The sequence below is a fragment of the Pseudomonas sp. 21LCFQ02 genome (assembly GCF_024129895.2).
GTDB lineage: Bacteria > Pseudomonadota > Gammaproteobacteria > Pseudomonadales > Pseudomonadaceae > Aquipseudomonas.
Map to the genome: position 1 here is coordinate 5,715,686 of NZ_CM178749.1, position 57,671 is coordinate 5,773,356.

Annotated in this window: 46 protein-coding genes and 5 pseudogenes (2 of these 51 running past the window's edge); 20 read left to right on the plus strand and 31 right to left on the minus strand. The window is 59.8% G+C overall.

Annotated elements, in window-relative coordinates:
• From NJC40_RS25795 to NJC40_RS25810, 4 genes are all read right to left on the minus strand, one after another.
• Nucleotides 1–5,806 carry the 5' portion of a DUF4347 domain-containing protein gene (locus NJC40_RS25795; RefSeq protein ID WP_253141920.1) on the minus strand. Its footprint begins 989 nt before the window's first position, so 5,806 of the gene's 6,795 nt are visible here — the first part of the coding sequence; its start codon is at nt 5,804–5,806; its stop codon lies beyond the left edge, outside the window.
• A 76-nt stretch (nt 5,807–5,882) separates the two neighbouring features.
• Nucleotides 5,883–6,728 (minus strand): sulfotransferase family protein, encoded by an 846-nt coding sequence (locus tag NJC40_RS25800; RefSeq protein ID WP_253141918.1) that lies wholly within the window; start codon nt 6,726–6,728, stop codon nt 5,883–5,885.
• Between the two features lie 18 nt (nt 6,729–6,746).
• Entirely contained in the window at nt 6,747–7,535 is a 789-nt protein-coding gene (locus NJC40_RS25805; protein ID WP_253115557.1) for an efflux RND transporter periplasmic adaptor subunit, read from the minus strand.
• Complete coding sequence (locus NJC40_RS25810; protein ID WP_253115555.1) at nt 7,532–9,106, minus strand: TolC family protein; 1,575 nt, start codon at nt 9,104–9,106, stop codon at nt 7,532–7,534. Before NJC40_RS25810 ends, NJC40_RS25805 begins: the two co-directional genes overlap by 4 nt.
• A gap of 716 nt (nt 9,107–9,822) precedes the next feature.
• Here NJC40_RS25810 and NJC40_RS25815 point away from each other — a divergent pair.
• The 10 genes from NJC40_RS25815 to NJC40_RS25860 all read left to right on the plus strand — a co-directional run bounded on the left by NJC40_RS25815 (nt 9,823) and on the right by NJC40_RS25860 (nt 19,497).
• A complete protein-coding gene (locus NJC40_RS25815) occupies nt 9,823–10,467 on the plus strand; it encodes a phage tail protein (protein WP_253115553.1) in 645 nt (214 codons plus the stop codon).
• Between the two features lie 85 nt (nt 10,468–10,552).
• Nucleotides 10,553–11,209 carry a phage tail protein gene (locus tag NJC40_RS25820; RefSeq protein ID WP_253141915.1) on the plus strand — a complete coding sequence of 219 codons (657 nt, stop codon included), beginning with the start codon at nt 10,553–10,555 and terminating at the stop codon, nt 11,207–11,209.
• Nucleotides 11,210–11,296: 87 nt separating this feature from the next.
• Nucleotides 11,297–11,956: a phage tail protein gene (locus tag NJC40_RS25825; RefSeq protein WP_253141913.1), complete on the plus strand. Its 660-nt coding sequence runs from the start codon at nt 11,297–11,299 to the stop codon at nt 11,954–11,956.
• A 70-nt stretch (nt 11,957–12,026) separates the two neighbouring features.
• Complete coding sequence (locus NJC40_RS25830) at nt 12,027–12,509, plus strand: GNAT family N-acetyltransferase (RefSeq protein ID WP_253141901.1); 483 nt, start codon at nt 12,027–12,029, stop codon at nt 12,507–12,509.
• A complete protein-coding gene (locus NJC40_RS25835) occupies nt 12,506–13,222 on the plus strand; it encodes an aspartyl/asparaginyl beta-hydroxylase domain-containing protein (RefSeq protein ID WP_253141898.1) in 717 nt (238 codons plus the stop codon). The genes NJC40_RS25830 and NJC40_RS25835 overlap by 4 nt, the downstream gene beginning before the upstream one ends.
• A 253-nt stretch (nt 13,223–13,475) precedes the next feature.
• Nucleotides 13,476–14,222 (plus strand): sulfotransferase, encoded by a 747-nt coding sequence (locus tag NJC40_RS25840; protein ID WP_253141895.1) that lies wholly within the window; start codon nt 13,476–13,478, stop codon nt 14,220–14,222.
• Between the two features lie 133 nt (nt 14,223–14,355).
• Nucleotides 14,356–16,128, plus strand: coding sequence for an N-acetylglutaminylglutamine amidotransferase (locus NJC40_RS25845; RefSeq protein ID WP_253115541.1), 1,773 nt, complete (start codon nt 14,356–14,358; stop codon nt 16,126–16,128).
• A 3-nt stretch (nt 16,129–16,131) separates the two neighbouring features.
• Nucleotides 16,132–17,880 (plus strand): N-acetylglutaminylglutamine synthetase, encoded by a 1,749-nt coding sequence (gene ngg, locus NJC40_RS25850; RefSeq protein ID WP_045481219.1) that lies wholly within the window; start codon nt 16,132–16,134, stop codon nt 17,878–17,880.
• Between the two features lie 101 nt (nt 17,881–17,981).
• Nucleotides 17,982–19,178 carry an osmoprotectant NAGGN system M42 family peptidase gene (locus NJC40_RS25855; RefSeq protein ID WP_045481221.1) on the plus strand — a complete coding sequence of 399 codons (1,197 nt, stop codon included), beginning with the start codon at nt 17,982–17,984 and terminating at the stop codon, nt 19,176–19,178.
• 91 nt (nt 19,179–19,269) lie between these two features.
• The gene (locus tag NJC40_RS25860; RefSeq protein WP_045481224.1) at nt 19,270–19,497 is read left to right on the plus strand and encodes a YheU family protein; all 228 of its coding nucleotides are present in this window, start codon (nt 19,270–19,272) and stop codon (nt 19,495–19,497) included.
• 25 nt (nt 19,498–19,522) lie between these two features.
• On the opposite strand, the gene csrA is transcribed toward NJC40_RS25860, so the two are convergent.
• Both csrA and NJC40_RS25870 read right to left on the minus strand, forming a co-directional pair.
• Nucleotides 19,523–19,744, minus strand: coding sequence for a carbon storage regulator CsrA (csrA, locus tag NJC40_RS25865; RefSeq protein ID WP_253141893.1), 222 nt, complete (start codon nt 19,742–19,744; stop codon nt 19,523–19,525).
• Nucleotides 19,745–19,904: 160 nt separating this feature from the next.
• Nucleotides 19,905–20,269 (minus strand): annotated as a pseudogene (locus tag NJC40_RS25870) (DUF2784 domain-containing protein).
• 285 nt (nt 20,270–20,554) lie between these two features.
• Between NJC40_RS25870 and NJC40_RS25875 the strand changes: the two are divergent.
• A complete protein-coding gene (locus NJC40_RS25875) occupies nt 20,555–20,713 on the plus strand; it encodes a DUF3309 family protein (protein WP_084709796.1) in 159 nt (52 codons plus the stop codon).
• A gap of 106 nt (nt 20,714–20,819) precedes the next feature.
• Here NJC40_RS25875 and NJC40_RS25880 read toward each other — a convergent pair whose 3' ends face one another.
• The 3 genes from NJC40_RS25880 to NJC40_RS25890 all read right to left on the minus strand — a co-directional run bounded on the left by NJC40_RS25880 (nt 20,820) and on the right by NJC40_RS25890 (nt 23,928).
• Nucleotides 20,820–22,478 (minus strand): cation acetate symporter, encoded by a 1,659-nt coding sequence (locus tag NJC40_RS25880; RefSeq protein WP_253141891.1) that lies wholly within the window; start codon nt 22,476–22,478, stop codon nt 20,820–20,822.
• Complete coding sequence (locus tag NJC40_RS25885; RefSeq protein WP_045481235.1) at nt 22,475–22,786, minus strand: DUF485 domain-containing protein; 312 nt, start codon at nt 22,784–22,786, stop codon at nt 22,475–22,477. Before NJC40_RS25885 ends, NJC40_RS25880 begins: the two co-directional genes overlap by 4 nt.
• Before the next feature lie 287 nt (nt 22,787–23,073).
• Nucleotides 23,074–23,928: a glycine betaine ABC transporter substrate-binding protein gene (locus NJC40_RS25890; RefSeq protein WP_045481237.1), complete on the minus strand. Its 855-nt coding sequence runs from the start codon at nt 23,926–23,928 to the stop codon at nt 23,074–23,076.
• A 1,185-nt stretch (nt 23,929–25,113) separates the two neighbouring features.
• On the opposite strand from NJC40_RS25890, the gene NJC40_RS25895 reads away from it, so the two are divergent.
• Together NJC40_RS25895 and NJC40_RS25900 are read left to right on the plus strand one after the other, a co-directional pair.
• The gene (locus NJC40_RS25895) at nt 25,114–26,412 is read left to right on the plus strand and encodes an alpha/beta fold hydrolase family protein (RefSeq protein WP_045481239.1); all 1,299 of its coding nucleotides are present in this window, start codon (nt 25,114–25,116) and stop codon (nt 26,410–26,412) included.
• Nucleotides 26,405–27,220 carry an MlaA family lipoprotein gene (locus NJC40_RS25900; protein ID WP_045481240.1) on the plus strand — a complete coding sequence of 272 codons (816 nt, stop codon included), beginning with the start codon at nt 26,405–26,407 and terminating at the stop codon, nt 27,218–27,220. The genes NJC40_RS25895 and NJC40_RS25900 overlap by 8 nt, the downstream gene beginning before the upstream one ends.
• A gap of 79 nt (nt 27,221–27,299) precedes the next feature.
• Here the strand turns inward: NJC40_RS25900 and NJC40_RS25905 are convergent, their stop codons facing one another.
• The 3 genes from NJC40_RS25905 to NJC40_RS25915 all read right to left on the minus strand — a co-directional run bounded on the left by NJC40_RS25905 (nt 27,300) and on the right by NJC40_RS25915 (nt 28,656).
• Entirely contained in the window at nt 27,300–27,671 is a 372-nt protein-coding gene (locus NJC40_RS25905; RefSeq protein WP_253141889.1) for a DUF805 domain-containing protein, read from the minus strand.
• A 119-nt stretch (nt 27,672–27,790) separates the two neighbouring features.
• A complete protein-coding gene (locus NJC40_RS25910) occupies nt 27,791–28,216 on the minus strand; it encodes a DUF805 domain-containing protein (protein WP_231906541.1) in 426 nt (141 codons plus the stop codon).
• An 89-nt stretch (nt 28,217–28,305) separates the two neighbouring features.
• Nucleotides 28,306–28,656: a DUF805 domain-containing protein gene (locus NJC40_RS25915; protein WP_492180422.1), complete on the minus strand. Its 351-nt coding sequence runs from the start codon at nt 28,654–28,656 to the stop codon at nt 28,306–28,308.
• 243 nt (nt 28,657–28,899) lie between these two features.
• Here NJC40_RS25915 and NJC40_RS25920 point away from each other — a divergent pair, with 243 nt between their 5' ends.
• On the plus strand, nt 28,900–29,754 hold the full coding sequence (locus NJC40_RS25920; protein ID WP_253141886.1) for a pirin family protein: 855 nt from the start codon (nt 28,900–28,902) through the stop codon (nt 29,752–29,754).
• 91 nt (nt 29,755–29,845) lie between these two features.
• Here the strand turns inward: NJC40_RS25920 and NJC40_RS25925 are convergent, their stop codons facing one another.
• Complete coding sequence (locus tag NJC40_RS25925; RefSeq protein WP_253141871.1) at nt 29,846–30,337, minus strand: GNAT family N-acetyltransferase; 492 nt, start codon at nt 30,335–30,337, stop codon at nt 29,846–29,848.
• 425 nt (nt 30,338–30,762) lie between these two features.
• On the opposite strand from NJC40_RS25925, the gene NJC40_RS25930 reads away from it, so the two are divergent.
• Both NJC40_RS25930 and NJC40_RS25935 read left to right on the plus strand, forming a co-directional pair.
• Entirely contained in the window at nt 30,763–31,308 is a 546-nt protein-coding gene (locus NJC40_RS25930; protein WP_253141869.1) for a BRO-N domain-containing protein, read from the plus strand.
• Between the two features lie 365 nt (nt 31,309–31,673).
• Complete coding sequence (locus NJC40_RS25935; RefSeq protein WP_492180423.1) at nt 31,674–32,735, plus strand: RNA-guided endonuclease InsQ/TnpB family protein; 1,062 nt, start codon at nt 31,674–31,676, stop codon at nt 32,733–32,735.
• Between the two features lie 189 nt (nt 32,736–32,924).
• Here the strand turns inward: NJC40_RS25935 and NJC40_RS25940 are convergent, their stop codons facing one another.
• Nucleotides 32,925–33,386, minus strand: a complete 462-nt coding sequence (locus NJC40_RS25940) for an Sbal_3080 family lipoprotein (RefSeq protein ID WP_045481258.1) — start codon at nt 33,384–33,386, stop codon at nt 32,925–32,927.
• Nucleotides 33,387–33,517: 131 nt separating this feature from the next.
• Between NJC40_RS25940 and NJC40_RS25945 the strand changes: the two genes are divergently transcribed.
• The 3 genes from NJC40_RS25945 (at nt 33,518) to NJC40_RS25955 (ending at nt 37,452) form a co-directional block, all read left to right on the plus strand.
• Nucleotides 33,518–34,048: a sigma-70 family RNA polymerase sigma factor gene (locus NJC40_RS25945; RefSeq protein WP_253142767.1), complete on the plus strand. Its 531-nt coding sequence runs from the start codon at nt 33,518–33,520 to the stop codon at nt 34,046–34,048.
• The gene (locus NJC40_RS25950; RefSeq protein WP_253142768.1) at nt 34,032–35,003 is read left to right on the plus strand and encodes a FecR domain-containing protein; all 972 of its coding nucleotides are present in this window, start codon (nt 34,032–34,034) and stop codon (nt 35,001–35,003) included. The genes NJC40_RS25945 and NJC40_RS25950 overlap by 17 nt, the downstream gene beginning before the upstream one ends.
• 100 nt (nt 35,004–35,103) lie before the next feature.
• A complete protein-coding gene (locus NJC40_RS25955) occupies nt 35,104–37,452 on the plus strand; it encodes a TonB-dependent siderophore receptor (protein WP_253142769.1) in 2,349 nt (782 codons plus the stop codon).
• Nucleotides 37,453–37,535: 83 nt separating this feature from the next.
• On the opposite strand, the gene NJC40_RS25960 is transcribed toward NJC40_RS25955, so the two are convergent.
• The 17 genes and pseudogenes from NJC40_RS25960 to NJC40_RS26040 form a co-directional block, all read right to left on the minus strand.
• The gene (locus tag NJC40_RS25960) at nt 37,536–37,793 is read right to left on the minus strand and encodes a hypothetical protein (protein WP_253142770.1); all 258 of its coding nucleotides are present in this window, start codon (nt 37,791–37,793) and stop codon (nt 37,536–37,538) included.
• Between the two features lie 125 nt (nt 37,794–37,918).
• A complete protein-coding gene (locus NJC40_RS25965) occupies nt 37,919–40,438 on the minus strand; it encodes an excinuclease ABC subunit UvrA (protein WP_253142771.1) in 2,520 nt (839 codons plus the stop codon).
• A gap of 160 nt (nt 40,439–40,598) precedes the next feature.
• Nucleotides 40,599–40,907 carry a PA3694 family proteiin gene (locus NJC40_RS25970; RefSeq protein ID WP_045481275.1) on the minus strand — a complete coding sequence of 103 codons (309 nt, stop codon included), beginning with the start codon at nt 40,905–40,907 and terminating at the stop codon, nt 40,599–40,601.
• A 208-nt stretch (nt 40,908–41,115) separates the two neighbouring features.
• Complete coding sequence (locus tag NJC40_RS25975) at nt 41,116–42,006, minus strand: alpha/beta hydrolase (RefSeq protein ID WP_253142772.1); 891 nt, start codon at nt 42,004–42,006, stop codon at nt 41,116–41,118.
• A gap of 62 nt (nt 42,007–42,068) precedes the next feature.
• Nucleotides 42,069–43,346, minus strand: coding sequence for a flavohemoglobin expression-modulating QEGLA motif protein (locus tag NJC40_RS25980; protein ID WP_253115514.1), 1,278 nt, complete (start codon nt 43,344–43,346; stop codon nt 42,069–42,071).
• Nucleotides 43,347–43,448: 102 nt separating this feature from the next.
• Nucleotides 43,449–44,201: a TetR/AcrR family transcriptional regulator gene (locus NJC40_RS25985; protein ID WP_492180424.1), complete on the minus strand. Its 753-nt coding sequence runs from the start codon at nt 44,199–44,201 to the stop codon at nt 43,449–43,451.
• A gap of 61 nt (nt 44,202–44,262) precedes the next feature.
• Entirely contained in the window at nt 44,263–45,765 is a 1,503-nt protein-coding gene (gene lysS, locus NJC40_RS25990; RefSeq protein WP_253115510.1) for a lysine--tRNA ligase, read from the minus strand.
• Between the two features lie 90 nt (nt 45,766–45,855).
• Nucleotides 45,856–46,951 (minus strand): peptide chain release factor 2 gene (gene prfB, locus NJC40_RS25995; protein WP_144403170.1). Its coding sequence is split into 2 segments (ribosomal slippage): nt 45,856–46,878 and nt 46,880–46,951, totalling 1,095 coding nucleotides; the frame shifts between segments, so codons are not numbered across the junction.
• 215 nt (nt 46,952–47,166) lie between these two features.
• The gene (locus NJC40_RS26000; protein ID WP_253142774.1) at nt 47,167–48,177 is read right to left on the minus strand and encodes a response regulator; all 1,011 of its coding nucleotides are present in this window, start codon (nt 48,175–48,177) and stop codon (nt 47,167–47,169) included.
• Nucleotides 48,178–48,225: 48 nt separating this feature from the next.
• A complete protein-coding gene (locus tag NJC40_RS26005; protein WP_253142775.1) occupies nt 48,226–49,233 on the minus strand; it encodes a chemotaxis response regulator protein-glutamate methylesterase in 1,008 nt (335 codons plus the stop codon).
• Nucleotides 49,230–51,164: pseudogene (locus NJC40_RS26010) on the minus strand (hybrid sensor histidine kinase/response regulator); the annotation flags it as partial. The pseudogene NJC40_RS26010 and the gene NJC40_RS26005, both read right to left, overlap by 4 nt.
• A 77-nt stretch (nt 51,165–51,241) precedes the next feature.
• A pseudogene (locus tag NJC40_RS26015) lies at nt 51,242–51,650 on the minus strand (Hpt domain-containing protein); the annotation flags it as partial.
• On the minus strand, nt 51,647–52,333 hold the full coding sequence (locus NJC40_RS26020) for a chemotaxis protein CheW (protein ID WP_045481297.1): 687 nt from the start codon (nt 52,331–52,333) through the stop codon (nt 51,647–51,649). The pseudogene NJC40_RS26015 and the gene NJC40_RS26020, both read right to left, overlap by 4 nt.
• Nucleotides 52,333–53,637, minus strand: a complete 1,305-nt coding sequence (locus NJC40_RS26025) for a CheR family methyltransferase (RefSeq protein WP_045481300.1) — start codon at nt 53,635–53,637, stop codon at nt 52,333–52,335. Before NJC40_RS26025 ends, NJC40_RS26020 begins: the two co-directional genes overlap by 1 nt.
• On the minus strand, nt 53,634–54,158 hold the full coding sequence (locus NJC40_RS26030) for a chemotaxis protein CheW (protein ID WP_045481303.1): 525 nt from the start codon (nt 54,156–54,158) through the stop codon (nt 53,634–53,636). Before NJC40_RS26030 ends, NJC40_RS26025 begins: the two co-directional genes overlap by 4 nt.
• 9 nt (nt 54,159–54,167) lie before the next feature.
• A pseudogene (locus tag NJC40_RS26035) lies at nt 54,168–55,337 on the minus strand (methyl-accepting chemotaxis protein); the annotation flags it as partial.
• Nucleotides 55,311–55,796, minus strand: a pseudogene (locus NJC40_RS26040) (MCP four helix bundle domain-containing protein); the annotation flags it as partial. The pseudogenes NJC40_RS26035 and NJC40_RS26040, both read right to left, overlap by 27 nt.
• A 324-nt stretch (nt 55,797–56,120) precedes the next feature.
• On the opposite strand from NJC40_RS26040, the gene NJC40_RS26045 reads away from it, so the two are divergent.
• A protein-coding gene (locus NJC40_RS26045) for an NEL-type E3 ubiquitin ligase domain-containing protein (protein ID WP_253142777.1) crosses the window boundary here: on the plus strand, nt 56,121–57,671 show its start. 4,092 nt of this gene lie beyond the right edge of the window; 1,551 of the gene's 5,643 nt are visible here — the first part of the coding sequence; its start codon is at nt 56,121–56,123; its stop codon lies beyond the right edge, outside the window.

Genomic DNA, 57,671 nt, shown 5'->3' on the forward strand with positions numbered 1-57,671 from the left:
GGTTGACTGGTGGTGTGACGGGCGGGGTCACCACCGGTACAGCACTGGTACGCACGGTAAAAGTCAGGCTCGCCGAAGCGTTGCTCAGGTCCGTCGCCGTGACGGTCAAGCGGATATCACCCACGGTGGTCGGGGTGCCGGTAAAGGTACGGGTGGCGGGGTCAAAGCTCAGCCAGGCCGGCAATGCTCCGCCGCCCATCAGGCTGGCACTCCAGGTCAGCGAATCACCGGCATCGACATCGGTGATCATGCCGTTGGGGAACGTATAGGTCCACGGTGTGCCTTCGGTCACCTCGCGCACGCTGACGATGCCATTGACCTCAGGTGCGTCGTTGGCACCGCGAATGGTAATGGTCAGGGTCGAGGTACTGGTGGCCAGGGTATTGTCGGCGATCGTGTATTGGAAGGTGTCGGTCAGGGTGTCAGCCGTGGTGCGCAATGCCTGCACCGCCGCGCTGTTGTTGTTCACCACGTAGCTGTAGCTGCCGTCGCTGTTGAGCGTCAGGGTGCCATAGGTCCCGGTGAGCGGGCTGCCCACGGTGCCCCCTCCCACCGCGGTCACCGTGCGTACATCACTGCCGTCATCGTTGGTAAGCACGTTGCCGGTCGGGTTAACGCCCGGCGTGGCATTGCTCACCCCGCCGGCCTCGGTGGCGAGCGCCGTATCAGGGTTGGCTGCTGGCGGCACATAAGCATTGACCGCAATGCTGTAGCTGCGCTCGAACGAGTTACCGCCGCTATCGGTGCTGCGCACGCGTACCGAATAGATACCGGCGGTGAGCGCCTGACTGCTCACCCGCAGCTCATCACCGACCACCGTGAACCTGGCGTTGTCGGTGGAGCCGGTGCCAGCGACCAGCGTGTAGGTAAAGGAGTCCACCACACTCAGGTCGGTGGTACTCAGTGTCCCGACCACCGCGTTGGCGCTGTTGGCGCTTTGCAGGCTGGTGTTGCTCAGTTGCATGCCGCTCGGCGCATTGGCATTGATTGAGTCATTGGACTGGGTAATGGCCGTGGTCCAGGTGGCGGTATTGCCTGCAGCATCCATCAAACCGACGTTCACCGGCAGGCTGGCCGAGCCGGCGTAATCGGTGCCGCCATCGGTCACCACGTATTGCGCTCTGTAGAGAGTGCTACTCATGGGTGTCAGATTGACCAGCGAATATCCGGCAACAGTACTGCCCGGGGCGAGGGTGTAAGGCACGCCGCCATCGTTGCTCACGGTCAGCGTCACGGTGATAGTGTCACCGACCCGTTGTGGCACGTCGGGCCCCTGCAGATTGCTGATCACCGGCGCCACGCGGTCCACGGTGTAGGTCTGGCCGGTAGTGAAGCCGCCGCCGATAGCGGTATTGCTACCCGACACGATGCCGGTGTTGGAGCCTTTGAGATCAAGGCGCAAGGTACCGTCACCGGCCAGGCTATTGACCGTCACTTGCCGGGTATTGCCTGTCCCGCTCACCGAGTCAATAACGCCAGAGGCGTTACCACTGGTGGTCGTCAGGATGAAATCGCTGGTGTCGACCCCATCGACTGCCACGTTGAAGGTCACGTTGTAGACGATGCTGGTCGTCGAGGCGAGCACCACCTCGGCCGAAGCACGATCGATCGAGCTGACTGCTGGCACGACCCCGGCAACGGTCGCTGATGGCCCGCTGAACAGGGTTTCCAGGGTGCCACCGTTATCCGTGTAGGTAACCTTGTCGCGCACCGACTTGCCGACCTGATCGCTGCCCAGAACAAAGCTGGCAGCGTTGGCGCCGTTGATGTCTGACCAACTGCCGTTGGCAAACTCCTGCCATTGGTGGTTGAACGTGACGCCTGACAGGCCATCGACATCGACAATGCCCGAAGTGCTGGCCGTCAGGGTCTGGCCCTCCTGAGCGCTGCCAGTGACGGTCGGACTTCCCGAGGGTGCGTCATTGACCGCCGTTACACTGATAGTGAAGGTCTTTTCGACGAAATTCACTCCACCATTGGCGGTGCCACCACTGTCGCTCAGCCGCACGGTAACAGTGGCGACCCCATTGGCGTTGGCCGCCGCAGTGAAGGTCAGGTCACCGGTACTCGGGTTTATCGCTGGCTGGACGCTGAACAGCGCGTTATTGCTATTGGTGGTGATAAACATCAGGGTCTGCCCGGACTCGTTGGCAGGCCCGACCGACAGATTGGTGGCCCAGCCCGCGATGGTCTGCGGCCCGGCGTCCTCCAGGACAGTCACATCGGCCCCCGCGGTGAAGTCCGGCGCATCGTTGACGCTGGTCACGCTGATGCCAATGGTGTTGGTGCTGGCCGCGAACGGCGTCGAGCCACCATTGCCAGACACATCCAGTCGCGAGGCGGTGCTGGTGCTGTAAGCACCAGCGAAGGTGTTGTCTATCGCTCGCACGCTCAACGCAGCCGGACTACCAAAGTAGTTGGCCGCCGGCAGAAAACGCAACTGCGTGCTGGCCGACAGCAGCAGGGCATCGGTATTGCTGACCGTACCGACCGCATACCAGTCGCTGCCATTGACCGAATACTGCCAGAGCCCATCGGTTACGGCATCGGCAGTGTTGGCCACTACAGCGATGCCACTGAGGCTGGAACCGGCATCGACATCAACGAAATTGAAGCCCGGCAGCGCATTGATCGCAGTACCGGCAGGGCTGCTCGCGTCTTCCAGAATCGCCGGCAAGGTCAGATTGCCCAGCCCGGTCGGTGCATCGTTGACCCCGGTGATGGTGATGGTAAAGGTCTGCGCCGCACTGGTGTCGACCCCGCCATTGGCTGTGCCGCCTGAATCTTTCAGGGTCACAGTAACCGTCGCAGTACCACTGGCGTTGGCAGCGGCGGTAAACGTCAGATTGCCATTCGCATCGATGGCGGGCTGAGTACTGAACAGCGCATTGTTATCGTTGCTGACGGTAAAGGTCAGGGTTTGCCCTGACTCGTTGCCCGGCCCGACACTGAGATTACTGGCCCAGCCAGTCACCGTTTGCGCACCGGCGTCCTCCAGCACGGTCACGTTACCGCCCTGGGTGAACGAAGGCGCGTCGTTGACCGCCGTGATGGTGCCGCTGATGGTTCTGGTCGCAGCAGAAATAAACGTGCTGCCACCGTTATTGCTGGTATCCATGGTAACGCGAGTTTGAGAAGCCGCTGCGCTACTGGTAGAACCCGGGAACGTATTGTCCAGCGCACGCACCGTCAAGGCCGGAGTGGTGCCGTTGTAGTCGGCCACCGGCACGAAACGCACCAGCGTCGCAGGCGAAAGTATCAGCCCGGAAGTATCGCTGACCGCACCGATCGCGTACCAATTGGTACCGCCATTGGTGGAGTACTGCCAGAGGCCTTCAGTTGCCAGGTTGGCCGGGTTGCCCACCACGATCAGGGCAGCCAGCGACGCATTGAGATCCGGGTCGGAAAAGGCGGCGCCAACGATGCTGGTGATCGATGTACCGTTGTTGCTGCTGGCGTCTTCGAGAACCGTCGGCACCGTCATGTTGCCGGTCAGGGTCGGCGCATCGTTGATCGAGGTGGCAACCACCGTGGTGGTGCTGTTAGTTACCGCCGGGTTGGTGCCGTCGTAGACCGACAACGTGAAGGTAGTGGTCTCGGTACTGCCAACCGCCAGCTTGTTATTGGCCGGCTGGTAGACCAGGGCGCGCAACGCAGCCTCCAGAGAAGCAGCACTGCCAGAGGTGCTGGTATAAGTTTTGCCACTATTGCTGCTGGTGAAACCCGCCGCAGAGGTAAAAGCCCCCTTGCTCGCATCATCCAGAGTGATAGTGACAGTAACGTTGCCGCCGGTGAGGGTCACACCGGAAAACGGCTGCAGCGTGGCATTGTCGTTGACCGGCTGGCTGGCGACGGTGCCGCTGATGGTCGGAGGAAGGGCAGTTGCCGCATCGCTGACAGCGATGCCATCAGCGGCCTTGACGACGGCCCTGTCGTTCCCGACGGTCCCCTCTGCGCCCTTACCGGCGACTGCAAGGTTATTTGAGACATCACTGCTGGTGACGGTCAACGTTGCACCACTGACACTGTGAATCCCGGCGTAGGCGTCGCCGCCTTTACCACCGACAGCATATACACCAAGAGGAGCAACGCCGTTAGGACCGCCGCCAGCACCGCCGCCACCGCCACCGCCTGCCGCCATGTTTCCGGTGACGGTGCTGCCGGTGATCGTCAGCGTGCCGGCATTGTAAATGGCTCCCACCGCCATTCCACCGTTGCCACCAATGGCGCTTTCACCCTGCCCGCCACCGCCGCCACCAATGGTCACGCCGTTGAGGGACACAACGCCGCCGTCACCACCAGTGGCGAAGCCGACATACACTTGAGCTTTGCCACCGGTGCCAGAGCCGACAACCGAAGAACCTCCGTTACCACCGAGCGGACGAGCATTGGCTGCGTAGGGGTCGCCAGCTCCCGCACCACCTTCTCCCCCACCACCAGCAGCGCCTTGGGTGGTAACACCGCCTGGATTATAACCAACAGTTGTGCTGTGGGTGCCGCCGCTGGCACCACCGTTTCCGGCGGCACCACTGCCGCCGCCACCAGCGCCACCGGAACTTGAACTGAGATGACCGCCGCCACCGCCGCCGCCTGTGGCCTTGTTGTTGATGATCGAGCTATTGACGATGCTCAATGTGCCCGCATTGTAGATGGCGCCACCCAAAGCGCCCTCAGCCGCGTTCGGAGTTGTCGTGGCAGCAGAATCGGTCTCTTCAACACTGTCGCCACCCCGACCACTGGCCATACCGTTGGTCAAGGTCACACCTTGCAGCTCAATACTGCCGGAGCCAGCATTGATATGCATGATCTGCGTATAGTTCTGGGCGTCGATCTTGAAACCATTACCAATGATGGTTGTCTTGAAGCCGTCATTGATCGAGAAGGTCAGGGTGAGGTCACTGCTACTGAAAAGAATATCATTGGCCAACGTGATGGTGTCAGCCTGGTTATTACCACCTGATGTTGTCAGCAAACCCTGCAACTGAGAGACACTCGTGGCACTGAACGAAGCCAGCGTGTAGTCATAGTCGGCCAACCGTGAAGTATTCAGCACCGCGGCACTGGTGAGGCTCCCGGTCGAGATCTCAAGATCCCAGTTGCCTCCACCGGCGAGATTACCCGTATCGTCATTCGAAGCGGCGACAACAGCACCCGTTGCATCTGCAAGGTTATGGATGAAGCTGTCACCCAGGCTGCCTGCGCCTACATCGCAACCATACAGAAGAATTTCGCCCCCGGACCGCAATGCAGTACCGATTGTCGTGAGCTCAGCGCGGTAGCGCTCCAGGTTGTCGCTGTAGAGCGCGCTGTTGCCCAATAGCAGCAACCCGTCACTGCCATGGGACACAATGCTGATCGAAGTCACATCGCGCATGTCCTTGAGCGCATCGGCGATCTGCACGATGCCGTCGCGCGCAGTATCAAGTACTACGACTTTCACGTCCGGCTGCGCCGCATCGACAATTTTTTGGTAATCACTGACCGCAGCGTCAACGAACAGCACTTTGCTGCCCGAACCGTTCTGAGGTTCACTGACGCCCTCAACCACCAGACGTTCCTCGCCCGCCGCCCTGGCTGTATCCGCATTCCGGCTGCCAGTCTGCGCTGCTGCGGCCTTGGCCAACTCGGCAATGTGCGATGCCGGCGCTTCGCCTGCTACTGCCGGCTTGGCCGCGTCGGCTGCGGTGGCAACGGCAGCACCATCAAACATGATCCTTGCTTCCAGCGCCAACGGCGAAGGCTTGCGACGCTGAAGAGCTCGGGGAGCGTTAGAGAAGGCCTGGGGCGGAGTATGATCTTTGCTCATGGGGCAGTCCTTGCAGTACAAGCGTTGCGAGGCAAACAACGATTCAGGGAATATATCGGTAGCGTCTGGCTTTGCATTAACAGCCAGTCGTCGGTTTAATCGTGATAACGCTGGCGGCACTGCCGTCCTGATTTTGCCAGAACGCAAGTTCGTTGAACTGGGCGAACAGGTCAGGAGGCAAAACGGTACGTCGTTTCTGCAGTTCTACCTTGCTGCGCACGGTGTGCAGACCGTGTACGCCCAGCGCTGCGTCGAACTGTGCCGCCTCATAACTGACAGCCTCGAAATCGTGGTCAAACAACGGTTCATCGATGAATGAATACAGCAGTGGCATGACCTTCTGAGGTGCCTGGGCCAGCAAATCGTAGTCAATGATCAACAGTCGACTGGCGTACTCGCCGTAAAACGCTTCCTTGAGCGCCGTCCACGGGTAGCCGACCAAGCGGTTGCGCTGGCCCAACGTTTCTACCCGGCTGTAAACGGTATTGCGCTCGACACCATCGCCGAACAAACGAGTGATTTCATACGGATTGGCGCGAAAACGACGCTCCAGGCTGTCCATGACCCATGCCACATTGCGCACACAGGCAATCACTTTGGCCTCGGGAAATTGCTCAGCCAGCAAAGGCATGCTGGCGCTCCAACTGCGATTGGTGTCGAAAATCACCTGCTTGTCGGATTTGTCCGCGTAATACGCATCAAAAACACCACGCACGAGTCGTTGCCGCTGAGGCTGGCTAAGCATGCTACCCAGCTCGGTACCTGCGCCAAAATGGGTAATCAGGTTATTGACCAATATGCCGACCGGACTGGTCATGCCTGCATGAAAGCGTGGATTCTGCAGCAATAGCGCAGACAGGAGCGTAGAGCCCGAACGGGGTAACCCGGTAATGAAATGATACTTCTGAGCAACGACGGCCATGGCGATATCCTTGTCGCGTCAGGGGCTGACGGGTGATTTGATCAGCACCGTACCGCTCATGCCTGCAATCAGTTCGGGAAAATGCCCATCAATAGTCGCCACCAGCTTGACAGACTGGCTGACTGGATCGACCCGGGCGCCGATACGGGTAACCTTGGCCGGGTACTGCCTGGCAGTTTCGTCAACGTTCAACTGCAAAACGGTGCCCACCTTGAGCCACGCCAGCCAGCGCGACGGGGCAAGGAATTCAACCTCCAGCACACTGTCATCGAGAATGTCGAGAATCGCCTGGCCGGGCTGCGCAAATTGCTGCTCGCGCATTTTCTGCTCGACCACACGACCATTGAACGGCGCGGTGATGCTGCACTTGCCGAGCATGGTGCTCATCAGCGACACATCAGCACGGTTCTTCATGACCTCGGCTTCAGAAACCTGCAACTCCACCTGGCCGATGGAGTTCAGTTCATTGAGGCGCTTGTTGGCGCTCCAGGTCTTGTCAGCGGCGCTCAGCCCGGCGCGGGCCTTGTTCAACTGCGCCTGCTGCAACGAACAATCAAAACCGACCAGTGTCTGGCCCTTCTTGAACGCACCGCCTTCGGACACCGGAAGGCTGCTGATCTTGGCGCCGATTTCTGCCGCCAAGGTGGTGAACTGACGCGGCGCCAACTGGGCGCGGATATCTCGCACCTCAGTGCCCGCCGTTGCAAGGGTAGACGGCATGGCGGCAGGATCGGCCGCCAGCGCCACAGGCAAACAGGCCAGTCCAGTGATCAGACCAAGACCCTGCAACAGATTGCGATGGATCATTTGCCGGCCTCGACGGCTGGCGCCGCCAGTTGCCCCTGGTTCCACTGCGCCAACGAGGCGTGCACTTCTTGCTGCAATTGCGCCAGAGGCACTTCGTTCAGATTACCGATGGCCGGTTCCATGCCCAATGTGGCCTGCAGCTTGCTGGCGGCAGCATTGGCCAATGCCATGGCCTGATAACGGCGTAGCTGGCTGAGAATCGCGGAGGTATTGCTGGCAACCGTATCAAGCGCACCCACCGCCTGGGCTTGAGCACGGTTGGCAGTTTGCTGGTTGAGGCGGTCGTCAACTTGCCAGATAGCGTCGGCACGCTGGAACTGCTGCAGGGCATTGGCATATTGCAGGCGAGCGATGTGCACTTGAGCCAGCACGGCCATCTGAGTCGCCACACGACGCTGGTCGGCAACAGCAATGCCGGCCTTGGCCAAACGCATCTGCGCCGGGGCACTGAGAATATTCAACAGGTTGAAGGAAAGCTGGGCCCCCGCCTCGTTCCAGTTGTTATTGATCAGGTACTTGTCCGAATCGTGACGCAAGCTGTAGTTCAGGCTGAGATTGGGAAACAGCCGCAGCAGGGTTTTGCGGGTTTCCTGGCTGGCAATACGCGTGTTGTAGTTCTGCTCGCGCAACAGGGCATTCTGCTCCAGCGCATGGGCTTCAAGCTGCTCAACCGGCAGGTCCAGCACGCGCTTGTTGAAGGTTTCGGCGGGTTCTACCACGGTCAGATTGGCGCCGAGCGGTGCGTTGATCAACGCCGCCAGCTCAACCTTTGCAGTGCCCAGTTCCTGTTCGATGGCTTCCAGCAGGCGCAGGTTTTCCAGCACCTGACGCTGGTAGCGCAGCGACTCGACCGGCGAGCGCAAGCGCTCGGTCTCAGCCTGACGGGCATCAGCCAGTGCTGACTCGGCCAACGCGGTGGACTGCTTGACTGAAGCTTGCAGCTTCTGCGCACTGGCGGCACGCCAGAACGCGCTGCGCACGTCCTGCACCAGCACGTGCATGGCCTGACGGCGACGCTCGGAGGCGATCAGCACGCGGTCTGCGTTCTGCTTGGCTTCGTAGTACGACAAGCCAAAATCCAGCACGCTCCAGGTCAGACCCAGATCGCTGGTGGCATGTTGCTTGTCGCTGGAAATATAGGGGTTGGCCAGCGATGGTTGGCCAGTGACCGAATCCACCGCCCGGGTGGTGGCGTACTCACTGCGACGGCTGTAGCCAGCCGCGGCGATCATCTTCGGCAGCATGTCGAAGTTACCGACATCGTACTGGCTCATCGCGAGCGCCTGTTCCATCTCTCGGGAACGGGAGTCGAGGTTGTACTTCAAAGCACGGGCAATGGCTTCGTCGAGTGTCAACGGGCCAGCAATGGCGGGAACGTTCTGCCGGGCAGTGAGCGTATCCTGATGGACTTGCTCCTGCAGCGCACCGCGTTCCAGCGGTTGTGGATCGAGGCTCATACATCCCGTCAGCAGCAGCACGCCTGACACTGTGCCGGCTTGCAACACAGTGGCGACATGACGGTTGAAAAAGCTGGCGCCGGTGGTGTTGGTCTTGATGTTGCGGACAGACATAGGTGGTCCTACCTTCCCTTATGAATACGTAATACACGCATCGCAGCTGGCAAAATCAGTGGTCATTTGATGGGTTTGACCCATCCGTGCAATATCTTTCCGTCGAGCACATACAGCACCCTGCTAAATGACACTTTGACCAGCAAAGCGGCACAGGTAGAACCTTTCAACAGGCCAGGCAAACCCGACTGCAGAATCTAGCGCCAATGAGACGTGAACGGCATAGCTGACACAATTGCATCGGCCGCGGGAACCTTTTCTTTAGTGAGCTGTATCGCTGTGTATTTATCCACCTCCGACAGGGTGAGTGTCAATTAGCCACCCCAAAAAAAGCAGTCTGCCGCCCCCCTCAATTAAAACGAAATAAAAGCTTGCAAAAACTGTAGCCTTTATGAACTATGTTTCAGCGTAAGGAACGGCCACTGGCCATGAAACATCTCTCGTGTTGCTCATCAAGGATTGATTTGATGGTATTTCCAGCACTCCCTCAGCATGCGCTCTTCCTTCACGCTTCGCCTCGCTCGCCACTCTTCTTAATCATCCGATATTGACTCCCGGCAATGCCTGACCTCAGGCCGTCGGCGCACGTTTTGTTGTGCGGTTTCAGATCCACGCCCGCGATTTTCAAACCTCTTGACCATAGAAATCCAACCGATCGGGACTGTTACTGACACCGACGGTCGATTGTGTAACGAGTGAATCAAAAAGGAGATGTTATGGATGTTTTCGTTGGGTCTATTTACATGTGGGCAGGCATTCGCATCCCCACCGGCTGGCATCTTTGCGATGGGACAACACTCAAGATTCAGGACTACCAAATCCTGTATTCTCTGATCGGCACAATCTATGGCGGCGATGGCGTCACGACCTTTGGATTGCCTAATCTGGTCGACCGCTTCCCCGTGGGCTCTGCAACGCCCCCCGATGCTTCGCAGCTGCAAAAAGGGAGCGCAGCACAAGCGACTGTGCTCAAAACCACTGCGGTACTGGCTGCCAATAATCTGCCCGAGCACACCCATCCGGCCACGATGTCGCTGGCCAACCTGTCCGGCAGCACGTCGATAAGCCTGGGCACCGGTACGACCGGCGGCGTGCCTCTGGCCAGCGCCAATGCTGTGCTCACAGGCACCTCAAACAATCCGGGGGCTGCGGCCATCTACCAGGCTGCCCCACCCGCGTCAGGCAGCACTGTCACTCTGGGCGGAGTCAAAACCGAGATATCAGACGTCCCCAAGGTCACCGTGGGTAATAACGTCGGCGGCGCGCCAATTCTGATAGAGAAGCCAGTCAGCAACCGTCCGCCGTCGGTCGCAATCAACTACATCATCTGCCTTGAAGGCCTTTATCCGAGCAGACCCTGAGAGCTTGCTCCAGAAATTACGTAGCCACTGAATTTATCAATTAAAACAAAGGCTAAGTCACTAGCCTTCATGTGAGAACAGATCGATGGATGCTTTTTTCTACGGAACGATCCTTCCATGGCCAGTTGGCTACCCCCCCCAGGGCTGGATGTACTGCCGCGGCCAGTCCTTGCAAATCCAGCGATACGCTGCGCTCTACTCATTGATTGGCACCAAATACGGCGGTGACGGGACGACCACGTTCAATCTTCCCAACCTTTCTGGCAATTTTCCGGTCGGCGCCACAACAATTGGCACCGTCGGCGTCGCCAGCGGCGCACCAACCGTCACATCCAATCAGATGGCTGTGCTCACTGCCAACCAGGTACCTCCCCACACCCATACGGCCACAGGGACCGTTACCGGCCTGACCGGCACCACGTCCATCACTGCAAGCACGGCGAACACCGGTGGTGCCATGGTCCCAGCCGATCAGTGCTCACTCTGTGGCACCGGCGGCACCGGCTTTACCGGCAACCCCTCGGCAGCCATCTATCTGGATAAGAGTGTCACGCCGACCAAACCGGTGAACCTGGGCGGCGTGCAGTCGCAGATTTCGGGCGGTGAGGTGACATTGCAATTGAACAATACGAATACACCGGCCCCTTTTGGCACACCAGTCACATTACCTTCGGTACCGCCTTACCTGACGTGCGATTTCATCATTTGCGTGGACGACGGCATTTACCCGAATTTCAACTGAAAAACGGGTCAATGACCAGTACAGCACCTCGTACAGAACGAACGTCAAGGCAAGCATTCAACCGGACAACGTCCGAAAGGAAATTCCATGGAAGCATTCATCGGTACCATTCTACCCTGGCCTCTGAACTGGGCTCCAAAAGGCTGGATGTTCTGTGACGGCAGTAGCTTGCCCATCCAGCAAAATGCCGCTCTTTACAGCCTGTTGGGCACTCGGTATGGCGGCGATGGCCAGACCACGTTCAAGTTGCCGGACCTGCGCAAGGCAACGCCAATTGGTGTGAGCGGCACCCCGCTCAACGGGCAGGACATCTCAAAACTTGGCGCCAAGGGCGGTAATCTGTCGTCGTCCACCACAACCACTGCCGTACTTACAGTGGCCCAGTTGCCTGGACATATTCACCCGGCATCGGTCGAGATCAATGCCACGACCACCGTTCAGGTAGGCACTGCACTTACCGGTGGCGCCTTAGTGCCAACCCAGGACGCTGTCCTCACCAGTACGACCGCAGGGCAGACCAACGCCGCCGCAATCTACTTGCCATCGACAGCGACGCCTGTGGCACCAGTAACGCTTGCCGGAGTCAAAACCCAAGTGGTCAATACTGCGACCGGCAAAGTGACGGTCGACAAAAATATCACAACCAATGCCCCTGTAACGCTGGCATCAACGGCCGACATGACACCGCCGTACCAGACACTCAACTTCATCATCTGCTTGCTCGGTATCTATCCCCCACGCAACTGAACCTTGCTCACGCCCTCGCTGATCCGGGGGCGTGTATCGCCGGCCCGACATTCTCGACAGAGTCGACAAAATGCCCAACTCCCTTTACGCACCCGGCATGCGAGAAGCCATGGCGGACGATCATGCGTTTCTCAAAGCCCTGTATCGTAGCAGCCGCAGCGATCTCGCCATGCTGGCTGAAAACCCTGTGCTTGAACCGTTACTGGACATGCAACAACGCGTGCAAGAGCAGGGCGTACAGCGTGAATTCCCTGACGCACGTCATTGGCTAATGCTGGACCAGGAGGAACCTGCCGCACGGCTGATCCTCGACACCAATCATCAGCGCCTGCATGTCATCGACATTGCTGTACTGAGCCCCTGGCGTAATAAAGGCCTGGGCACCCGACTATTGCGCTGGGCGCAAAATCAGGCAGCCGAGGCTCATTTGCCGCTGGAACTACGCGTACAACACTCAAACACATCCGCGCTACGCCTTTATAAGCGGCTGGGCTTTCGAGTAGTGGACAGTGATGAGCTATCGCAGCGTATGCGCTGGCTGGCCGACACATGAGCGGTTCTGACTACCCCTGTCGCTACCTGAAGCTGCCGCTGAGCTTCGATACCAGCGAAATGGAGCAGCAAATTCGCGCCCTGCCTCAGTCACGCTGGATCAGCCACATGAACACTGGTACGTACGAAGGAGACTGGCAATGCTTGGCGCTGCGCTCGATCAATGGCGAGGCCGACAACATCATGGCAGTGGATGATGCCAGCTACCAGGATACCGAAGCCCTAGCACAATGCCCCCTCGTGCAGCAGGCTCTGGCTCGTTTTGACTGCGAAAAACTCTCTGTGCGCCTGATGGCTCTGGCACCAGACGCACATATCAAACCCCATCGTGATCGCGGCGGTGCCTTCGAGGACGGCATTGCCCGCTTGCACATTGCATTGCAAACCGGACCGGAAGTGGTGTTTGTCGTTGAAGACGAAAGTGTCCATTTCAGCCGCGGCGACACCTGGTACCTGAACGCAGCCTGCACTCATGCCGTTTACAACCGCAGCCGGCAACCCCGTGTTCACCTGATGCTCGACTGTGTGGTCAATCCCTGGCTGGAGCGCCTGTTCGTTGCCAGCGGATTTGTTGCTCGTGACCCCGGACCTTACGGCGACCCGAGCATCTGCCATGATAATGCCTTGAAGATCATCGCCAACCTGCGGGCACTGCCATCACCCGCAGGCCTGGCGATGGCACAGCGCCTGGAAAAAATCTATCGTGCCCGATAATCACCAGCCCGACCGCCCAATTTTCGCCCCTGCGTACAAGCATTTGCTACGAGCTGTGGAGCAACAGCCTGAGTCGCTGCAAGGCTGGTACCCGATACTCATCAGGACTGCACCGGCTGGGGTATGGTGGCGTCATCTCGGAACGCTGCGCTTTGACGACCCGTTTTTCATTGAAACGCTCAATCGCCAGCCTTTCGATCAACGCCAACGCTGCTTAACTGATTTTTCAGTCCTGGATGAGCTATCTGACGGCATGCCCCTGAGTGCGCTGGTATTTCACGTTTCACGCTGCGGCTCGACCCTGCTCACCCAGATGCTGGCAACCCTGCCGCAATGCGTGGCGCTATCCGAACCGCCAGTGATCGACTCTTTGCTTTATCAATACCAGCAAGGCGCTCTTGAGCGTGAGAGTTGCATTAACCTGCTCCGCGGCGTGGTCCGTGCATTGGGCCAACGCCGCACTACGCAGCAACAGCATCTGGTGATCAAGCTCGACTGCTGGCACCTGCAACACCTGCAAATCCTGCGCGAAGCCTTCCCGGATGTTCCTGCTCTGTTTCTCTACCGTCAGCCGTTGCAGGTCATGGCCTCACATCAGCGCCAGCGCGGCCCGCAGATGCTGCCCGGCATGCTTGACCCTGCATGGGTACAGGCATCGGACGATCTTTTGCCGGGCAATCTGGACATCTACTGCCTGCATGTATTGAACCGCTTCATGCAGACCGCACTGACAGCGGCAGAACAGGGCCAGCTTGTACCGGTGAATTACGCCAGCCTGCCCGACGCCGTACCCGACCGTCTGTTACCGCTGCTGGGTATCACACTGGATACCGACCAGCGGGCCAGCATGCTGGAAAGAACCCAGCGGCATGCCAAAGGCAGCGAGCCGTATCGAGGCGATCCGCCCTCTGTCACCTGCTGGGGCGAGGCGCCGGATGCTGATTTACTGCAGCGTGCCCAAGCGCTATACGACGCACTGAACGCCCTAAAAGTGGTGTAGAAGACCAGCAAGCAGCCAGACACTGCCGCCTCCTTATAACCGATTGATCTAAAACTCCCGCTCCTGCTCCGGGTCAGTTTCAGAGTGACCGCCTTCGCGATCACCCTCCCCAACGGAAACCCGGTAAGGACTTATGTGCGGAATTGCAGGCGAACTTCGTTTTAACCATCAACCGGCGGATCTTGCCGCCATTGAACGTATCACCCATCACATGGCACCTCGCGGCCCGGACGCCTGGGGCTTTCATAGCCAGGGGCCGATTGCCCTGGGGCATCGACGGCTGAAGATCATGGACTTGTCGGACGGCTCGGCGCAGCCGATGATCGACAACCATCTGGGCCTGTCGCTGGCCTTCAACGGGGCCATCTATAACTTTCCGGAATTACGCGCCGAGCTTGAAACGCTGGGCTACGCCTTCCATTCCGGCGGCGACACCGAGGTGCTGCTCAAGGGCTATCACGCCTGGGGCAAGGAACTGCTGCCCAAGCTCAACGGCATGTTCGCCTTCGCAATCTGGGAACGTGACGCCAAACGGCTGTTCATTGCCCGCGACCGACTCGGCGTCAAGCCGCTGTACCTGTCGCGTACCGGCGAGCGCCTGCGCTTCGCGTCGAGCCTGCCAGCGTTGCTCAAGGGTGGCGACATCAGCTCGCTGCTCGACCCGGTGGCGGTCAATCACTACCTGAACTTCCACGCGGTGGTGCCGGCACCACGCACACTGTTGGCCGGGGTGGAAAAGCTGCCGCCAGCCAGCTGGATGCTGATTGATGCCCAGGGCAATACCGAGCAGCAAGTCTGGTGGACGCTGCCTTATGGCCCGCATGACGACGAGCGCGATCTGAGCTTTGAAGACTGGCGCGAGCGGGTCCTGGACAGCACCCGTGAAGCGGTGGGCATCCGTCAGCGTGCAGCGGTGGACGTCGGCGTGCTGCTGTCGGGCGGCGTGGACTCCAGCCTGTTGGTTGGCCTGCTGCGTGACGTGGGTGTCGAAGACCTGTCGACCTTTTCGATCGGTTTCGAAGATGCCGGTGGCGAGCGCGGTGACGAGTTCCAGTACTCTGACCTGATCGCCAAACACTACGGCACGCGCCATCATCAGTTGCGCATTCAGGAAAGCGAGATTATCGAACAATTGCCAGCGGCCTTCCGGGCCATGAGCGAGCCGATGGTCAGCCATGACTGCATCGCCTTTTATCTGTTGTCCCGGGAAGTCGCCAAACACTGCAAAGTGGTCCAGAGCGGCCAGGGCGCGGATGAGCTGTTTGCCGGTTACCACTGGTATCCGCAGGTCGATGGTGCAGCCGACCCGGTTGCCGCTTACCGCGCAGCATTCGTCGACCGCAGCTATGAAGAGTACGCCGCCACCGTACAGCCTAAGTGGCTGGTCGATCACGACGCTGCGGGTGAGTTCGTGCGTGACCACTTTGCCCGGCCAGGTGCCGAGGCGGCAGTGGATAAAGCGTTGCGGCTCGACAGCACAGTGATGCTGGTCGATGACCCGGTCAAGCGGGTCGACAACATGACCATGGCTTGGGGTCTGGAAGCCCGTACCCCGTTTCTCGACTATCGCCTGGTCGAACTGTCGGCACGAGTACCGGCGCGCTTCAAGCTGCCCGACGGCGGCAAACATGTCCTCAAGGAAGCGGCCCGCCTGGTGATTCCGGCCGAGGTGATTGACCGCAAGAAGGGTTATTTCCCGGTACCGGGCCTCAAGCACTTGCAGGGTAATACCCTTAACTGGGTGCGCGAGCTGCTGCTCGACCCGAGCCAGGATCGCGGCCTGTTCAACCCGGCAATCATCGACACGTTGCTGACCAACCCCAAGGACCAGCTCACCCCGCTGCGCGGCTCCAAGCTGTGGCAACTGGCAGCCCTGAACCTGTGGCTGAGCGAACAAGGACTCTGATCGATGAAACCCCATGCAACGGCTTACAGCCAGCGACTGTTGCGGCGCCAGTCGCCGTCCTACGAACGCCTGCAGGCGCGCTTGGCCGAAGACGGCGGCCAGCCGGACAGCGAGCCACTGGCCCTGCATTGCGGTTGGGGGCGGCTGCTGATCGGCCACACCTACCCGGAGCCGGCGGCGCTGGCCCAGGAGCTGCTCAACGAAAAATCCGGCGAGCGCGATATCGCGCTGTATGTGGCTGCGCCGCAGCAGGTGCTGGCCCAGGCGCCCCAGCAGTTATTTCTTGATCCTTCCGACACGCTGCGCCTGTGGTTCAGCGACTACCGGCAGGCGCATCGGGTGTTTCGCGGTTTCCGGATTCGTCGGGCCCAGAGCGAGGCCGACTGGCAGGCGATCAACAACCTGTATCTGGCTCGCGGCATGCTGCCGATTGATCCTGAATTGCTGACCCCACGCCATCAAGGCGGCCCGGTGTACTGGCTGGCCGAAGACGAAGGCAGTAATGCGATCATTGGCAGCGTCATGGGGCTTAATCACCTCAAGGCGTTCAACGACCCGGAAAAAGGCAGCAGCCTGTGGTGCCTGGCGGTGGACCCCAACTGCAGCCGTCCGGGGGTCGGCGAAGTGCTGGTGCGCCACCTGATCGAGCACTTCATGAGCCGCGGCCTGAGCTATCTGGACCTGTCGGTACTGCACGACAACCATCAGGCCAAGGCGTTGTACGCCAAGCTGGGCTTTCGCACCCTGCCGACCTTCGCCATCAAGCGCAAGAACGGCATCAATGAAGCGCTGTTTCTCGGTCCTGGTCCGCAAGCAGAGTTCAACCCCTATGCGCGGATCATTGTCGAGGAAGCACATCGACGGGGTATCGATGTGCAAGTCGATGATGCCGATGCCGGGTTATTCACCCTGAGTTACGGTGGCCGTCGGGTGCGTTGCCGCGAATCGCTCAGCGACCTGACCAGCGCCGTGAGCATGACCTTGTGCCAGGACAAGAGCCTGACCCATCGCGCCTTGAAAGCCGCTGGCTTATGCCTGCCCGCGCAAGTGCGCGCCGGCAGCGCCGACGACAACCTGGCGTTTCTCGAAGAGCATGGCCGGATCGTGGTCAAGCCCCTCGACGGCGAGCAGGGCCAAGGCGTGGCAGTGGACCTGCGCAGCATCGAAGAAGTACAGCAAGCCATCGAGCGTGCCCGGCAGTTCGATACCCGGGTCATTCTGGAAAGCTTCCACGAAGGCCTGGACCTGCGCATTGTGGTGATCGGCTTTGAAGTGGTTGCAGCGGCGATCCGCCGCCCCGCAGAGGTGGTCGGTGACGGCCGCCATACCATCAAGCAGTTGATCGAAGCCCAGAGCCGCCGCCGCGCGGCGGCAACCGGTGGAGAAAGCCGGATCCCCATGGACGAGGAAACCGAACGCACGGTGCGCGATGCCGGTTTCGCTTACGACGATATCCTGCCCATGGACCAGCGTCTGGCCGTGCGCCGCACCGCCAACCTGCACACCGGCGGCTGCCTGGAAGATGTCACAGCGATCCTTGACCCGGTGCTCAGCGACGCCGCCGTGCGCGCGGCACGGGCACTGGATATTCCGGTGGTCGGCCTGGACCTGATGGTGCCGGCCGCCGACCAGCCCGAGTACGTGTTCATCGAGGCCAATGAACGGGTCGGGCTGGCCAATCATGAACCACAACCCACCGCAGAACGCTTTGTCGATCTACTCTTTCCCCATAGCCTTCCAGCTCATAGTTGAAACACAGCTACAAGCACCAGGTTGCAAGCTGCAAGCCATATCCACTCCGGCTTGCAGCGTGTAGCGTGTAAGCAGTAGCTGCTCCAGAGGAGCCCTCCATCATGTCTAATGCAACCATCCCTGATCCGGATCTGAATTACCTGCAGAAAGTCCTGCTGGAAATGCTCGCGATTCCCAGCCCTACCGGCTTTACCGACACCATCGTGCGCTATGTCGCCGAGCGCCTTGAAGAACTGGATATTCCTTTCGAGTTGACCCGGCGTGGCACCATTCGCGCCACCCTCAAGGGCCGCAAGAGCAGCCCGGACCGCGCGGTGTCGGCCCACGTCGATACCATCGGCGCCTGTGTCCGCGAGGTCAAAGACAACGGCCGTTTGAGCCTGGCGCCGGTGGGCTGCTGGTCGAGCCGCTTTGCCGAGGGCAGCCGGGTCAGTGTGTTCACCGACACCGGCGTGATCCGTGGCAGCGTGCTGCCGCTAATGGCCTCCGGGCACGCCTTCAATACCGCCGTGGACCAGATGCCGGTCAGTTGGGATCATATCGAACTGCGCCTGGACGCTTACTGTGCGACCCGCGCCGACTGCGAGTCGTTAGGTGTGGGCATCGGTGACTACGTCGCCTTTGACCCGCTGCCGGAGTTCACTGAAAGCGGCCACATCAGCGCCCGCCACCTGGACGACAAAGCCGGTGTAGCTGCCCTGCTGGCATCGCTCAAGGCGGTGGTCGACAGCGGCCTGGAGCCGGTGATCGACTGTCACCCGCTGTTCACCATCACCGAAGAAACCGGCACCGGTGCGGCCGGGGCACTGCCTTGGGACGTCAGTGAGTTCGTCGGTATCGATATCGCGCCGGTCGCTCCCGGCCAGCACTCCAGCGAACACGCGGTCAGTGTGGCGATGCTCGACTCCGGCGGCCCGTATGACTATCACCTGTCGCGCCACTTGCTACGGCTGGGCGCCGAGCAGGAACTGCCGGTACGCCGCGACGTGTTTCGCTATTACTTCAGCGATGCCCATTCGGCGATTACCGCCGGCAATGACATCCGCACCGCGCTGATCGCGTTCGGTTGCGACGCCACCCACGGCTACGAGCGCACCCACATCGACAGCCTGGCGGCGCTGAGCAAACTGCTGAGCGCCTACATCCTCAGCCCGCCGGTATTCGACAGTGACGCGCAACCGGCCAAGGCCTCGCTGGAAAGCTTCAGCCACCAGCTGGAGCACGACACTCAGATGGAACCGGAAACCCGCGTGCCGCCGGTCGATAGCCTGATCGGCCAGGGTCGCGAAAGCAGCTGAGCCGGTCTGGCTGCCGCAGGGCATGCATCCTGCCGGGTGCATAACCTGCGGCCCTGCACTATCATCCCCGGCCCTGCCGCGAGAGCCATCCATGCTGATTCCCTTTGAGCAACTCGAACCCGACACCCTGACCCGCCTGATCGAAGACTTCGTGACCCGCGACGGCACCGATAACGGCGACGACACGCCGCTGCAGACCCGGGTATTGCGGGTGCGTCACGCCCTCAGCAAAGGCCAGGCCGTGATTTTCTTCGACATCGAGAGCCAGCAGTGCCAGTTGATGGCTCGCCATGAAGTGCCCAAAGAGTTGTTCGACTGAGCAATCCGGATAATCCCTGAGCCGCTCAGGCTGCCGGCGACTGTTGCTGCGGCTGCGGCTGCGGCTGCTCATCAGGTTCGGACAAGGTCTTGATAATGCGCCGGAACACTTCGGCGCGATGGATCTTGACGTGTTTGGGGGCGTCAAAACCGAAGCGCACCTGATTACCACTGACGCCCAGCACTTGCACGGTGATTTCGTCACCGATGGAAAAGGTTTCGCCTACTTCGCGTGTTAATACCAACATGTTTGTGCACTCTTGCAATCCCGTGAATGGGCAGAGTGCCGCGCGCGGCAGAGTGCTTCAATGTGGCGAAGTAAAATCAGCCATGTCCTGCACACTCGCCGGAATTAGCTGAAGGAAATAACCTACATTGCAGACGCAAACGTCGTAATTACTGCATCGCTCAGCGTCTACGCCAACGTCGCCACACCAGGCTATAAGCCAGGGCATTGATAACCAGCACCACGCTGCCAAGCCATAACTGGTGCTGCATCGTCAAACCCGCCGGATAGATCAGCGCGATCAAGTAATGCTCGACGAAACCGCCGTCATAACCCTGCTGGCCGGCCAGGCTGCGCAGGTGGTTTTCCAGTGGCGTGAGCGGGCAGTACAGGTGCAGAAACTCCACCGCCGCCCCCCAGGCCACCGCAGGCAGGTGGAGCACCGCCAGCCAGGCTTGCGCAGCACCAGCAAACCGCCAAACAGCACAAACACGATGAACAGCAGGTGCACGACCAATACCGCATCGGCCGCCAGACGCATCAACATAACCCCTCCTTTTAATCGGCGGCGAATACGTCACCGGCCGCTGTAAGTTCAATCTTTCACTGCCGCGCACTCGCCGACTTTATACCGCCAGGAAAGTTGCAACTTTCAGACTGGGCTACCCGGTATTTTAACGAAGCTAATTTGTAAAAATATATTCAAAGCGCTTAGAACCTTTATTCAACGCCCAGAGTCGGATTATTCAAGAGGCCACGAGACATGACATCAAGGGTGTCATGAATTCCTCCGGCAATCTTGGCTCCCTTATATTGAAAGAAGGAACTCATCATGGGCATCAGTACAATTCTCATCATCATCCTGATCCTGCTACTGATCGGCGGCCTGCCAGTGTTCCCCCACTCGCGTAGCTGGGGTTACGGACCGTCGGGCGTGGTCGGGACCATTCTGGTCATTCTGCTGGTACTGGTGTTACTGGGCAGGATATGAATGCGCGGCTGGACATCGCGCCGACGGATGTTCAGCCACGCTAAAACCGGCCCCACAAAAAAGCAGCCTGACGGCTGCTTTTTTGTTGTCGCGGTTTAGCTGTCAATCAGTGCGATACCGCACCGCTGGCACCCAGACCGGTTTGCGAACGGACAAACTGTGGCACGAACAGCGCACGCTCATCCTCACCTGCCTTGGACTTGTCGGTGATCGAGAAGAACCAGATGCCCACGAATGCAATGGCAATCGAGAACAGCGCCGGGTACTCGTACGGGAAGATTGCTTTAGGGTTATGCAGAATCTGCACCCAGATGGTCGGGCCGAGAATCATCAGCACCACGGCGCTGATCAAGCCCATCCAGCCGCCAATCATGGCGCCACGGGTGGTCAGGTTCTTCCAGTACATCGAGAGCAGCAGCACCGGGAAGTTGCAGCTTGCAGCGATGGAGAATGCCAGGCCGACCATGAACGCGATGTTCTGGCTCTCGAAGGCGATACCCAGGATGATCGCAACCACAGCCAGCGCGATGGTGGTGATCTTCGACACGCGGATCTCGTCTTTCTCGTTGGCCTTGCCTTTCTTGATCACGCTGGCATACAAGTCATGGGAGACCGCCGAAGCACCTGCCAGGGTCAGACCGGCTACTACAGCCAGAATGGTGGCGAAGGCTACCGCAGAGATAAAGCCCAGGAACAGGCTGCCGCCCACGGCGTTGGACAGATGCACCGCCGCCATGTTGTTACCGCCGATCAACGCGCCAGCCGCGTCCTTGAACATCGGGTTAGTGCTGACCAACAGGATCGCGCCAAAACCGATGATGAAGGTCAGGATGTAGAAGTAGCCAATGAAACCGGTGGCATAGAACACCGACTTGCGGGCTTCCTTGGCGTCGCTGACGGTGAAGAAGCGCATCAGGATGTGTGGCAGGCCAGCCGTACCGAACATCAGCGCCAGGCCCAGCGAGAACGCCGAGATCGGGTCTTTAACCAGGCCGCCCGGGCTCATGATCGCCTCACCTTTAGGGTGCACGGCAACCGCCTGGGAGAACAGCTGGTTGAAGTCGAAGTTGACGTGTTTCATGACCATCAGCGCCATGAACGAAGCACCGGAGAGCAGCATCACCGCCTTGATGATCTGTACCCAGGTGGTCGCCAGCATGCCGCCGAACAGCACGTACAGGCACATCAGGATACCCACCAGGATCACCGCAACGGTGTAGTCCAGCCCAAACAGCAACTGGATCAGCTTGCCGGCACCGACCATCTGCGCGATCAGGTAGAACGCCACCACCACCAGCGAGCCACACGCCGACAGGGTACGGATTTCCATCTGCTTGAGGCGGTAGGAAGCCACGTCGGCAAAGGTGTACTTGCCCAGGTTACGCAAGCGCTCGGCAATCAAAAACAGAATGATCGGCCAGCCCACCAAAAAGCCGATCGAGTAGATCAGGCCATCGTAGCCAGAGGTGTAAACCAGTGCGGAAATACCCAGGAATGACGCCGCCGACATGTAGTCACCGGCAATCGCCAGGCCGTTCTGGAAACCGGTGATCTTGCCGCCGGCGGCGTAGTAGTCCGACGCCGAGTTGTTTTTCTTGGAGGCCCAGTAAGTGATGTACAGGGTGAACACCACGAACGCGACGAACATGACGATCGCCGGGACGTTGAGAGCTTGCTTCTGCACTGCGCCGGTGAGGGCGTCAGCCGCCATCAGTGCGGGTGCGAAAGCGGTCAGCGCAAGTGCCGCAGAGAGACGACGGATCATTGCTGAATCTCCTTGAGTACGGCGTTGTTCAGCTCGTCGAATTCACCGTTGGCACGGCGTACGTAGACGCCGGTCAGGATAAACGCGGTGACGATCAGGCCGACCCCGATCGGCATGCCCCAGGTCACCGTGGACGTTGCGCTCAGCTTGGCGCCCAGAATGTGGGGGCCATAAGCGATCAACAGGATAAAGGCGGCGTAGAGGCTGAGCATGATCGCTGAAAGAATCCAGGCGAAACGCTCCCTCTTGGCCACCAGCTCCTTGAACCTGGGGTTGTCTTGTATCTTTTGGTAGATGCTGTCGTTCATTGTTTTTGTCCTCGCAGCATAGGATGAGATGACACAGCTTCACTTTAGTCAGCTCTTGGAACGACTCCAGACGACCTTAGTATTAGAACGATATTAATTTGTGAGTCTGGAGCCAGGCGAGCCGCACCGTCCGCTGCGAAGCGGCGTCGGCAAATGTCAGGAAAGAGAGATTAGACAGATACCGGTTGCGCTGAGTACCGGCCGTATAAAACGCAAAACCACCCGACGAAGCGCGCCGGGTGGTTTTCGAAAAGGCGGCCCGCAGGCCGCAAAAGGGGAAGTAGTTGTTACTTGCCGGTCCAGGCCGCGACGCGGGCCGGGTTTTTCTCTACCCATTCCTTGGCAGCGACTTCAGGCTTGGCGCCTTCCTGGATGGCCAGCATCACCTGACCGATTTCGTCCTTGGACTCCCACTGGAAGTTTTTCAGGAACGCGACCACGTCCGGGGCTTTCTTTTCCAGGCTCAGGCTGCCGACGCTGTTGACCGTTTCAGCAGCGCCGTAGACGCCTTTAGGGTCTTCCAGGAAGCGCAGTTTCCACTTGGCGAACATCCAGTGCGGCACCCAGCCGGTAACGGCAATGGATTCATTGCGTTTTACCGCACGGGTCAGCTCGGCGATCATCCCGGCACCGGAACTGGCCTGCAGTTTATAGCCGTCCAGAGCGTAGTCCTTGATGGCCTGGTCGGTCTTGAGCATGACCCCGGCACCGGCATCGATACCGGTAATCTTGTTCTTGAAGGAGTCGTCAGTCTTGAGGTCTGCGATGCTCTGGGCTTTCACGTACTCAGGAACAATCAGACCGATGCGGGCATCCTTGAAGTTCGGACCGTAATCCACCACCTGCCCTTTGTACTTGGCGATGTACTCGCCATGGGTGCCTGGCAACCACGCCGAGAGCATCAGGTCGAGTTTGTCAGTGGCCACCGCCTGCCACATGATCCCGGCCGCGACCGACTGCAGTTTGACGTCATAACCGAGCTTCTGCTTGAGCACCTCGGCGGCCACGAAGGTGGTGGCGACACTGTCAGACCAGCCTTCAACGTAGCCAATACTCACTGTCTTGGTTTCAGCAATGGCCAGCGTGGAGCTGGCGGCCAGTACCAGAGCGGCACCCGCCCCCAGAATTTTGCGCATATTCATCATTACTTCCCCGGTAGAGTCCTTGCACCGACCAGCGTCGGGCATTTTTGACGTTGTTTTTCTCAGGACTGCCCACCACGCCCGAATATGGGGCGATGCGCACCCTCCACGTTTCAATAACTCTTGCCGGCAACGGCGCTCACCGCTGCGGCCCATTGATAATCTGCCCCCCCTGCAAAGCGACATGATCTGCCAGCGACCCCTGGCAAGCGGTAAACGACATCACACCGCCATCAACGACATGCACACCAAAATCACGACACCTCGATTGGTTGGCAACTGAAAACCATCCTTAGTGATGCCCCTGCATGGCAGTAGCCGCGCGATTGGCCACTCACCTGAAAATATCGCCAGCGCACCCATTCAGGGCGTCGGTGGAGGGAACACAATGTGTTACCGATACGGGGTCCATGCTGACCCGCAGCGGGTAACACGGGAACACATCGACCCGATGCCGATGCGCAGACTTTCCTGAAAAATCGCAAGCCATTGATTTATAAGGATATTAAAAAGTTGGCATGGGTAGTGCTTTATCTCCTGCACAACAAGAACAAGAAAAACGGCAGCAACCTAATAAAAACAAGACGTACGGATCTGACATAACAAGAACAACACGGGCAGAGACGAAGCCAACAGATTTTTTTGAAGTAGATTCAGCTCCACCGGGTCTTTTGCAAAAGACCACGCAACCAGGCACAGAACAATAAAACTACCTTGAGGTAGCACAGAACTGGTTGGATCGCACTGCTGTGCAGGCAGTCGATTGAAGCGAGTCAGCGCTCAAAAAAATACGTTTGCTCTTGACCTCCATTGAGGTCGCATGAAATGCAGTGAAGGGTGGCCCAACAAAAACAACAACACACCACCCTACAAAAATAAAAAGAGCACGCGACACGACTCAAAAGGGAGCCCATGGCTCCCTTTGTGCTATCTGGCCTTTCACACCTCCCCAACGCGGCAAAGCCGACCTGCATCGCAATTACTACGCTAAAAAGCGCACATTCCTACATGCCTGACTTGACGAAAGGTGTATCGTTTCACCGCCGTTACATGGGCGTTTCAAAAAACGCAGTCAGTTTTTAGAGATGCCCAGAAAGGATCGCGCGCAGGTACGGCACTTTGGCACTATGTCGACGGTCATAGCCTGCGTACCTTTTCTGTACCTCATTCCCAAGGGATTTAGTCATGCTCCGTCTCCTGCGCTTAGCTGCAGTCCTGGGTGGTCTCTGCCTGAGTGCAGCCGCCCTGGCTAAAAACGTCGACCCGGCCACTTATGGCTATCCGCTGACTAACCCATTCGAAGCGACCATCGCCACCACCCCGCCTGATCTGCGTCCGGATCTGCCGTCCGACGACGACATCGATCAGGACGATTTCTATCTCAACCTGCATCCAGAGCGCGAGTTCACCCTGCCTGACAATTTCTGGGCGGTGAAAAAACTGCGTTATCGTCTGGCCCGCCAGGATCATGCGGCGCCGCTGATTTTTCTGATTGCCGGCACGGGCGCGGCGTATAACAGCACCCTCAACGAATACCTCAAGAAGCTGTATTACGGGGCGGGCTACCACGTTGTGCAATTGTCGTCGCCGACCAGCTACGACTTCATGAGCTCGGCTTCGCGTTATGCAACGCCAGGGCTCTCCAAAGAAGACGCTGAAGACCTGTATCGGGTGATGCAAGGCGTTCGTGCCCAGCACGCTGACTTGCCGATTACCGACTTCTACCTGACCGGTTACAGCCTGGGCGCGCTGAATGCTGCGTTCGTCAGCCACCTGGACGAAACCCGGCGCAGCTTCAACTTCAAGAAGGTGCTGCTGCTCAACCCGCCGGTCAACCTCTACACCTCGGTGAGCAACCTCGACAAGCTGGTGCAGACCCAGGTCAAGGGCATCAACAACACCACCACCTTCTATGAACTGGTGCTGGCCAAGCTGACCCGCTACTTCCAGCAAAAAGGCTACATCGACCTCAACGATGCACTGCTTTATGACTTCCAGATGTCCAAGGAACACTTGAGCAACGAACAGATGGCCATGCTGATCGGCACCTCGTTCCGTTTCTCTTCCGCCGACATCGCCTTTACCTCGGACCTGATCAACCGCCGCGGCCTGATCACCCCGCCGAAGTTCCCGATCAGCGAAGGCACCAGCCTGACCCCGTTCCTCAAGCGCGCCATGCAGTGCGACTTCGACTGCTACATGACCGAGCAGTTGATCCCCATGTGGCGTGCCCGCACCGATGGCGGCAGCTTGCTGCAACTGGTCGACCAGGTCAGCCTCTATTCGCTCAAGGACTACCTGCACAACAACAGCAAGATCGCCGTCATGCACAACGCTGACGACGTGATTCTGGGCCCTGGCGACCTGGGCTTCCTGCGCCAGACTTTCGGCGATCGCCTGACCGTTTATCCTTACGGCGGTCATTGCGGCAACCTCAACTACCGCGTCAACAGCGACGCCATGCTGGAGTTTTTCCGTGGCTAAACGTCATTTACTGCTTGCCGCCCTGCTGGCTGCCGGTATGGCCCAGGCGGCCGACCAGACTGAAATATCCCACGCCACCAAGGACCAGGCCACGGTGGTGCGCAACTACGACGAAGACGGCTTCACCCAGCCGCTCAAGTCGCTGAAGTTCAACCCCGGCCTGGACCAGCGAGAGTTCGAGCGTGCCTCGACCAACGCCCTGGAAGTCTATGACCCGCTGGAGTCGTGGAACCGCCGGGTCTGGCATTTCAACTATCGCTTCGACGAGTGGGTATTCCTGCCGGTGGTCGACGGTTACCGCTACATCACTCCAGGTTTTGTGCGCAGTGGCGTAAGCAACTTCTTCAGCAACCTGGGCGACGTGCCCAACCTGCTCAACAGCATGCTGCAGTTCAAGGGCCAGCGCTCACTGCAAACCACCGGGCGCCTGCTGCTCAACACCACCATCGGTGTGGCCGGCCTGTGGGACCCGGCGACCATGATGGGCCTGCCCAAACAGAGCGAGGACTTCGGTCAGACCCTGGGCTTCTATGGCGTGCCGGCCGGCCCGTACATCGTCCTGCCGCTGTTCGGCCCATCCAACCTGCGTGACACCGGCGGCCTGATCTTCGACGTGGCGGCTGAGTCGCAGATCAACTTCCTCAACGTCGCCCAGGTCAGCAGCGACCACCCGGAAATCGTGATTCTGCGCGGCATCGACAAACGCTACGTAACCAGCTTCCGCTACGGCCAGATGAACTCGCCGTTCGAGTACGAGAAAGTGCGTTATGTGTACAGCGAATCACGCAAGTTGATGATTGCCGAGTAAGGCGCGCAGTAACGACAAAGGCCAATCCGGGTGACCGGGTTGGCCTTTTTACTGCGTCGTTCATCCGTGTCGACTGCCTTCAGGAGTCATTGGCTTTGTGCAACCTCGAAGGGGCAGCACCATGGCGATTAGCGCCTTGCGAACCTGGAAAAAACATCATAAGCCAAAGAGTCAATGGCCCAGCCACAGGAACCAGACTGATCAATATCCACCACCCGCTTTTATCCAGGTCATGTAAACGCCGCACAGTCAAAGCAAGATTGGGCAAAACGTTGAGTAGAATGAAAAGTTCTACCACCTGCTCAGGGAGCTGGGTGGCGCTATCAAACACCAGATAAACCAGCCCACCCAAAATCGTCAACAGGAAAACCGAGTAATAAACAAACTCTCTGACACTCGAACGCCCGTCAAAGTCAAAGGCCTTTGTATAGACCTGAATAACTTCTTTCATCGTGCACCTTTACTATCTGGACAGATTAATCAACTGGAGAGCTGCCAGACTCAGCGGCGCAGTCTGTACAGAAGCTTGCAACTCAACTTTCACGGACAAATACATGACATCCCACAACGTCATGCCGATCCGTCAAGGCGAGTTACGCACGTTTCCTGACCGCTCTGCACTTTGCTCTCGGCAGCCTTAGACCTGCGTGGGCAAGGCCCATAGCTGTTCACGCCTACCGACCCGGATGACAGACACAGCATCAACAGAAACAAAGGCCCATAAAGCGGAATGAAGGTGACCAAAAACCACAGCCCGTTGAAATCGGCATCGTGAAGTCGCCGATACGTGATGGCCAGACCGGGTACTAAATTGAGGGCGATGAATCCAGCCGTCACTCCCCCCAGTTGAACACTGCCCCTCACGATCCTCGAATCACTCTCAAACATAAAAAGAGCGATCACCCCTGCCGTATAAAAGAGCTGGTAATACAAAAAATTCCGTCGCCGGGTACGTCCTCTGAACTGCAACATATCGCGACAGGCGATGAGCATCATTTTCACGGGTTGAGTTCCCTGCCGGGCCAAATTCTGCCAACGCACTCATCACAAATGAAAGTCAGGCGCCCCCTGACACGCCAGATATTTCAAGCGGGTGGCAATCCGTAATAGTTCTCCCCCGGTTCTCCTTTTTCGAGAAGCATCCATGCACAGAGAACAAGACCTGCGAACGGCAGCAACCAAGCCAGGCTGACCCAGGCACTACAGCCAATGTCATGAATACGACGTGCAAGCAAGGCGGGTAAAGGCGCCAGGATATAGATCATCAGCAACTCGACCTGCCATACCAGGTCAGACCCTGGCGCCAACAATCTGATCTGCAGATACAGGTAGAAAATAACGCTAAACGATATCAAGAAAGAGAAAAGCTCTTTGCGATTCGAACGCCCCTTAAAATCCGGCCGTCTAAAAAAATAAGATACGTGCCCCATTAACATTGCATTGCCCCTAAGCAGTCTTCGACGCAAATTTATCGTCAAGCCCAAGCCACGGATGCAAGACAGTACTTCCTATAACGTAGGAAACGTCTGAGCTGATGCCCGCTGAAAAACGTAGCGTAGAGCTATGCCAGCAGACTCATCAAACATACTGATAATTTATAAAGAAATTTTGAGCCTTTCAATCGATCAATGCGATATACAATTTAGCCAAGTTCATTTGCACCACACGGAGCGCCACTCATGACCACATTTCGCAAAGTCCTGTCGATCCACACTGGCCAGCCCGCTTCCGACGGTGCCGGGGTCAAGCTGACTCGCGTGTTTGGCGGCCCTGGGGTGGAGCAGTTCGACCCGTTCCTGATGCTCGACGAGTTCGGCTCCGACCAGCCCGACGACTATATCGCCGGCTTTCCGCCGCACCCGCACCGTGGTTTCGAGACCGTTACCTACATGCTTGAAGGGCGGATGCGCCACGAAGACCACATGGGCAACGTCGGCCTGTTGCAAGGCGGCGGCGTGCAGTGGATGACCGCAGCCCGCGGCATCATCCACAGCGAGATGCCGGAGCAGGAGCAAGGCGTGATGCGCGGCTTCCAGTTGTGGCTGAACCTGCCGGGCAAAAACAAGTTGATGGACGCCAGTTATCAGGACATCCAGCCAGAACAGATTCCACGCCTGACCACCGCTAATGGCATCGAGGTGGTGGTGATCGCCGGGCAGTTTGACGACGGTCAGGTACAACAGGCCGGCGCCGTACAGCGCCCGGACACCGAGCCGCAGTATTTCGACCTGCACCTGCCGGCCGGCGCCAGCATCAGCCCGCGGTTGCCGGACGGGCATCGGGCGTTGCTGTACGTGTATGAAGGCGAAATCGAGGTAGGCGGTTACCCGCAGGCAGTGGCCGCCAGCCGCCTGGTGCGTCTGGGAGAAGACGGCGAACTGCGTATTCAAAGCGCTGCCGGAGCCAGGGTGTTGCTGATTGCCGGTAAACCCTTGCATGAGCCAATCGTGCAGTACGGGCCGTTCGTGATGAACAGCCGCGAAGAGATCGAACAGGCCCTGCGTGATTTCAGGGATGACCGGCTGACGGCTTGAACAAGATGGGTGAGCAGTGCGCCGTCACGCACAATTTCACTGGAATCGGGCTTTTCAGCAGATGCTGAAATAGCCTGTTCCAGTGAAAATCTCACATGACCCGCTCGAACAGGTTAACCCCCGGTGTCGCCTCACGCGGGCCGATATCACGCCAGCCATTGCGCTGGTAAAAACGCAGCGCCGGAAGGTTGTCCGGGCTCGCCGACAACTGCAGGGTCGTGCACTGCCGCTGGCGAAAGAACGCGATCGCCCGATCATGCAACTGCTGGCCCAGGCCCAGATGACGGTAAGGCTCAGTGAGATAGAACAGATGCACATAGCCCAGCGCCGGCTGCGGCTGGTTCAACTCCAGTTGCCCGACGATCTCGTCGCCCTGCCAGACATGCATCATGCTGCCCGGCAGCGCCTGCGAGCGCTGCGCCAGCCAGTCCAGATAACGCCCCGCCCCCTGCCCGTCTTCGCTATGCAGCGGCAGCGTCGTGCCCAGCGCCAACTGGAACACGTCCTCACGAAAGCGCACGCACAGGTCGGCGTGACGGTCGAGGTCGATGGGGTTGAATTGGAGAGGTATGGCAGCGTCCATGGCAGTTCCTTGTATTCAATTCAGGGTCAGTTCGGTGTAAGGGCTTTCAGGCGAACAAGCCTGTCATGACGGTACAGGCATTTGAAGAACGCCTGATCTATAAAGTGCCAAACAGCCTGTAGTCCATTTCTGAATTTTTCCGGATCACCGGACACCCTCTATTCACACGCTGGACGTCTGACTACCCTGCCCGACACTCGCTGCAAATTCAGCGAGCCGGGTTTGGCGACCCGATTGTCAGCAGCTACGCAGCGCCAGACGTTGTGTGTATCCTCACGCACGTCGCTTTATGGCGGCTGTGCGTCGGAGACCTTTAGGTCTGCCGGTCGTGGCTCCTGACCCGGTTCGCCAACCCTCGCACAGCTGCCACCTTCTCGTTTGGCGACGGCCAGGGGCAGCTCCTTGATAATCTGGAGCCTTCGAAAATGCATTTACTAACCACCTGTCCACCCTGCCCCGAACACTTCGACGCAGAGCCCTTTTTCCGCCATCACCGCCGTCTGCGCACCATCCGCCATGACAGCCAGGCGTGGTTCTGCCTGGCAGATCTGGCCCGCCTGATGGGCAAGCGGCTCGACGAACGCAATACTCTCAAACTCGACCACGACCAGCGCCGCATGGTCTGGCTCAACTCCCACGGACTTTACGAACGCTGCCTGATGATCAGCGAGTCCGGCGTCTTCGCCCTGTTGATCCACCACTACGTCCCGGAGAACCGCAGCCTGCGTCAGTGGTTGACCCACGAAGTCCTGCCCGAACTGCACCGGCGTGCCGAACGCATGCTTGAAGAACCGAGCATCAATCGCCTGGAATGGCTGGGCCATACTTTGCAGTTGCTGCAATGGCGCAACGATTCATGGGTGCGCTGGCAGGACATGCCGCACTTGCTGGCCGAGGTGCCGAAGCCGATGGGGTTGTGGCAGAGGTTGATGGTGAAGTTTGGTTTCAAAGACGAATCCATGAAGTTCTGAGGGCTTGACCGACCCTGATCCCGGCGTTGTTCTGTAGGCCGATTCTGATTTTCTGGAATCGGCCTGTGTCAGCCTGTGTGGCAGGTGTCAGTGAGGTTAAAACGATGACTACTATTTTCCGGCGACCTCCATAACAGCGGGCTTAGCATGGACTCGTTTCAGAAAGACTCATCCTATCTGTCCAACAAATGAAGTCAGGCAGAGCAGCGCGCATGACCATAATCCATTCATCGGACACGAACAAAGACATTACCAAGCTGGCGCGAAAAGCCCCTTCCTTCAGGTGGGGGATGAAAGCGCCACCGCGAAGCGGTCATAGGGGTTAACATCCATAAAACCGCCCCATCCTGTGTTTCATGACTGAAATGAAAGCGACCAAAACCCTCAAGGTTCGAGTGCGAGACAAGCATGCAGCGCAGCTGCGTGAGGCTTCTCGTGCTGTGAATTTTGTGTGGAACTACGTAAACGAGTTGAGCAGTCGCTCGATTCGTGAGCACGGTCGTTTTCTGTCGACGTTCGACATTCACAAGTACACCAACGGAGCTGGCAAGGATCTGGGGCTGCACAGCCAATCGGTGCAGGCTGTTGCCGACGAATATGTCACACGGCGCAAACAATTCAAAAAGCGCCAGCTCCGCTGGCGCCGCTCGGGCGGCGCTCGGCGCAGTCTGGGCTGGGTGCCCTTCAAGGTCGGCGCTGCTGTCTGGAAAAACGGCCAGGTCGTCTTCAACAAACAGCACTTCAAGGTCTGGGACAGCTACGGCCTGGGAGGCTTTAAATTCAGATCCGGTAGCTTCAACGAGGACAGCCGTGGACGCTGGTATTTCAACGTCGTGGTCGAGGTCGACCGCCAGTTATCGCCAGGCCAGGACGCAGTGGGGATCGACCTCGGACTGAAAACCACGGCCACCTGCAGCGACGGTGATCGCCTTGAAAGCGGCAGGTTCTACCGGGATCTGGAGAGCGCCCTGGGCACGGCCCAGCGCGCCGGCAAGAAAGCCCGTGTGCGGGCGATTCACGCCAAAATTGCGAACCGCCGCAAGGATTGCCTGCATAAGTTCAGCAACGCGCTGGTAGCGCGTTGTGGCGTCATTGTGGTGGGCGATGTGAACTCACTGAAACTCGCGAAAACCAGGATGGCCAAGTCGGTGCTGGACGCCGGCTGGGGCCAATTGAAAACCATGCTGGAATACAAATGCGATCACGCAGGCACGGTTTTCAAGGTTGTTAGCGAGAGAAACACCACCCAAACCTGTTCGAGCTGCAAGCAATTGCCGGACTCGAGGCCCAGAGGTATCGCAGGGCTTGGAATAAGGGAATGGACTTGTTGTGGGTGCGGTGCCACCCACGACCGCGACGTCAACGCCGCAAAGAACATTCTCGCGCTCGGGCATGAGCGTCCAGTTGTGGGAATCCCGGCCCTTTAGGGCGGGGAGGATGTCAACGAGTTTCTGAGCATGTTCCTGGAAGATCCAAACCCTGACGTACTCTTCAGAGTTTTTCAGGAAATCGCCAAGGCTCACGAAAAGTCACGGCTTGCGCAGGACTCAAGTATCGGCCGCGCCTGACCGGTCTGCCATGACCCGCCGACCAAGCGGACCATAAGCCATGCTCATCTACAGCCGCGCAGCCGACATCCCAGCCGCCCCATTCGGAAACAACTGGTGAGTCAGTTCACCAATCTTGGCCTCGGCATTGATGAACTTCGAGAAGGCCATGCCGCCACTGCGCGAGTCGTATTCAGCCTGCCCCACTTGTACGCCGTGCTGAAACACGCGGATGTCGGCATAACTCATGTAGATCGTGAAATCCCAACTCCAGCGACCGATATAGGTCGTCGACAGCGGGCAAACCGCAGGGTTGCTGTTGGCAGCGAGTTGACGGATCTGGAAACCTTTCTCGCGCAGCAGGCGCTCATAGCTGGCCTGAAAACCTGGGCGCAGGCCTTCTGCCGGAATCATGCAGATCACCGGCTCCATTGCCGCAGACAAGGACACCGGGGTCACGGTCTGCTTGATGCTGCAACCGCTCACCAGCAAAGCTGCAAAAAGGGTCAGGGACAGGGACAAACAGCGCATACGACCTCCATGCCGAAATTGAGGGGCGCGAGGTTAACACGGCAGGCTGACCACTGCCGCACAACGAGCATTTGCTCCACCCGCCCTGGCGCGCATAAGATGCGAACAGTTCCCAAAGAGTACTTGCTCTCATGTCAACCTTGGACGACGCCTACTCACAGCAGGTGCTGGGCTATTACACCGCTCATCACGGCTGGATTCATGCCTGGCTGAACAAGCGCCTGGGCAATGCCAGCGATGCGGCGGACCTGGCCCATGATGTGTTCGTGCGCTTGCTGGCCCGGCCACGGCAGTTCGACAGCGACAGCCATGCACGGGCCTATTTGCACACCATGTCGCGGCATGTATGCGTGGACTTCTGGCGGCGCCGCGAGGTAGAGCATGCATGGTTCGAGGTGCTGGCCAGCAGACCGGAAACCTACGCGCCCTCGGAAGAGCATCGGGCGGTGATTCTCGAAGCGCTGCAACAGGTCCACACCATGCTCGCCAAGCTGCCGCCCCGAGTGGCCGAGGCTTTCTTGCTGGCGCAGCTCGATGGCCTGACCTACCGCAAGATCGCCGAGCAACTGGGCGTCTCGCAACGCACAGTGACCAAGTACCTGGCCCAGGCCATGTTCCAATGCCTGTTGCTGGAAGTGGAGCTGGATGAAGCCCTCATCTGAATCACTGGACCACGCCGTCCTCAAGCAGGCAGCGCACTGGTACGCGCGGCTGCAGACCGAGAACGACCCGCACCTGCACGCTGACTGGCAACGCTGGCATGACCAGCACGACAGTCATCAACGTGCCTGGCAGTATGTCGAGCGGATCAGTGCGCGCTTCTCGCCCCTGCAAGGCGAGCGCGACACCGCACGGGCCACGTTGACCGGGGCGCGGCAAGTGCGCCAGAGCCGGCGCAATGTATTGCTGGGCCTGGCTCTGTTCGGCGGTGCAGCGCTGCTGGCGCGGCTCGGCTGGCGACCGCTGGAACAGAACCTGCTGGCCTGGCGTGCCGATCAGCGTACGGCGGTGGGCGAAGTGCGCGCGCTGCGCCTGGATGACGGCACGCGCCTGTGGCTCAACAGCGACAGCGCCCTGAACATCGCTTACACCGCCCAGCAGCGGGTGTTGCAACTGGTGCGCGGCGAAGTGCTGATCGACACTGCCAAGGATGCTCGGCCGTTTTTCGTCGACACTGCCGAAGGCCGCTTGCAGGCACTCGGCACGCGCTTCAGTGTGCAGCAGGAAACCACCGACACCCGGCTGAGTGTGTTCGACGGCGCGGTAGCGATTCATATGGGCAACAGCGCCAGCATTGCCGCTGTGGTCAACGCTGGTCATGAACGACGCTTCAATCGCGAACAACTGGGCACCGAACAACCGGTCAACGCCGGCCGGCAAAGCTGGAGCCGTGGCATTCTGCAAGCCGACAACCAGCCGCTGGCCGACGTCATCGCCGAACTGCGGCGCTATCACCACGGGCATATCGGCGTCGCACCAGAAGTCGCCGGGCTCAAGGTAGTGGGCACCTTCCCGCAGGACGACCTGCCGCAGACCCTGAGCATGTTGAGCAGCGCGCTGCCAATCCGCGTGGAGCAAACCTTGCCTTGGTGGATCAGTCTGGAAGCCAGACATTGAACGTCATTTGAAAATTATTTTCATTCAGGTGTTCCTCTTTCGGCGGCTCATCCGAATTAGCTGAAAACAACCCACACACCATCAGCTAACAGGACCACCCATGTACCGCTTGCCCGCCGCCTCGTTACGCCCCCTGAGCCTGGCCATCGCCCTGGCTGTGCTCAGCCCGCTCAGCCACGCCGCCGAGCAGTACCGCCTGGAATCCGGGCCGTTGTCGACCCAACTCAACCGCTTCGCTGCCCAGGCCGGAATCTTCCTGGTCAGCGACGGCAGCCTGACCGAAGGCCAACAGAGCCGGGTGCTGGACAGCAGCTACAGCGTGGAACAGGCGCTGGCGATCCTGCTCGAAGGCAGCGGGCTGGAGGCGGTGAAGACCGGGGAGAAGCGTTACGAGGTAAGGCCACGGGCAAACAGTACCGGGCTTGAGCTGTCGGCAGTGAGCATTTCAGGCAAGGCACCGGGGTCGATTACCGAGGGGACCGGCTCTTATACGACCGGGTCTACGAGTAGTTCGACGCGCTTGAACCTGACACCGCAGGAAACGCCGCAATCGGTGACGGTGATTACACGGCAGCGGATGGAAGATCAGAAGCTGGATGACTTGGCCGATGCGCTGGATGCCACAACCGGCATTGTGGTCAAACCTCTGGTTTACGGTGGCGATGCACCCCAAATTCTTTCCAGAGGTTCAAGCATCAACAACTTCCAGATTGATGGTGTGCCCACCTCCTCGGCAATGGGCAACTACCTGCAAGCCACTGCCATGTATGACCGGATTGAAGTGGTGCGGGGTGCCACAGGTATCATGAGTGGTCTGGGCAAACCGTCGGCGACCATTAATATGGTCCGCAAGCGGCCAACCTTCGACCCCCAGGTATCCTTTACCGCCGAAGCCGGCAATTGGGACCGCTATGGCAGTGGCGTTGATGTCTCCGGTCCGATGACAGACAGCGGTAATGTGCGAGGACGCCTGGTTGCCGACTATAAGCATCAGCACGGCTGGACCGACAACTATGAACAAGAAAGGATCACGTTGTACGGCATCAGCGAAATCGATTTGAGTGATGACACGCTGCTCACGCTCGGCTTTAGCAACATTGCCAAGAAAACCAATTCCCAGGCCGCGTTAATGCCAATGCTCTATAGCGACGGCAGCAAGATCGATTTAAAGCCTTCAGATATAAAAACGCCAGACTGGGCATTTTACGATCACGACCTCACCAGTTTCTTTGCTTCCATAGAGCACACGTTCGGCTCGGGATGGAGTATCAAAAGCGAGCTGTCCCACGCACGGTATGAATACGAAAGCCTCTATGCTACCTCTACGGGGGCTATCAACAAGAGCACGGGAGCCGGTGGACGCCTGCTAAGCCCCTATTGGGTCAATACGACAGAACAGGAAAACCTGGACACTTATCTGACCGGTCCGTTTTCACTGCTCGGACGCGAGCATGAATTCATTGGTGGTGTAACCCTGACAAACATCCACGCCGATGGCAGCAACTACACCATGGTCCCTTCGACCTACCTGATTCCCACTATTTTCACATGGGCCGATGACACACCAAAACCGCACTATAACAAGACAGGGAAAACTGACCGCCACGAGCATCAGTACAATGCCTACATGAGTTCCCGCTTCCACCTCACCGATAGCACAAGCCTACTGGTCGGCGGACGCCTGACAGACTGGAAAAACAACAATGACACCCTGACCCTGTCGACAGGCCGAGTAACCAAGAGCCGCAGCCGGGAAACAGGAATCTTCACCCCCTACCTTGGCCTTGTGCATGCTTTGAATGACACGTGGTCGCTCTATGGCAGCTACACCAAGATCTTCCAGCCTCAGGATTCGCTGGTCAGCCAATATGTAACTTCTCCAGAGCCGGAGGACGGTACCAGCATCGAGGCCGGTATCAAGGCCAGCTTTCAAGATGGCCGGCTCAATTCCAGCCTTTCGCTGTTCCGCACCAATCAGGACAATCTGGCGGTATGGAACAACGCCAGCAACGGCTACGAAATGTACAACAACACGGCAACCGAAGGTGCCGAACTCGAATTCAACGGCGCACTCGCAGAGGGTTGGAACTTCAGTAGCGGCTATGTCTACAGTGTGACCCGCAACGATGAAGACCAGCGGATTATCACCCGTGCACCACGACACAGTTTCAAGACGTTCACGACTTATCGCCTACCGGGAGACCTGAGCAAGTTTACCGTCGGCGGTGGATTCAACTGGGAAAGCAAGACCGGCGATGACCTGAAGGTCATGCATCAAGGCAGTTATACCTTGGTCAATCTGATGGGCCGTTACGAGATCAACCAGCATCTTTCGGTCTCCGCCAACATCAACAACCTGTTTGACAAGGAGTACATCATCTCGGCCGGTGTGCGCGGCTCGTACGGCATGCCACGCAATTTCATGACCTCGCTGAAATATACCTACTGACTTGCAACACGCGCGCTACCTTTACAGATTTCTCATGCCGCCAGCCGGCATGGGAAATCTGTGACGAAAAAACCACCAGCCATTCACTCACTCAACCAATGCGGTTTGCGAGGAAAACCGATGTGATAGACCAGCCCTTGCACAGATTCCTGCCGCCCTGCGACATCCACCATCGACAGGGTTTTCTCCAGACCGATAATCCAGCCTCTGGGCGAGTCGCTCAAACAACGATTGAGCAGCTCAATCTGCTGTTCACTGGCCTCGTCGATCTGAGGACCGGATGTTTCTGCCGCTCCGATCACTATGCGCTTGACGAAGCGAATCTCTTTCAGGTCTGACATCTACTATCTCCTTGGCGTGATGTGCGCTCTGATCACAACGCTGACCACAGCATAAACCCATCATTCATGGTTCTGGTAACAGATGAAAGCGGAGTGCCACATCACACCAATGAGCCAACGGTCTGCTACAACGCTCTGCCCAAAAACCCCGCAGTCCGGCTTTCAGCACACCGCGCCACCTCCCCCGGCACACCACTTACCACCACCTTGCCGCCAGCATCCCCGGCACCCGGACCGATATCGATCACCCAGTCACTCTGGGCCACCACCCGCATGTCGTGTTCGACCACCACCACGGTGTGCCCGGCATCCACCAGCCGGTTAAGTTGCACCATCAGCCGGTCGATGTCTTGCGGGTGCAGGCCGTTGGTGGGTTCGTCGAGGACGTAGAGGGTCGCGCCGCGGGCGTTGCGTTGCAATTCGGTGGCGAGTTTGATGCGTTGTGCTTCACCACCCGATAGCTCGGTGGCCGGCTGGCCGAGGCGCAGGTAGCCCAGGCCGATGTCCTTGAGCACTTGCAGCGCACGGCGCGGTGCGACCTGCTCGGCGAACACCTCGTAGGCCTGGTCGACGGTCAGTTGCAGCACTTGCGCGATGTTCAGGCCATTCCAGGTGACGGTCAGGGTCTGCGGGTTGTAGCGGGCGCCGTGGCAGGTCGGGCATGGCGCGTAGACGCTGGGCATGAACAGCAGCTCGACACTGACGAAGCCCTCGCCCTCGCACTTTTCGCAGCGGCCCTTGGCGACGTTGAACGAGAACTGCCCGGCATCGAAACCCAGCGTTTTGGCTTGCTCGGTGGCGGCAAACAGTTTGCGAACGTGGTCGAACAGCCCGGTATAGGTCGCAAGATTCGAGCGTGGCGTGCGGCCGATGGGTTTCTGGTCAACCTGTACCAGACGCTTGAGGCCGTCGAGCCCGGCGCTGATGCGCCCGCCAGTGGTCTGTTGCGGTTCGTCCTCCAGGCTCTGCTCGGCAGCGTCGGTCGGCGCTTCGCTGTGACCCAGGTGCGCACCGACCAGCTCCAGCAGCGCATGGCTGACCAGGCTGGATTTGCCGGAGCCGGAAATACCGGTGACCGAGGTGAAGCAGCCCAGTGGAAATGCGGCACTCAGGTCATTGAGGTTGTTGCGGGTGACGCCTTCCAGGCGCAGCCAGTCTTTGCCCACGCGCGGTGTGTGCCCAGCCTGCACGGCAGGGCTGAACAGGTAATGCCGGGTGCTGGAGGCCTCGACCTGCGCAAGGCCCGCTGGCGGGCCGCTGTACAGCACCTGGCCGCCCTGCTCGCCGGCGGCCGGGCCGACATCAATCAGCCAGTCGGCACGGCGCATGGTGTCCAGGTCATGTTCGACCACGTACACCGAGTTGCCCGCCGCTTTGAGGCGTTGCAGGGCTTCGAACAGCGCTTCACTGTCGGCCGGGTGCAGACCGGCTGAGGGCTCGTCGAGCACGTAGATCACCCCGAACAGCTGTGAGTTGAGCTGGGTGGCCAGGCGCAGGCGTTGCAGTTCACCGGACGACAGCGTCGGCGTGCTGCGCTCCAGCGCCAGGTAGCCCAGCCCCAGGTCGATCAGGGTGGTGATGCGTTCAAGCAGTTCCACAGCGATGCGCTGCGCGGCCAGGCGTTTTTCCATCGAAGAATCCGGCTCGTCCTGTTCCAGCCAGTCCGGCGCGGCGACCCGCTGCAGCAGCGCGGCCAGTTGTTGTAACGGCAGCTGCGACAGCGCCGCGATATCCAGCCCGGCGAAGGTCACGCTCAGCGCTTGCGGTTTGAGGCGTTTGCCCCCACAGGACGGGCACGGGCTGGCGCGCATGTATTGCGCCACGCGCTTGCGCATCTGGGCACTCTGCGAATGCATGAAGGTGTGCAACAGATAACGCCGGGCGCCGCTGAAGGTGCCCTGGTAACTGGGTTCGAGCTTGCGCTTGAGGGCCTCACGGGTCTGCGCCGGAGTCAGGCCGGCGTACACCGGCACGGTCGGGGTTTCGTCGGTGAACAGAATCCACTCGCGCTGCTGCCTGGGCAGGTCACGCCAGGGAACATCGACGTCGTAGCCCAGAGTCACCAGGATGTCGCGCAGGTTCTGGCCTTGCCAGGCCAGCGGCCAGGCCGCGACCGCCCGCTCACGAATGGTCAACGACGGATCAGGCACCATCGACTGTTCCGTGACCTCATGCACCCGGCCCAAGCCATGGCACTGCGGGCAGGCGCCTTGCGGGGTGTTGGCCGAAAAATCTTCGGCGTACAACAAAGGCTGGCCGGCCGGGTAACGGCCGGCCCGCGAGTAGAGCATGCGGATCAGGCTCGACAAGGTCGTGACGCTGCCCACCGACGACCGCGCACTGGGTGTGCCGCGCTGCTGTTGCAGAGCCACCGCCGGCGGCAGACCGTCGATGGCATCGACATCCGGGACGCCGACCTGATCGATCAGCCGCCGTGCGTAAGGGGCTACCGACTCGAAGTAACGGCGCTGGGCCTCGGCATACAGGGTCGAGAACGCCAGTGACGACTTGCCCGACCCGGAGACCCCGGTGAACACCACCAGCGCATCGCGGGGAATGTCGACATCGACGTTCTTGAGGTTGTGCTCGCGGGCGCCACGCACCCGGACGAAGCCTGAAAAAGCGGTCGATGGAGAAGCGGGCATCAGGGGTCCTTACTGCGACGGAATTTAAAAACAGTACTGTTCAGTCAGGCGCCCAAAGGCTGCGTCTGGCATGGCCCCTTCACGAGCAAGCTCGTTCCCACGGTGGCTCCCACAAAAGTTGTGGTGGTTATTCGAGCGGTATTGATTCGAAGGCTGAACGTTACTGTGGACCACTGCACCTTACCAAACGTTTACGGTTATCCACCAACACGCCGCTCAGGCCCTTTTGCTGGGTGTCGAACAGCACCAGCACGCCATCGATGCATTGAGCGATCTGGTTGGCCGGGGCCAGGCTGGCGGAATATTGCTCGCCGGGAATGGTTTTGAGCATGGTGTAGTCGTTGAGCAGCAGCGCATCTTCAGGCTTGGCGAAGTGCAGGTAGCCGTAGTACCCGAGGCAGGCGACGGTGCCGGCGATGCTGGCAACGCCAGTCAGGATGATGGGGATGAGGTTGCGTTCCTGGGTCATGGGTGTGCTCGAAAATGAGGTAACTTCTGTTGCCAGCAGAGCGGCCTCCCACAGATCCACGTCGTACCTGGCTCTTGTGCACGCCACAGTTGCGGTGGGAGGCAGCCCTGCCGGGATGCCGGGCCATGGCGAATGCGGATAATCGCTCTCTCCCACAATGACAGTGTTTAATCTGAACATCCGTGAGCGACATCAATGCTTGGGCAGGTCACGGCGTCGCAGGTGCGGGCGGATAGTTGGGGATTTCCCCCAACCGGCGCAGGCCGTTGAAATGCTGGGGGTCGTCGAGGTAGCGCAGCAGCACCTGGCGCCAGGTCGGGTCGGCGAAGGTCTGGACGTGGCCGCCGCGGGTCAATTGCAGCACCCGGGGCAAGGGCGCGGCTTTGTAAAGGGCCAGGCCGTTATTCAGCGGCACGATATCGTCGTCCATGCTGTGAAACAGCAGCATCGGTGTGCCTTTAAGCTGGGCAATGCTGTGGATGGCGCTGTCGCCGTCAGGGATGAACCACGACAACGGCCGCTTGAATGGCCAGGTCAGCCAGGAGGTGCCAAGGGCATGGCGGGCCACTTCACGGTAGCTGGCCGGGACGCCATCGAGAATCAGCGCCTTGAGGCCGCTGCGTTGCTCTGGATGCTGCGCCAGATAATGCACGGCCAGCGCCCCGCCGATGCTTTGGCCCAATACGATACGCGGCTGGCCCTGGGTTTCTGGCGCCTTATCCAGCCAGGCAAAGGCGGCATCGAGATCCTGATAAATGGCCGGCAGGCTCGGCTCGCCTTCAGACAAACCATAGCCGCGATAGTCGAGCATCAGCACCTGATAACCCTGCTCCGGCAGCCACCAGCTCCCCCCCAGGTGCCAGGCCAGATTGCCGCCGTTGCCATGCAGGTGCAGCACCGTGCCCTTGACCGGCACACCCGGTTTGGCCGGCAGCCACCAGCCGTGCAGGCGCGTGCCGTCGGCGGTGGTGAGGGTCAGGTCACGGTATTCGAGGCGGGCCTTGTCGGGGGTGAACGGCAGGCCACGCTCAGGGTAAAACAGCATGCCGCTGCAACCGCCCAGGCACAGCAGCAGGACCAGAATGCCGATCGCTTTCAAACTCACCATCCTTTGTCGTAGGAGCGGATTTATCCGCGAAGCAAGTCCCGACCCCCTCCCGCTCAGAGGATGTTGGAATAATCTGCTTCGATCCGGTCCAGGCTCAAATGGTTCAGGAAGTTGGAGAAGCACATCCAGGCTGACAGGGCATTCATGTCACGGAACTGATCAGGCAGGTATTTGGGCGCGACCACCAGACCTTCATCCACCAGTTGGCGCAAGGTACGCATGTCTTCAAGGGTCGTCTTGCCGCAAAACAGCAAGGGCACCTGTTCGAGCTTGCCTTTTCGTACGGCCAGCTGAATGTAGTTGTAAATCATGATGAAGCCCTTGAGGTAGGACAGATCCTTGGTGAATGGCAGCCCGTTTGGCGTCGAGCCACGGAACACCCGGCTGGCGTTGCCATAGCTGTCGGCCTGACTGAAGCCCTGTTCACGGTAGAAGTCGTACACCTGCAGGAAGTCCGCGCCCTCCTCGGCCATGTGAATGGCGCGGGTGCGATTGGTCAGCTTGCGCAAGCGGCTGGGGTAGGAGGCAAAAGCGATCACCTCCATGAGAATCGCCAGGCCCTCCTGGGTCACGGTCGACGAGGGCGGGCCTTTGGACAAAAAGGTGCAGATCGGCTGGTTCTGGCCATTGAGGGTGGTGCCGACATGCACCAGCCCCTCGTGGACTTCCAGGGCGCGGACATCGCGCTGGTTGAACATCGCATCGGATCGGATCTTGATGTAGTCGGCGCCGGCGGCGGCGTCGGCCACGATGCCGTCTGACTCGAACACCCGCACGGTCTCTTCGCCCCCGCCAAATACCCGGTTCAGGCGCTCTTGGAGAATCTCCACGGCGTCCTTGGCGGTCAGGGTCTTGGGTTCGTCTTTGAGGTCGCCGCGCCCGGCAATGTTGTTCAGATAACCGGAGAGCATCACCCCCAGGTCGGACAGGGTCGGGTCGCCGGCATGAAATGCGTCGGACGCCGCGCCATACAGCTCTTGGGAGATCAGGCCGAAATCCGCCGTGCCACGCGCTTCAAGCATACGAATGACCATGCGGTATTCGCGGCACATGCGGCGCATGATCTGCCCCACCGGGTTGAATTGCCCCAACTGGCGGGTGACATCGCGCTCGATGTTCTGGAATTCCTGCTTCAGCGCAGCAGAGTCGAAGCCCAGTGGCCGGCCTTCGTAATAAGCGCGATCGACTGCGGGCAGCTCTTTGCCCTTGGCGGCCAGAAAGCCCTTGCGCACACTGTCGTCCCACTTCACCGCATCGAGCACACGGATCGGCGTCTGCGCCGTGACGATCCGGTCCGATAAGCCACGAATAGTCTGCTGGTATTCGTCCACCCGGTACTCCTTGATCCTGATGTTGACTTAAAAACTACCTGCTGGCTGAGCGCCATTGCTGCGTAAAAAACAGGCTGCCTCGCCAACGTTTTTAAGTTTCTGCTAAGCCATTGCGAGAAACAGACGCATCTGACGAATCAGAATAGCCAGTCGCTGCCCGTTCGGCGGGTCATTGAGACCGTGCAACAGGCCCTGATATTCCATCCGCCGGATCATGCCCGTCAACACTTCGGCGTCCTGCTGCGGCTGCTCTGAACCCAGCACCTGAAGAAACTGGCAGGCACCGCGAAACAGGATCTGCTGGTGATCAGCGACCAACAGCGCCAGGCGCGGGTTGATCAGGGCTTCAAGGTAAAAGGCATGCTCGGCGATCAGTTGATCGCGGCGGGTCTGTAATTGATGGTCGATGTAGTCGTGGATCATGCGTGCGATCACGTCGGCTACACGCTGCCGGTCGTGCGGGCTGCCGTCGTTGCCAGCGAGCAAATCGCGCAGGATCACTTCGGTGTTTTGCCACAGCCGCGCCAGGTAGGCGGCACTGCGTTGCACATATTGCGCGAAGGCATCGTTGAGCAGGTCATCGATGTCTTTGAAGTAGTAGGTGGTGGCTGACAGCGGCACATCGGCCTCTGCGGCCACCGCACGATGCCTGACCCCACGTACACCGTCACGGATGACGATACGCATGGCAGCATCAAGAATGTCCTGGCGCCGCTGCTCGCTACCCCGCCGACTGGCCTTGCGGCCCTGATAGCGGACGTTCTGAGCGACGGCGCTGGCGACGTTGGCAGGTCCTTGGGTGGCGTCATTCACCACGGTTCTCCTTGAATCGTAGCGCGGCGGCCTTGGTGCCATTCGCGGCTAAAGCCGCTCCTACGGCGTACGAGGTAGGAGCGGCTTTAGCCGCGAAACCGACTTATGCCTGTGGACGCATGTGCGGGAACAGGATCACGTCGCGGATCGACGGCGAGTTGGTCAGCAGCATGACCAGACGGTCGATGCCAATGCCTTCACCGGCGGTCGGCGGCATGCCGTACTCCAGCGCACGTACGAAGTCGGCGTCAAAGTGCATGGCTTCGTCGTCGCCAGCGTCCTTCTCGGCCACCTGGGCCTGGAAGCGGTCAGCCTGGTCTTCAGCGTCGTTGAGCTCGGAGTAGGCGTTGGCGATTTCGCGGCCGCCGATGAACAGCTCGAAACGGTCAGTGACGTTCGGGTTGTTGTTGTTGCGGCGCGCCAGCGGCGACACCTCGAACGGGTATTCAGTGATGAAATGCGGCTGCTCCAGCTTGTGCTCGACCAGCTCTTCGAAAATCATCACCTGCAGCTTGCCCAGACCTTCGTGGCCCAGCACCTTGGCACCGGCCTTTTTGGCGATGGCGCGGGCTTTATCGACGTCTTGCAGGTCGCCTGCGGTCAGCTCAGGGTTGTACTTGAGGATCGAGTCGAACACCGACAGGCGCACGAACGGCTCGCCGAAGTGGAACACCTTGTCACCATACGGCACGTCGGTAGTCCCCAGTACCAGTTGCGCCAGCTCGCGGAACAGCTCTTCGGTGAGGTCCATGTTGTCTTCGTAGTCGGCGTAGGCCTGGTAGAACTCAAGCATGGTGAATTCAGGGTTATGCCGGGTCGAGACGCCTTCGTTACGGAAGTTGCGGTTGATCTCGAAGACTTTCTCAAAGCCACCAACCACCAGCCGCTTGAGATACAGCTCCGGCGCGATGCGCAGGAACATGGCCATGTCCAGGGCATTGTGGTGGGTTTCGAACGGCTTGGCCGCCGCACCGCCAGGAATGGTCTGCAGCATCGGCGTTTCGACTTCCAGGAAGTCGCGCTTGGCCAGGAAGCTGCGGATGTGCGAGATCACCTGCGAGCGCACCCGGAAGGTGTTACGGGTTTCGTCGTTGACGATCAGGTCTACGTAGCGCTGACGATAGCGCTGCTCGGTGTCGGTCAGGCCGTGGTGCTTGTCGGGCAGCGGGCGCAGCGACTTGGTCAGCAGACGCACGCTGGTCATCTCGACATACAGGTCGCCCTTGCCGGAACGCGCCAGGGTGCCTTCGGCAGCAATGATATCGCCCAGGTCCCAGGTCTTGACCTCGGCCAGGGTTTCTTCGGACAGGGTCTTGCGGTTGACATAGACCTGGATGCGCCCGGTCATGTCCTGGATCACCATGAACGCGCCACGGTTGAGCATGATGCGACCGGCAACCTTGACGGGAATCGCAGCCTCGGCCAGTTCTTCCTTGGTCTTGTCGACATACTGTTTCTGCAGGTCGTTGCAGTAGTTGTCACGGCGGAAGTCGTTGGGGAAGGCCTGGCCCTTGGCGCGGGCTGCGGCAAGCTTTTCCTTGCGCAGTGCGATCAGGGTGTTTTCTTCCTGTTGCAGGTCTTGCGATTCGGTCTTGAGGTCGCTCATGTCGTAATTCTTTCCATCAGGTGTTCGTTGCCCCTGCGGGCAGGGCACGCGATACCGGCACAGCCTGGTATCGCGGCGGTGGTGTGCGGCTTACAGCCCCTGCTTGAGGCTCGCTTCCAGGTACTGGTCGAGGTCGCCGTCCAGGACTTTCTGGCAGTCGCTGCGCTCGACGCCGGTGCGCAGGTCTTTGATGCGCGAGTCATCAAGCACATACGAGCGGATCTGGTGACCCCAGCCGATGTCCGACTTGCTGTCTTCGAGGGCCTGCGAAGCGGCGTTGCGCTTTTGCATTTCCAGCTCGTACAACTTGGCCCGCAGCATTTTCATGGCGGTGTCTTTGTTGGCGTGCTGGGAGCGTTCGTTCTGGCAACTGACCACGGTGTTGGTCGGCACGTGGGTGATCCGCACCGCCGAGTCGGTGGTGTTTACGTGCTGACCACCGGCACCGGAGGAACGGTAGGTGTCGATACGCAGGTCCGACGGGTTGATCTCGATCTCGACCTTGTCGTCGATCTCGGGCGACACGAACACCGCCGAGAACGAGGTGTGGCGACGTGCACCGGAGTCGAACGGGCTCTTGCGCACCAGACGGTGGACACCGATCTCGGTGCGCAGCCAGCCGAAGGCGTACTCGCCCTTGATGTGCACAGTGGCGCCCTTGATACCGGCGACTTCACCCTCGGACAATTCCATGATGGTCGCGTCAAAGCCGCGCTTGTCGGCCCAGCGCAGGTACATGCGCAGCAGAATGTTGGCCCAGTCCTGAGCCTCGGTGCCGCCGGAACCGGCCTGGATGTCGAGGTAGGCGTTGTTGGGGTCCATCTCGCCACTGAACATGCGCCGGAATTCGAGCTTCTCCAGCGCTTCGCGCAGGCGCTCGACTTCCGCGACGACGTCGGCGACAGCGCCTTCGTCTTCTTCTTCGGCAGCCATCTCAAGCAGGTCTTTGGCGTCGGTCAGGCCGCTGCCAAGGTCATCGAGAGTGGTGACGATCTGCTCCAGCTGGGAGCGTTCGCGGCCCAGGCTCTGGGCGTATTCAGGCTTGTTCCAGACGTTAGGGTCTTCGAGCTCGCGGGTGACTTCAACCAGACGATCATGTTTGTGATCGTAGTCAAAGATACCCCCGAATGGTTTCGGAACGCTCGGAGAGGTCCTTGATGCTGTTCAGAATCGGGTTGATTTCCATGGTCGGCAGCACTCGCAGGCGAAAATTACAAAGCCGGTGAGTATACCTTAGGCGTAGTGGCGAAAGCAGCCCCGTCGGACGGGGACGCCGCGCATTCACTTCAACGGCGGGTGAACCCACGATGCCTGTGATGCCGCCTTCGTCAGCGAGCTGACTCCCACCGGCCCAGCATCATGCCCGAATCGCAGGAGACTGATCCGGCGACCCCGTTGCGGTCAGGCGCCCCCCACCTGCACCTGATTACGCCCATTATGCTTGGCCGCATACAGCCCCTTGTCAGCGTCCAGAATCAACTGTCGGCTGTTGCCGCCGGGCTGCGGGATCACGGTGGCGATGCCGATGCTGACCGTCAGGTGTGAACCCGGTGCCGGTGCGATGTGCGGGATGTTCATGCTGGCGACGCTCTGGCGCAGTTTTTCGGCCAGCAATCGGGCGCCGCCGGGGGTGGTGTTGGGCAATACCATGGCGAATTCTTCGCCGCCGTAGCGGGCCGGCAGGTCCGAGGGGCGGCTGCAGTTGGCACGGATTGCCTTGGCCACCTGGCGCAACGCTTCGTCGCCCTCCAGATGACCAAAGCTGTCGTTGTAGGCCTTGAAATAGTCCACATCGATCATCATCAGTGACAGCTGGCTTTGCTCACGGGTGGCGCGGCGCCACTCAAGCTCCAGGTATTCGTCGAAGTGACGACGGTTGGACAGCCCGGTCAGGCCGTCGGAGTTCATCAGCCGCTGCAGTACCAGGTTGGTGTCGAGCAGTTGCTGCTGGCTGACCCGCAAGGCGCGGTAGGCCTCGTCGCGCTGCAACAGGGTCAGGTAGGAACGCGAGTGGTAGCGGATGCGCGCCACCAGTTCGATGGTATCGGGCAACTTGACCAGGTAATCGTTGGCTCCGGCCGCGAAGGCCGCGCTCTTGATCAGCGGGTCCTCCTTGGTCGACAGGACAATGATCGGAATGTCCTTGGTCAGCGGATTATTACGGTACTCGCGCACCAGGGTCAGGCCGTCCAGGCCCGGCATCACCAGGTCCTGGAGGATGACCGTCGGTTTGATCTGCACCGCCTGGGCGACGGCCTGATGCGGGTCGGCACAGAAATGGAAGTCGATCAGTTCTTCATTGGCCAGGCCACGACGGACCGCCTCGCCGATCATGGCCTGGTCATCGACCAACAGGACCATGGCGGAGTTTTCGTCCGGAGCCTTGATATCTTCTGTCTGCAAGTCATGCATGAAGCATCTCCTGGTCACCGGCTGAAGGTGATTTCACCTGGAAAATCATTATGCGAATACCTCAACCAAACGCGGAGCAATAGTGCGCAACGGGCGGATCTCGACGGCGGCATCGATAGCGGCAGCCGCCTTGGGCATGCCATATACAGCGCTGCTGGCCTGATCCTGAGCGATGGTCAGAAATCCTTTCTGGCGCATGGCCTTGAGTCCTTGAGCACCATCGCGACCCATGCCGGTCAGTAACACTCCCACTGCATCACCACTCCAATAGCGGGCCACACTTTCGAAAAAAACATCAATCGAGGGCCTGTAGATTTCGTTTACCGGCTCGGCCGTGTAGGCGAGCGTCCCGTCCTGCAACAGACGGATATGGTGGTTGGTTCCGGCCAGCACCACCTGACCCGGTTGCGGCGGCTCGCCCTCGCGGGCCAGGCGCACCGGCATACCTGAGGCACTGCTCAGCCACTCGGCCATGCCGGCAGCGAACACCTGATCGACATGTTGCACCAGCACCACCGCCGCAGGAAAGCTCACCGGCAGGCCTTTGAGCAATTCTTCCAGCGCTGCCGGCCCACCTGCCGAGGAGCCGATGGCCACCAGACCGCCGCGGCGCACCGCGCCCTGCAAGACAGTCCCGGCGCTGCGTTCGCGTGCGCTGCGCTGGCCGATCAGCCAGCCAATGTTGAATATCTTGCGCAGTAGCGGCGCGGCAGCTTCTTTCGGATCGCCCGCACCAACAGCCGGGGTGTCCACCACATCCAGCGCGCCGTGGCCCATGGCTTCGAATACACGATGGACGTTCTGTTCACGATCGACCGTGACCAGAACGATAGCGCATGGTGAGTCGGCCATGATCCTTCTTGTGGCCTCGACGCCGTCCATCACCGGCATGATCAGGTCCATGAGGATCAGGTCCGGGGTGTTTGCCGCGCACATCTGCACCGCCTCGGCGCCATTACGGGCGACCCAAACGATCTGGTGCTCGGGCTCGAAGGCCAGGGCGCGCCGCAGGGCTTCAATGGCCATGGGCATATCGTTGACGATAGCGATCTTCATCCCTGCGCGTCTCCTATCAGTTCCACCACAACATCAAGCAAGGCGTCGTCATGGAAACTGGCTTTGGCCAGGTAATAATCGGCCCCGGCATCCAGCCCCCGACGGCGATCTTCCTCACGGTCCTTGTAGGAGACCACCATCACAGGCAGAGATTGCAGCCGGGTATCACGGCGCACCAGCGTAACCAGCTCGATACCGTCCATGCGCGGCATGTCGATATCGGTAATCAGCAGGTCAAAGTCCTCGGCGCGCAAGGCGTTCCAGCCATCCATGCCATCGACCGCCACGGCCACTTCATAACCGCGACTGACCAGTAACTTGCGCTCCAGCTCACGTACCGTCAACGAGTCATCGACGACCAGAACCCGTTTGCGGGTCACATTGCCATTATGGCGGTTCTGGCGATCAACGCGCTCCAGTCTTCCGGTATTCAGGAGTTTTTCCACCGAGCGCAGCAAATCTTCGACATCGATGATCAGGACCACCGAGCCATCGTCCAGCAATGCACCGGCCGAGACATCCTGAACCTTGCCAAGACGCGCATCCAGCGGCATGACCACCAGGGTCCGCTCACCGATAAAACGCTCGACCGCCACGCCATACACCGCGTCACGCTCGCGGATCACCACCACCTTGAGATTGTCCTGGGCATTGGCGCTCGGTGGCCGGTTGAGCAACTGGCTGGCCGCAACAAGGCCAACGTGGCGGCCTTCATGCCAGAAATGCTGGCGGCCTTCCAGTTGCACGATGTCCTCGGCTTCGAGGTCACGCATGCGCTCGATGTGCGCCAATGGGAAGGCATAGGCTTCGCCGCCGACATCCACCACCAGGCTGCGCACCACCGATAAGGTCAGCGGCACTTCGATCCGAAAGCGACTGCCCTGCCCGGCCTGCTGCTCCAGCGTCACGGCACCGTGCAACTGGCGCACCATATGCTGCACCGCGTCCAGGCCCACGCCGCGCCCGGAAATCTGGGTGACCTTGTCGCGCATGCTGAAGCCAGGCAGGAACAGGAAACTCAGCAGTTCTTCTTCGCTCATCTGCGCCGCCGTTTCAGCCGGCGAGAGCTTGCGGGCGACGATGGCATTGCGCAGCTTTTCGAGGTCGACACCACCGCCGTCGTCGGTGAGCTCGACCACCAACATGCCCGCCTGGTGAGAGGCGCGCAGGCGAATCGAACCTTCGCTGTCCTTACCCAGCGCCTGACGTCGCTCTGGCGATTCAATACCGTGATCGACCGCGTTGCGCAGCAAGTGAGTCAGCGGCGCCTCAAGCTTTTCCAGCACTTCACGGTCGACCTGGGTCTTTTCGCCATCGATATCCAGGCGCACCGGTTTGCCGAGCTCACGGCCCAGGTCGCGGACCATCCGCGCCTGACCACCCAGCACATCGGCAAACGGCCGCATCCGGCAGGCCAGGGCGCTGTCATACAGCGACTGGGCACGCTGTGCAGACTGCCAGCCGAACTCATCAAGTTCTGCCGCCTGCTCAATCAGCATGTTTTGCGCCTGCGACAGCAATTGCCGCGCGTCCTCCAGTGCTTTTTGCGCCTCGGGGCTGATCTGGCTCTGGTTGAGACTGGCCTCAAGCACCTGCAACGCCCGGTCACTGCCCAACTGCAGACGCTTGAGACGCTGCATGCCGGTCAACAGGGGTTTGATGCGCTGACTTTCGACCAGCGATTTGCTGGACAGATCAAGCAACCCGTTGAGGCGCTCGGCGGTGACACGCAATACCCGCTCGCCACCTTCGGCAACCCGTCGGTCACGCAACGGGCGTGGCGCAGAGTCGGCTTGCGCCGTGGCAAGCGGCCCGCTGTCGACATCGACAACAGGCTCGACAGGCGCGGCAGGCGGCTGGGGGACCGGCGCTGGCGCTTCGGCGGCCAGCAACGCCGACAAGTCGGCCTGGGCTTCGGGCGACAGCCCCAACACCAATGAGTCAGGCAAGCCGGGCCCGGCCAGCGCCGCACTGTCGGCGGGCGCAGGCTCTGGCGGACGGCTGACGCTGCGCCCGCTGCCGACCCCAGAGCTCATCAGCTCATTCATGCGCTGTACATAGGCGTCCACAGCCGACTGATCGACGCTGCCATCGCCTGGCGTGGCGATGCGCATGAGCATGTCGGTGCCCGACAGCAACGCATCGATATGCTCCGGCTGCAGCACCAGACGCCCCTCCTGGCCGGCAACCAGGCAGTCCTCCATGACATGGGCAACGCTGACGCCGAAGTCCACGCCCACGATGCGTGCCGCGCCCTTGAGCGAATGGGCGGCGCGCATACAGGCTTCGAGATGATCGGCCTGGGTCGGGTTACGTTCCAGTTCCAGCAGGCCGGCGCTCAGTACCTGGGTCTGCGCCTCGGCTTCCAGGGTAAACAGTTCGAACAACGAGGCGTCGCGCATCTGGTCCGGGGTCATGTCAGGCTCCGATGCACTGCCACCAGCAGCTCTTGTTCATCAAGCAAACGCAGGCTGCGATCCTTCCAGTGCAGCACGCCCCGGGTAAAGCGGGCGTTGGCATGAGTACCGGAGGCCGACGCCGACTCAAGCAGCGCCTGCTCCATGGCATGAATGCCATCGACCTCATCCACCGGCACCACCACCGGACCGCCTTCGGCCGCGACGATGAGCATGCGCGGCATGATCCGGTTATTGGCCGGCGAACAGGCGCCGGTTTCCAGGCCCAGCAACTCGACCAGCGAGATACACGCCACCAGGGCGCCACGGACATTGGCAACCCCCAGCAATGCCCGCGAACGTTGGTGCGGCAGCGAATGGATCGCTTGCATCGGCGACACCTCAACCAGGCTGCGGGTGGCCAGGGCCAGCCATTCATCACCCAGGCGAAACACCACTACCGAACGGGTGTTGGCCCTGCCCTGTTGCTCGGCGCTGCGCGAGCGGTCGTGATAGTCCTGCGCCAGGCTGTAGCGATCGAGCAAGCGCGTCGCCGCTGCCGAATAGACTTCGCAATTACGGCAATGGATGTGCCCGGCCAGCAAGGGGCAAGAGCGGTCACCATGAATACCGATGCGATTCCAGCAATCGTCGATGTCCTGACCGTCATCCTGGGTAAGGCTTGCAAGGCTGACCCCGCTCATCAGCTGTTTCCTTGTTTATTGGCGCCACGTGCTGCTCGTTCGAGCAAGCGCCGGGCACCGCTGCTATCGCCTTGTGCGGCCAGTACAGCAGCCAGTTGCGCCAGGGCTTCGGGGTGCTGGGGTTGCAGATACAACGCTTTGCGGTAATGCTCCTGCGCTTGCTGGACTTTGCCTTCCACTTCACTGAGCAAGCCCAGCCAGTAGAACACCTGGGCCACCGGCTCGTGCCGGGCCAGATACCGCTGGCAGGCCGCTCGCGCCTCACTGCTTTTGCCCTCATTGGCCAGGCTGGCAATAGCCGCCAGCTCGGCATCGGGCTGCGCCGCTGCCGGGGCCTGGCTGCCAGATGAGCCAAACGCGCTGCCCGCCACCCGCGCCGCGGTGCCCGGCGCAAATGGCCGTGGGGTGCTGCTCGGCACGCTGCGTACCGCAGGCTGGACGAGCACCGGCGCCACTGGAGCGGGTGCCGGCACCGCCGGGGCACCGAGTACCACCGGCCGCGGATCATCAGCCCGTGCATGGCGAAACGCGAACGACTGCGCAACGTTGATCGAGCGCATGCCGATCTGCGCCAACAGATTGCCCTCGGCCGGGCCGATAAACAGTACGCCGTCTTCCAGGGTCAGGCGCTTGAGCACCTCGAATACATGAGCCTGGGTCGGCCGGTCAAAGTAGATCACCAGGTTGCGACAGAACACAAAATCGCAGGCCGGCTGGTTGGCCAGTGCCGGATCAAGCAGGTTGCCGGGTCGAAAATCGACACAGTCACGTACCCGCTCAGCCACCTGCCAGCCATCGGCCAGCTGGCTGAAGTAACGTTCACGAAAGCTCAGGTCGGTGCCCCTGAACGAGTTCTTGCCATAGATCGCGCGCTTGGCGCGCTGGATCGACAACGGGCTGATATCGATCGCATCGACGCGAAACTGCTGCGCCGCCAGGCCTGCGTCAAACAACGCCATGGCGATCGAATAAGGTTCTTCGCCGGTCGAGCATGGCAGGCTGAGAATACGCAATGGCCGCGCACCCGCCAGTGCCTGGACCCGCGCCAGCGCCAGTTTGCCAAGCGTGGCGAAAGACTCCGGGTAACGGAAAAACCAGGTTTCAGGAACGATCACCGCTTCGATCAGTGCCTGCTGCTCAGCCGCTGAGGTCTGCAGCAAGGCCCAATAGGCGTCGCTGTCGGCGGCGCCGGACGAAGTGGTGCGCTGGCGCAATGCCCGCTCGACGATGGCCTCGCCCACGGAGGTGACATCCAGGCCGATGCGCTCTTTGAGAAACGCGAAGAACCGCGCGTCATTACTCATGGCGCATCCTCCAGCAGCTCGATGTCCGGCGCGACCACCGGATACAGCAGTTCGCGCACCGGCTCACTGAGCAACTCCTCGACGCGGATCCACTGCAACAGCCCCTGCTCATCTTCGCGTACCGGCCCCAGATAGGGCGACAGGCGATTTTCCAGGCCGTACTCCTTGAACTGCGCAGCCGGACAGCGCAAGGTCTCGGTAGCCTGCTCCAGAATCAGGCCCAGCAACTGCGCCGGGTGCTGATCGTCGTGGCGGTAGTGCACCAGCACCATACGGGTGCTGGTGCGGGCGCGGGCCGGAGTGCCAAAACTCAAGGCACTGATATCAATAACCGGGACGATTTCGCCACGGTGGGCGAAGATCCCTGCCACCCAGGCCGGCGCCTTGGGAATCACCTTGAGTTTCAAGCGTGGCAGTACCTCGGCGATCTCCCGGGCCTGCAGCGCGTAGCGTTCTTCGCCGATGCGAAACAGCAGAAACAGCGTATCGCGCACGGACCGCTTGGGTGATTGCTCAACCATGACCGGGTCTCAAACCTTGAAACGCGAAACGCCGCTGCGCAGCCCCACCGCAACCTGACTCAACTCGTCAATCGCGAAGCTGGCCTGGCGCAGGGACTCGACAGTCTGGCTGCTGGCATCGGCCAGTTGCACCAATGCCTGGTTAATCTGCTCGGCACCACTGGCCTGGGCCTGCATGCCGTCGTTGACCATCAGCACGCGTGGCGCCAGCGCCTGGACCTGATGAATGATCTGCGACAGTTGCTCACCGACCTGGGTGACCTCAAACATGCCGCGGCGGACTTCTTCGGAAAACTTGTCCATGCCCATGACACCGGCCGAGACCGCCGACTGGATTTCGCGCACCATCTGCTCGATATCGTAGGTTGCGACGGCGGTCTGGTCGGCCAGGCGCCGCACCTCGGTCGCCACCACAGCAAAACCGCGGCCATATTCACCGGCCTTTTCGGCCTCGATGGCCGCATTGAGCGACAGCAGGTTGGTCTGGTCGGCGACCTTGACGATGGTCACCACCACCTGATTGATATTGCCGGCCTTCTCGTTGAGGATCGCCAGCTTGGCATTGACCAGATTGGCCGCGCCCATGACCTGATGCATGGTTTCTTCCATCCGCGCCAGACCTTGCTGGCCGGAGCCGGCCAGCACCGAAGCCTGGTCGGCGGCCGAAGTCACCTCGTTCATGGTGCGCACCAGGTCCCGTGACGTGGCGGCGATCTCTCGCGACGTCGCGCCAATTTCAGTGGTCGTGGCTGCGGTTTCAGTCGCGGTGGCCTGTTGCTGCTTGGACGTGGCGGCGATTTCGGTCACCGAGGTAGTGACCTGCACCGAGGAACGCTGGGCCTGGGCCACCAATGCGGTCAGCTCGGTCATCATGTCGTTGAAGCCGGTCTGCACGACATTGAATTCGTCGTTGCGGTCCAGATTCAGGCGCTGGCTGAGGTCACCGGTGCGCATGACTTCAAGGATGTCGACCAGCCGCTGCATCGGCGCGATGATCGAGCGCATCAGCAGCAAGCCGCAGGCACCGGCCGCGGCAATGGCGATCAACAGAGAAATCACCATGCTCACTTTGGCGGTCAGCACGGCGTCGACAATGTTGTCGGTGGCCTGATCGGCCAACTGCTTGTTGGCCACGATAATGTCGTTGAGCTGCTTGCGCCCCAGCGTCCACACCGGATTGACCTGGTCGTAGAATTCGGCCCTGGCCTTGGCGTATTCACCCCGCTCATAGGCGGCATGGGTTTCCTTGAGCAGCCGCGAGTAGAGTTCGCGCTGGGTTTCGAACTGCTGGAAAGTGGCTTTGTCGGAGTTATCGAAAATCGACTGCTTATAGCCGTCGATCTGCTTTTGCAGAGCATCTTCGAAGCCCTTGAACTGCTCGCGCTCGGACTGGGTCAGCGGTCGCCCCTGGCCTTCACCGATCAGTTCAAGGGTACGGATATAACTCTCGCCCCAGGTGCTACGCACCAGGGTGCTGTAATAAACCCCCGGCAACGCGTCCAGGCGAACCACCTCTTCGCTGGACTCGATCTTCAACAAGCGCGAGTAAGACGCCACCACCATCAACAACATGATCGTGATGATTACGGCAAAACTCGCCAGGATCCGTTGGCGCAAGGTCCAGTTTTTCACAGTCATCCCTCAAGCGTTCAACACCGACCGGGCGGTGTTCATGAAGTTGGACCGAACCCCGGCCCAGGCGCGCTGAGTATAGCCCAGCCATTAATCCAGTAGCGCGTCCATGGGCAAGTAAATAACAACGGCCAGAACAAGTATTTGAGTGCGTCCCCGACCCGTCGGAAAAATCTCGACAAAAGCTCTGCGACGCAGGCTGGCGCCGTCCCTGCGGCCCATTCAACAGTATTTGGCGGCGCCATGTTTAATAGATAGTTACCACCTTTGGCCCAATACCCTACCCGTAAGCTTTGTTATTTTCTCAACCGCAACAAGGCTTGCTTCACTATGGATATCTCTCTTTCTGATGGGCTCCCGACAAGGCTCCAGACGCACCGGGCAATCATCGAACGGCGTACGCCCGCCTGGCTGGCCAACGCCGGCCCGGACACTCATACAGCGCTGCGCAAGGCCGCCAGCCAGGCACTGAAGCAGCCTTGGCTGACCAAGGCCCGCGACGATACCCCCGCCATTGTTGAGCAGTTACAAGCGCTGTACGCTGAACACCATCATCTGCAACAACGTATTGCCCCCAGCCTGCAGCGGCTGGGCACACTTGAAGACTTTGCCGCGCCGCGCCTGACCCAGGCTATCAAGCAACAGTTCGACCTGGATCTGGATGTGCGCGCGGCGCATTTGTTTCACGCCAGCCACACCCGTACCGAAGACACTTTCGTTAATGCGGCAAAAGATCCAATTGTCCAAGCCAATAGCACCTTGCGTGCAGCCATCCGGCCGCTGCTTGAAGCCGCTTTGCAAAACTTCCAGGCCGAAGAGACTGTACCGGGTGCAATGGACCGCGATCAGCATTTCAAAGCCGGGATCTTTGCCAACCATCAGGTGCTGGGGCCTTACCTGCAAGGCACGCCCGTCGCCCTGCCGGCCCATGAATTTGCCGCCTTGTCCAGGGGGCTGGACCTGGGGGGTGAATACCAGAAACACATCGACAGCGTGTTCGACCGGGTAACGATCGGCGACCTCCAGGCGTTCGAGCGCTCGACACTGTTATTGCAGGTTCACCTGGCGTTGCTCAAGCAACGCATCGATGCGCCTGCGCACACGGCCCTGTTGAATCTGCTCAACGGCCGGCCCGGCGCACAGCTCAATGGCCAAGAGCTGTACTGCAGTGCCCTGACCCTGTGGGACGTCGAGCTGACCGGGGTCGTGCTGATCAGTACCGACCGCGACGCCAGCACCAGCGTCCAGCCGGTGATGCTGTACATCCCTGAAGACCCGGTTGCACCGCTGCAACTCCATGCCTCGGCACAAGCGCTACATAAAGCGCTGCGAGAAAGCCTGTTCAATAAGCGTTATGCAGACTTTTTCAGCGGGCTGCTTCCCGCGCGCCAGCGCAGCCATGTCATGAATACCCTGTACAAGCACCTGTACCCCAAGGTCAAGAAAGGCCCGTGGTATGGGCAGCGCTGGCTGGAACATGAGGCCGATCACAACGCCCGTCTCAAGCTCGGCGAAAACCATCTTGCCCAACCGCTATTCGAAACCCTGGTACACCGCAAGCTGACGGTCATCAAGGACGATGCACGATTCAATGGCGTACCCACTGCCGAACAGGATCAACGCAGCCATGAGCAGCGCATGGCCTGGTGGCGCAACAAGGCGCTCAACGTTCTGAACATTGCCGCCTTTGCCGTGCCGGCCCTGGGCGCGGTCATGCTGGGAGTGACCGCCGTTCAGTTGTGTTATGAAGTCTATGAAAGTATCGAGAGCTGGGAGCATGACGAGCGCCAGCAGGCTTTGAGCTATTTGCTGGATGTCGTGGAAAATATCGCCCTGATGGCGGCCATTGGCAAGCTCGCCGCTCAAACTGCTCCGCTGCCC

Bases quoted from the DNA above. Each gene is read 5' to 3' on its own strand.
- NJC40_RS25960 (WP_253142770.1), bottom strand. From the start codon at position 37,793: ATGTCAGACCTGAAAGAGATTCGCTTCGTCAAGCGCATAGTGATCGGA.
- NJC40_RS25860 (WP_045481224.1), top strand. From the start codon at position 19,270: ATGCTGATTCCCTTTGAGCAACTCGAACCCGACACCCTGACCCGCCTG.
- NJC40_RS25985 (WP_492180424.1), bottom strand. From the start codon at position 44,201: ATGGCACCAAGGCCGCCGCGCTACGATTCAAGGAGAACCGTGGTGAAT.
- NJC40_RS25885 (WP_045481235.1), bottom strand. From the start codon at position 22,786: ATGAACGACAGCATCTACCAAAAGATACAAGACAACCCCAGGTTCAAG.
- NJC40_RS25875 (WP_084709796.1), top strand. From the start codon at position 20,555: ATGGGCATCAGTACAATTCTCATCATCATCCTGATCCTGCTACTGATC.
- NJC40_RS25965 (WP_253142771.1), bottom strand. From the start codon at position 40,438: ATGCCCGCTTCTCCATCGACCGCTTTTTCAGGCTTCGTCCGGGTGCGT.
- NJC40_RS26030 (WP_045481303.1), bottom strand. From the start codon at position 54,158: ATGGTTGAGCAATCACCCAAGCGGTCCGTGCGCGATACGCTGTTTCTG.
- NJC40_RS25825 (WP_253141913.1), top strand. From the start codon at position 11,297: ATGGAAGCATTCATCGGTACCATTCTACCCTGGCCTCTGAACTGGGCT.
- NJC40_RS26020 (WP_045481297.1), bottom strand. From the start codon at position 52,333: ATGAGCGGGGTCAGCCTTGCAAGCCTTACCCAGGATGACGGTCAGGAC.
- NJC40_RS25910 (WP_231906541.1), bottom strand. From the start codon at position 28,216: ATGATGCTCATCGCCTGTCGCGATATGTTGCAGTTCAGAGGACGTACC.
- NJC40_RS25835 (WP_253141898.1), top strand. From the start codon at position 12,506: ATGAGCGGTTCTGACTACCCCTGTCGCTACCTGAAGCTGCCGCTGAGC.
- NJC40_RS26005 (WP_253142775.1), bottom strand. From the start codon at position 49,233: ATGAAGATCGCTATCGTCAACGATATGCCCATGGCCATTGAAGCCCTG.
- lysS (WP_253115510.1), bottom strand. From the start codon at position 45,765: ATGAGCGACCTCAAGACCGAATCGCAAGACCTGCAACAGGAAGAAAAC.
- NJC40_RS25955 (WP_253142769.1), top strand. From the start codon at position 35,104: ATGTACCGCTTGCCCGCCGCCTCGTTACGCCCCCTGAGCCTGGCCATC.
- NJC40_RS25920 (WP_253141886.1), top strand. From the start codon at position 28,900: ATGACCACATTTCGCAAAGTCCTGTCGATCCACACTGGCCAGCCCGCT.
- NJC40_RS25815 (WP_253115553.1), top strand. From the start codon at position 9,823: ATGGATGTTTTCGTTGGGTCTATTTACATGTGGGCAGGCATTCGCATC.
- NJC40_RS25940 (WP_045481258.1), bottom strand. From the start codon at position 33,386: ATGCGCTGTTTGTCCCTGTCCCTGACCCTTTTTGCAGCTTTGCTGGTG.
- NJC40_RS25830 (WP_253141901.1), top strand. From the start codon at position 12,027: ATGCCCAACTCCCTTTACGCACCCGGCATGCGAGAAGCCATGGCGGAC.
- NJC40_RS25845 (WP_253115541.1), top strand. From the start codon at position 14,356: ATGTGCGGAATTGCAGGCGAACTTCGTTTTAACCATCAACCGGCGGAT.
- NJC40_RS25945 (WP_253142767.1), top strand. From the start codon at position 33,518: ATGTCAACCTTGGACGACGCCTACTCACAGCAGGTGCTGGGCTATTAC.
- csrA (WP_253141893.1), bottom strand. From the start codon at position 19,744: ATGTTGGTATTAACACGCGAAGTAGGCGAAACCTTTTCCATCGGTGAC.
- NJC40_RS25800 (WP_253141918.1), bottom strand. From the start codon at position 6,728: ATGGCCGTCGTTGCTCAGAAGTATCATTTCATTACCGGGTTACCCCGT.
- ngg (WP_045481219.1), top strand. From the start codon at position 16,132: ATGAAACCCCATGCAACGGCTTACAGCCAGCGACTGTTGCGGCGCCAG.
- NJC40_RS25935 (WP_492180423.1), top strand. From the start codon at position 31,674: ATGAAAGCGACCAAAACCCTCAAGGTTCGAGTGCGAGACAAGCATGCA.
- NJC40_RS25805 (WP_253115557.1), bottom strand. From the start codon at position 7,535: ATGATCCATCGCAATCTGTTGCAGGGTCTTGGTCTGATCACTGGACTG.
- NJC40_RS25905 (WP_253141889.1), bottom strand. From the start codon at position 27,671: ATGAAAGAAGTTATTCAGGTCTATACAAAGGCCTTTGACTTTGACGGG.
- NJC40_RS26000 (WP_253142774.1), bottom strand. From the start codon at position 48,177: ATGCATGACTTGCAGACAGAAGATATCAAGGCTCCGGACGAAAACTCC.
- NJC40_RS25915 (WP_492180422.1), bottom strand. From the start codon at position 28,656: ATGTTAATGGGGCACGTATCTTATTTTTTTAGACGGCCGGATTTTAAG.
- NJC40_RS25820 (WP_253141915.1), top strand. From the start codon at position 10,553: ATGGATGCTTTTTTCTACGGAACGATCCTTCCATGGCCAGTTGGCTAC.
- NJC40_RS25925 (WP_253141871.1), bottom strand. From the start codon at position 30,337: ATGGACGCTGCCATACCTCTCCAATTCAACCCCATCGACCTCGACCGT.
- NJC40_RS25855 (WP_045481221.1), top strand. From the start codon at position 17,982: ATGTCTAATGCAACCATCCCTGATCCGGATCTGAATTACCTGCAGAAA.
- NJC40_RS25970 (WP_045481275.1), bottom strand. From the start codon at position 40,907: ATGACCCAGGAACGCAACCTCATCCCCATCATCCTGACTGGCGTTGCC.
- NJC40_RS26025 (WP_045481300.1), bottom strand. From the start codon at position 53,637: ATGAGTAATGACGCGCGGTTCTTCGCGTTTCTCAAAGAGCGCATCGGC.
- NJC40_RS25880 (WP_253141891.1), bottom strand. From the start codon at position 22,478: ATGATCCGTCGTCTCTCTGCGGCACTTGCGCTGACCGCTTTCGCACCC.
- NJC40_RS25895 (WP_045481239.1), top strand. From the start codon at position 25,114: ATGCTCCGTCTCCTGCGCTTAGCTGCAGTCCTGGGTGGTCTCTGCCTG.
- NJC40_RS25950 (WP_253142768.1), top strand. From the start codon at position 34,032: ATGAAGCCCTCATCTGAATCACTGGACCACGCCGTCCTCAAGCAGGCA.
- NJC40_RS25890 (WP_045481237.1), bottom strand. From the start codon at position 23,928: ATGAATATGCGCAAAATTCTGGGGGCGGGTGCCGCTCTGGTACTGGCC.
- NJC40_RS25840 (WP_253141895.1), top strand. From the start codon at position 13,476: ATGCCCCTGAGTGCGCTGGTATTTCACGTTTCACGCTGCGGCTCGACC.
- NJC40_RS25810 (WP_253115555.1), bottom strand. From the start codon at position 9,106: ATGTCTGTCCGCAACATCAAGACCAACACCACCGGCGCCAGCTTTTTC.
- NJC40_RS25930 (WP_253141869.1), top strand. From the start codon at position 30,763: ATGCATTTACTAACCACCTGTCCACCCTGCCCCGAACACTTCGACGCA.